The sequence below is a fragment of the Novosphingobium sp. RL4 genome, assembly GCF_035658495.1.
In the GTDB taxonomy this organism is placed as follows: domain Bacteria; phylum Pseudomonadota; class Alphaproteobacteria; order Sphingomonadales; family Sphingomonadaceae; genus Novosphingobium.
In genome coordinates this window covers 230236-287355 of sequence record NZ_CP141945.1, presented here as the reverse complement: position 1 = coordinate 287355, position 57120 = coordinate 230236, and the positions used below count along the sequence as shown (strand labels likewise).

Here is a 57120-nt window from a genome sequence, read left to right as displayed (position 1 = left end):
AAGTGACCTGCCGCATGCCGAAGCGCAGATCCTTCGCATCGGACTTGCCGCCATCGACCGAGGCGGTCAGGTGAAGCGTGTGCAGCGCCGGGTCGCCGTATCCGTTGGGCCACCAGAGCCGGGGATTGCGCACCGCCAGCACGGCGTCGGTCTCGGGCGAGAAGCGCACCGAGGCGGACTGGCGCGCCGGAACGGTGATCGATCGCTCCACGGTCACGTCGTCGAAAGCGGCGCGCACGGTTGCGGTGCGGGGCTGGTCCGACAGGTTGGAGACCGGAACCGTGATCTCGACATTGGCCACGGAATTGTCGGGATTGGGCAGGGTGGTGACGACTTGCGGATCGCCGATCCGCACATCGCCCGAGGCGAGGAGCTGCACGTCCTGCCAGAGCCCGGTCTGGCGGTCGCGGATGGTGGGGATCCAGTCCCAGCCTTCGGAGGCGCCGAAGGTCGGCCCGTCGAGCATCATCGCCCCGCCGTTCTCGCCAACGCCTGCCGTCAGCGATTCCTCATGGGCGCGGCCCGGATGCGGCGGCGGCGAAACGCGGATGGCCACGGCGTTGCGGCCGGGCTTCAGGTAGGGCGAGACATCGAAGCGGCCGCGCACGAAGGCCCCTCTGGTGGTGCCGACCTCGGTGCCGTTTACCCAGACCTGCGAACTGAAGTTCACCCCGTTCAGCAGCAATTCCAGCCGCTTGCCGGAAGCTTCTGCGGGAAGATCGAACTCGGTGCGATACCAGTAGTCCTGCCGCGCCAGCTTTTCGGGAATGACGAGGTTGTTCAGCCCGTGCGCGGGGTCGGGATAGACGCCCCGGTCGACAAGGGTGGTGAGCACGGTGCCGGGAACGGTGGCCGCGTACCACTTCCCGGTCGTGAAGCCGGGGCGGGAGATGGCAGCGGCATCGCCGGAAACGGCCGGCGCCTCGGCCAGCGTCCACTTCTGCAAGGTCCACCGCGCATCGCCCTGCGGCGCCAGGGCGGGGACTTGCGGCACCGGCTTGGCGACCGGCTTGTCCGGCGCGGTAGCACTGCGGGGCAGGGTGGCGGGAGGCTGGGGCGTGAGCTGGCCCTGCATCTGGCGCACCTGAAGCGGCCAGCGGGCGCTGGTCTCGGTAAACTGGATCAGCGCGGGATCGGGCGCCTGCGCGGCGGCCTTGCGCAAGTCGGCCTCTGCCGCCGCGCCGGCCTCCAGCTTCAACCCGGCGATGCGGCCCGCCACGCTGCCCGAAGGGTTGGCGGATGGCGCTACCAGCAGTCTGGCGGGCGGTGATGCGAGAGGGCGGGCCAGCGCCGCTGCCGGCCGGCCGTCGATATAGAGCCGCTCGCCCTTGTCGGTGGCGACCAGCGCGAAATGGTGCCAGCCTGCCGCATCGCGCAGCACCGGGCCGGAGGCGCTGTCTTCCCCGGCCGAGAGCACGGGCCTTGCGCCGTCGAGCGCGATCGACACGATCGGGGTTCCTGCCGGGTCGGCCAGGGCGACGAGCTGTCCGTGCGAATTGCTGGCAAGGGCGGCCCAGAAGCTCAGCGTCCAGGACGATCCGGGCGCGACATCGCTGGACCAGGTGGGCGCGGCGGGAATCACTTCCAGATCGACCGGCCCGGCGCCCTGCGCGAAGACCGAATTGGCCAGGACAAGAAGCGGCATCGCACAGGCAGTTGCCAGAACCGCGCGCGCGGAAATCTTCATTCCCTTCATCATCCCCATCCCTTCAGTGCCTCTTGGCTTTGACTGTCAAAAAAGCACGTCCCGTCGCAAAAAGAAAATGTTTTTGCATAATCGGATCGATTTAGTCGGGCGTGAGGAAGGCTTGGACTTCGCGCAACTTCGTCGGGATCGGTCAAGGCGGATGCGCGACATGAAAGCAACATGCCCCGGCAATCCGCACCGCCGAGCCGTTATCGCCATGGCGAAACCGGCGGTGCGCATTCCAGTTTGTCCGAATTCGTCAAGCTACGGCGCCCGGCAGAGGGCATTACCATCAGGTTGAGGAAGAGGTCGGCTCAGGTCCGTTCTTGCGGCGGTTCGCCGGGGGCCGGGGCTTCTTCCTCGGTTCAGATGCGCGAAGCCGCGAACATACGGACGGCAGCGCATACAGGGGAGGTTTTTGAATGGTGCGCTCGATTTCCGCGCGATCGGTTTCCATGCTCGCGCTTGCGGCCGCCGCTGCAGGTGTGCCCGGCATGGCTCTGGCCCAGCAGCAGCCCGCCGCCGAAACGCCCACCGGCACCGAGATCATCGTCACCGCGCAGCGCCGCGCCGAACAATCGCGCGATGTGCCGATCAGCGTGACCTCGCTCGGGCAGGAGCAGCTCGCCACCGCCAACGTCAACCAGCTTTCCGATACCGCAAGGGTGACGCCGGGCCTGCGCTTCGACAGTCAGGGCCCCGCCGTCCAGCCGACCATTCGCGGCGTCGGCACCGCCATCACCACCTCCGGCGGCGGCCCCAATGTCGGCATCTATGTCGACGGCTTCTTCCAGGCCAATACCTACATGTCGGACTTCGATCTGCTGAACGTGCGCGGCATCGAAGTGCTGAAGGGGCCGCAGGGCACCCTGTTCGGACGCAACACCACCGGCGGCGCGATCATCGTCTCCACGGCCGAACCCAGCACCGAAACCAGCGCCCAGGCCAAGGTCAGCTATGGCCGCTTCAACGCCGTGAAGGCGCAGGCCTATGCCACCTTCGGCATCAGCGACCGCGTGGCGCTCGACGTGGAGGGTCTCTACCGGCGCGGAGACGGCTACTTCACCGATCTGTCCAACGATGACGACAACATCGGCAGGTATGAAAACTGGTCGATCCGGGTCGGCCTGAAGGCCGATATCACCGACGACGTCTCGCTGCTGCTGCGCTGGATCCATGCGGAGACCGACGATCCCACGACCCAGCTCGTCAATGCCTATGTCGACAAGTCGGGCGGCGCGGGCTTCTTCGACAAGATTTCCTCCGCCGGGCAGGCGTTCTACGGGACTTCGAGCTCGAAGGGCCTGCCGCTGGTCTATCTCTACGCGCCCAGCTCCACTTATGCGACCAAGCCGGGCGATGTCCTGCTGAACACGCCGGTCAGCTTCCGCACCAATTCAGACGCGCTCCAGGCCACGATAAAGGCTGACCTCGGCGTGGCGGACTTCACCTCCTACACCCAGTATCGCAAGGACCTGTCGCCCTATTACGGCGATCTCGACGCCACCGGGCTGCCGTTCTTCAACATCTACGTCGGCGTCAATGACGAGACCTGGAGCCAGGAATTCCTGTTCAATTCCAAGCCGGGGTCGCCGCTTCAGTGGACTGCGGGGCTCAATTACTTCCAGATCCGCGATACCTGGGACATCGGGGCAAGCTTCGGCGGTTCGCCTTACGGCCAGTTCGGCGGTTCGAACACCAATACGAAGTCCTACGCCGCCTTCCTCGATGCCACTTATGCGGTCAGCGACAGCCTCTTCTTCACGCTCGGCGGTCGCTACAGCCACGATATCGTCGATGACGGCTACTTCGTCACCAACGCGACCACCACGTCCTATATCGGCCCCAACGGCGAAGTCGTGCCCTATTCCGGGGGAGCGGGCGTGCGCATCCCGGTCAACACGCTCAAGAACGACAGCTTCACGCCGCGCGTGGTGGTGCGCTACAAGCCGAGCGAGGAATCGAGCGTCTATGCCTCGTTCACGCGCGGCTACAAGGCCGGCATCCTCAACGTGGGCGGCTATTCGCAGCAGCCGGTGAAGCCGGAGAAGATCAACGCCTTCGAAGTGGGCTTCAAGTACGACGACCGCCGCCTCCAGGCCGACCTTGCCGGGTTCTACTACGACTACAAGAACCTCCAGGTTTCCAGCTTCCAGAGCGGCGCGGCGCAGATCCGCAATGCCGCATCCTCGGAAATCTACGGACTCGAAGCCCAGCTCCGCTACAAGGTGACGAACGATTTCAGCCTGCTGGGCGGCGCTGCCTGGACCCATGCGCGCTACAAGTCGTTCCCGAACGCCCCGTACTACAGTTACTGCGACCCGACCGTTGCGGATCTGACGAACCCGATCGCCTGCATTCCCACGGCGTTGGGCGGTATAGGCCCCGGCGCGCTTACCCAGACGACGACCGATGCCTCCGGCTACAAGATGCAGCGCGCGCCCGAATTCACCGGCAATATCGGCGCCAGCTACGGTCTCGATCTCGGCGGCGGCAGGCTCATGCTGTCGGGCAACCTCTACTACACCTCGAGCTTCTACTTCGACCCCGAACAGCAGTTCAAGCAGAAGGGCTACGAAGTGCTCGCCCTGCGCGCGGAATGGACCGATCCCTCCGACCGCTACACCGTGGCGATCTACGGCGATAACGTGACGGGCCGCCGCTATCGCACGCAGGTGCTGTTCAATACGCTTGGCACCGGCTCGGTATGGAATGCGCCGGTGACTTACGGGATACAGTTCGGAGCGAAGTTCCGCTGAGGTCCGGTCCCGCCCCGGCGAGACGCCGGGGCGATGCCGGTTTTCTGTCCGGATATGTCAAGTCTGGCGGGCATGGCGATGCGATACGGGCTTGAAAGAACCGATAACGGAGAGGAAGCATGAGCCCTGAACTGGCGGCATTCGTCGATCGCGAAGCCATCCGGGATTGTGTCGCGCGGCTGGCGCGGGGCGAGGATCGGCGCAGCGCGGAGCTTATCCGGGGCTGCTGGTGGCCCGAGGCCCGTTTCGACTACGGCGTCCACAGCGGCGATTTCGAAACCTATCTGGCATGGGTCGTTCCGGGCGCGGATGCGATCAAGGACACCCAGCACCTGATCGGCCAATCGTTTATCGAACTGGACGGAGACCGTGCGAAGGCGGAAACGCACGTCTTTTCCTATCACCGCGTCGACATGGGCAATGGCGACCGCGACACCTGCATCGGCGGCCGCTATCTCGACAGTTTCGAGAAGCGCGGGGGAGAGTGGCGCATCGCCGGGCGGGTGATGCTCTACGACTGGGAGCAGGACTGGGGCGCCGCGGCGGACTGGTCCAGGGGTGTCATGGGCTATCCCTTTACCGCTGAGCATTTCCCCGGCCGGGCCAAGGGCGATTACAGCGAGGCATGGTTCGCGGGAGATCGCGGATGAGCGCGCCGCTGTCCGGAAAGGTCGCGCTGGTCACGGGCGCCAGCCGGGGTATCGGCAAGGGCATCGCGCTGGTGCTGGCCGAGCAGGGCGCGACGGTCTACGTCACCGGACGCACCGTGCGCGAGGGGGACTATTACCTGCCCGGCACCGTCGGCGGCACTGCGGCCGAATGTGACGAACGCGGGCGCGCAAGCGGCGGTAGCGGCGTGGCGGTCGCCTGCGACCATGGAAACGATGCGGCAGTGGCGGCCCTCTTCGAACAGATCGAGCGGGAGCAGGGCCGGCTCGACATTCTCGTCAACAACGCCTTCACGCTGTCCGACGATCTGCTGGAGCCCAAGGGTTTCTGGGAAAAGCCGCTTTCCAATCTCGAGATGTGGGATGTCGGCGTGCGTTCCAACTATGTTGCGGCGTGGCATGCGGCGCGGATCATGGCGCCGCAGGGCTCGGGGTTGATCGTGGCGATCTCCGGCTTTGCTGCAGTAACTTATACTTACGGCGTGATCTTCGGTACCTCGAAATCCGCGGTAGACCGCATGGCGCGCGACATGGCGATCGAGCTGGAGCCGCACGGCGTCGCCTCGCTCACCCTTTGGCAGGGGCTGACGCTCACCGAGAAGGCGCGGGACAACCTCGCCAGGATGGGCGACCGGATGACCACCTCTATCACCTCGATGCAGGGCAGTTCGGTGGAACACCCCGGCCGCGTCGTGGCTGCGCTGGCAGCCGATCCGCAGATCATGAAACGATCGGGCGGGGAATTCGTCACAGCCGAACTGGCGCAGGAATACGGGATTGCGGACGTGGACGGCAGCGTGATCGCCTCGGCCCGTGCAAGCCGGGGCTCACCGGTCTGGAAGCCGATTTCGGAGGTCGATTACCGTGGCAAGTGACCGTGAAAGCCGTCTTGGCGAACTGCTCGACAAGCAGGACATCATGGAGTGCCTCGCGCGGTTTTCGCGCGGGATGGATCGTTTCGATCGGGACATCTATCTGTCGGCCTTCCACGAGGATGCGGAAACGGCGGCGGGGCCGTTCGTCGGCAGTGCGGCGGATTGCTGGGACTGGGCGATCCCGATGCACGAGGCGGGGCAGATCCTGACCCATCACGCCCTGCTCCAGACCACGATCGACCTCGACGGCGATACGGCCCATACCGAAACCTACTACCAGTTCACCGGCCGCAACCGCGATGAAAGCCTGTGGGTTGCCGGCGGGCGCTATATCGACCGGCTCGAAAGGCGGGACGGGCAGTGGAAAATCGCGCTGCGGACCAATGTGATCGAATGGGGCTTCGTGCCGCAACCGATGCCCATTCCCTTCGCCGACGTACCCGATATCGCGCTGAACGGCGTATCGAGCCGGAACGCGGAAGACCCCTCCTATCAGCGGCCGCTGGTCAATCGCCGCGCGCCGCGCAATCCGGCCAGGGAGCAGGGCTGATGGCACGGATTTCCGACGGGCTGGTCGGCCGGGTCGCGCTCGTCACGGGTGCCAGCCGCGGCATCGGCAAGGGCATCGCCTGTGCCCTGGCCGAACATGGCGCCACGGTTTACGTCACCGGCCGAACGGTGGAGGCGGGGCAGAGCGCCTTGCCGGGAACGCTGGCGGAAACGGTGGCCGAAGTGGACGCGCGCGGCGGCAAGGGCATTGCCGTGCAGATGGACCTTGCGGATGAGGCGCAGATCGCGGCCGTTTTCGAACGGATCGAGCGTGAGGAGGGCCGGCTCGATCTGCTCGTCAACAACGCCATGGCCATTCCCGAGGCGATGACCCGGCGTGACGGTTTCTGGGAAAAGCCGCTGGCGGAATGGGAAGTCTGGGATACCGGGCTGCGCGCCGCCTACATCGCGGCCTGGCACGCCGCGCGGATCATGGTGCCGCAGGGATCGGGCCTGATCGCGGCGCTTTCCGGCTATGTCGGGGTGACGTACACTTACGACGTGGTCTTCGGCACGACCAAGACCGCGACCGACCGGATGATGCGCGACATGGGCCACGAACTGCGCGAAACAGGCGTGACGGCGCTCTCGCTCTGGCAGGGTTTCACGTATACCGAACGCGCGCTGGAGAACCTCAAGTCGGTGCCAGGCATGGCCAGCCAACTCAACAGCGCGGCCGGTTCTTCGCCGGAGTTCCCGGGGCGGGTGATCGCGGCGCTGGCCATGGACCCGAACCTGCACGCGCGCTCCGGCGGGACATTCATCAACGCCGAACTCGCCGCCGAATACGGCGTGACCGACCGGGATGGGCGCACGATCCCGTCCTTGCGCGAAACCCGTGGCGCCCCGCTGTGGGAAGCGGGCGCGATCACGCACGCCTGACAGGGCGGGCTCAGCCGCCCCAGACGGTCTGCGCGTGGCGCAGGAAGTTCAGACCCATGATCTTCTCGATCCGCGTGCTCGAATAACCCTTCGCGGCGAGCAGGCGGGCCAGTTCGCGGAACTGGTCGGGGCCGCGCAGGTCGGTGATGAAGGGGTAGGTGTCCGGCCGTTCGCCCGCGGCGCTGATCCCGGCGGCCCGGCGTTCGGCGATCTCTTTTGCAAGGACGCTCTGGTAGTGCTGGAGGTCGTCGATCTGGGTGACGGTGCCATCCGTGCCGATGCCGACATGATCCTCGCCGCACAGGTTCACGGCATGATCGATGTGGCGCACCACGTCCTGCGCCGTGGCATGGCCCGAAGCGTTGAGGAAGGGCATGAAGTAGATGCCCACGAACCCGCCCTTTTCCGCCACAAGCCGCAGTTCGGCGTCCGTCTTGTTGCGGGGCAGGTCGGTTACGGCGCGGCAGCCGGTGTGGTTGATCGATATCGGCACGCGGGACAGGCGCGCCGCCTCGAGGCAGGTCCGCTCGCCGCTGTGCGAGAGATCGACCATCACTTTCGCCGCGTTGAGCCGCTCCACCACCTCACGGCCGAACGGCGTCAGACCCCGGTTTTCCGGTGCCATCGAACCGTCGCCAAGCTGGTTCGCCGGATTGTAGGTAAGCTGGAACACGCGCACCCCAAGGCCCGCAAAGATATCGACGCGGCTCGCATCGCTGCCCATCATCGCGCCGTTCTGGAAGCCGTAGATCACGCCGACCTTGCCGTCCGCCTTGGCCTTGCGGATGTCGGCGGCGGTCAGGATCTTTGCCAGCCTGCCGCTGTTGGCGCGGATCGCGGCATCGGTTTGCGCGATTTCGCGCACGCTGAACTCGAAAGGCTCGGCAGGCCCGGAGACATATCCCAGCGTGACGTTCACCGCCGTCAGCCCCGAGGCCGCCGCTTCGGCCAGCACGCGCGGCGTGAACTGCTCCACATCGGCGCCGCTTTCGCTGTTGGGATCGGCGAGGCCGCCCAGCGCATTGATTACGATCCAGTCGTCGATCCGGCCCTTTGCGGATGCCGCCGCGGCCATGGCCGTGCCCGGTGCGAAAGTTGCGGCGGCCATGGTCATCGCGCCGCGGGCGATCAGTGCACGCCGGTCAATCATCGTCCGTTCCCATTTCCTCGGTCGTCACGGGCTTGTAATCGGCGCGGGCATAGGCCTTGCCGCGTTTCACCGTGCTTTCGATGCTGCGAATGTTGGCGATATCCTTCAGCGGATCGGCGCCGAGCACCACGAAGTTGGCAAGCTTGCCCGGCTCGATCGATCCGGTGTCCTTCTCCTGCCCGGCGGCCCTGGCCCCTATGAGCGTTGCTGCATGGATCACGGCCAGCGGCGGCATCCCGACATCGCGGGCCATGAAGTCCAGCTCGTCGTAAAGCGCGGGCCATGGGCTGGCGGTATCGGCCTCGAAATCGGTTCCGGTCGATATCGGCACGCCCGCTTTCCATGCCTGCCGCACGAGGCGCGCGGTGGCTGCGCCGGTGCAGCGCAGCGCGCGGGTTTCCGGGTGTTCCCTGCGCAGCCGGTCATAGCGCACGAACAGGCTCCCGGTCGCGTCGAGCAGGGTGCCGCGCGCCAGCATGTCGCGGTAGAGCCCGGCGATCACGGGATCGTCGCCCTTCTTCGCCAGCAGGTTCTCGTGAACGGGCGTATGGTCCTCGTAGGAGGCGAGCATGACCGGTTCGAGTTGATAGGCGAGGTAGCACGCGTGGCTGACCACGTCGGGCCCGGCGGCGATGACGTCGGCCGGGCGTGTCGGGAAGACGGCGCTGTGCGCCCAGACCTTCATGCCCTGCCTGTGTGCCTCGGCGGTGAGCGCGGCGATGCGATCGGCGGGAAGGTCGGCGTAGATCTTGATCGCGGTGGCGCCGGTGCCGCGCGCCAGGGTGATCGCGGTGGGGATCGGGGTCCTGGCGTCGATCGATTGTGCCCAGGGCGCGGTGCCGGGCGTGTATCCCATGCTGACCGCGCCGACACGGGGATCGCCGAAGAACGGCGGCCCGGCCATGACGGCGGCGGAATAGATGTCCGGCGCCGGAATTTCGCCGACGAGGGCCGCGCGCGCGAGTTCGCTGACCGAGCGCAGGTCGTCCGCCATGTCCCGTACCGAGGTCACGCCGCCATAGAGCAGGCGGCGGAGCTGGCCTTGCGCGCGCTTCGGGTTCGGCGGGGTCGCCATGTGCACGTGCGTGTCGATCAGGCCGGGAATGACCCAGCGCCCGGAAAGATCGACCTTGCGCGCCCCTGCGACCTCTTCCGCCGGGAGTGAACCGTGCGGACCGATCGCGAGGATGCGGTCTCCCTGGACGAGGATGTCCTGATTGGCGCGGGCGCCTGCGCCCGTGCCGTCGATCACCGTGGCGCCGCCGTAAAGCACGGGGACGACCGGTTCGGCAGCCATTGCAGGCTGGACGGTGCGCGGGGCGGCAAGGGAAAGCGCAAGCAGCGCGCCGACCGCAGCGGCCGTTCGGGTAAAGGCGATCATCCGGCCATCGGTAATGGGCGGATTACAGGGTTGCAAGCCGATGAACGGGAGTTCACCGGTCCGGTCGGGGCGCGCGCGTCAGGCGGCGCGGCGGCGACCATGGAGCAGGAAGAGCGCGGCACCCAGGACGTTCCAGCCGAGGCAGGCCAGCAGCGTCTTGTTCGGCAGGCTCGCGAAGAGATAGAGGCAGCCGCCGATCGTCAGCACGCCGACGAGAATGCCCGCGGGAACGCGGAACGGGCGGTGCGCGCCGGGTTCGCGCTTTCGCAGCACGATCAGGCAGGTGCCCACTGCTGCAAAGGCGATGAGGGTTCCGGCATTGGCGAGCGCGGCGATTTCCGAGATCGGCAGGATGCCGGCCAGGATGGCCACGATCACCGCCGTCATCGTCGTGACCCGCACCGGGGTTCCGCGCGACGAGAGCTTTGCGAGCGAGGCGGGCAGGAAGCCGTCGCGGGCCATGGCGAGGAAGATGCGGCTCTGGCCGTAGAGGAAGCCGAGCAGCACGGTGGGCAAGGCGATCACGGCCGCGATGGCGACGACGCGGGCGACCGGCTCGCGGCCCATCTGGCGCAGGATCAGGGCGAGCGGCTCGGGGCTGTCGGCGAAGCGGGTAAAGGGCATCGCGCCGATCGCGGCGGCGGCAACCAGCACGTAGACGAGCGTGCAGATCGCCAGCGAGCCGATGATGCCGATCACGAGGTCCCGGCTGGGATTGCGGGTTTCCTCGGCCGCGGTCGAGATCGCATCGAAACCGTAGAAGGCGAAGAAGATGATCGCGGCGGCGGCCATGACGCCGCGTTCGATCCCGTCGGGGCTCATCGACTTGCCGAAGCCGTAAGGCATGAAGGGGGAAAGGTTGGCGGCGTCGAACGCGGGCAGGGCCACGGCGACGAAGAGGCTGAGCGTCAGGATCTTGATGACGACGAGCACCGTGTTGATCCGCGCGCTTTCCCGCGTGCCGAAGGCGAGCAGGCCCGCGACGACGGCGATGATGAACACGGCGGGGACATTGACGAGACCGCCCAGTTCCGGGCCCTCGGTCAGTGCCTTCGGGAAGCCCACCGCGTGGAGCAGCGGCGAGGCATAGCCCGACCAGCCGACCGCGACGGTCGATACCACCAGCGAATATTCGAGGATCAGGCTCCAGCCGACGATCCAGCCTATCGTGCTGCCCAGCACCTTGTGGCTGTAGCTGTAGGCGCTGCCGGCGGTGGGCATCATCGTCGAAAGCTCGGCATAGGCGAGCGCGGCGCAGGCGCAGATGGCACCGGCGATGGCGAAGGAAACCAGCACTGCCGGACCGGCACGGTCGGCGCCGACGCCGATCAGCGTCAGGATGCCGGTGCCGACGATGGAACCGACGCCGAGCGCCAGCAGGTGCGGCCAGGACAGGGTCTTTGGCAGCGCGGCGGGCGCGGGCTGGATTGCTTCGGTCATCGTCTTGTCTGTCTTTCCCGGATATGTCCCGCATCCGGCGGGATCGCGCTTTCAGGAGCCACCGACTAGCATTCCTGCCGGGTCACGAAAAGCCGGGCGCGCCTTCCGATCCCCAAGGACATGCGGCGGCGGTCAGGCCGCGGGGCGGAACGCCAGCCTCGTGTCTGCGATCGTCCGGCCGAGCAGGGCGGCTTCTTCCGGGCTGTTCCAGGCGTGGAACGAGGCGCGCAGGCACTTGCCCCGCATGTCGAAATGAAAGCCCTGCGCGCTCAGCGCCGAGGCAATCGCGGCCGGATCATCGAACGCGAGGCACAGCGTGCCGCCGCGATCCGTCATGTCGACCGGGCGGCCCACGGCTTCCGCAAAGGCGGCGATGCAGGCGCGATTGCCGCGCAGGATCTCGTCCTGCCCGATCTCCAGGATCGTCTCGATCCCGGCGCGGGCGAGGGCGAATGGCGCGATGGACGGGCTGCCGCCCTGGAAGCGGCGGGCATCGGCGGCATGGCGAAAATGCCGGATATCGAAGGCGTAGGGGTCTTCGTGGCCGAACCAGCCGAGATCCAGCGGCTCGATCACGCCTGCCAGTTCGCGGCGGAGCCAGAGCCAAGCTGCGCCCGGTCCGCCGCAGAGCCATTTCACGCTCGACCCGATCACCGCGTCGACCCCCCATTCGCGAGGCGTGATCGGCAGGATTCCGGCAGACTGTGCGGCATCGACGACCGAGATCGCGCCATGATGGCGTGCCAGCGCCGCAATTTCGGCGAGCGGCGAAACCACCCCGGTGTTGGAGTGGACATGCATGGCGACGACGGCGGCGACGCTGCCGTCGATGTGGCTCTCCCAGTTCGCCGCGTCGCCCGGTGAGCGTGCGGCGGGGATGAACGCGGTCTCGAAACCCAGTCGTTCCAGTCCCGCAGCGACGAAGCCGACCGTGGGGAAGGCCTGTTCCGACATCAGGATGCGGTTCCGCCCGCCGACCGCCCGGAGGCCCGAAAGGAAGGAGAACAGCGCGGCCGATACGCTCTGCTGCGGGGCGACCTCGGCGGTGTCGGCGCCGATCAGCGCGGCCAGTGCGGCGCGAAAGCCCTCGATCGTCTCCAGCCACGGCCCCCAGGCGGCGCCGCCCGTCTGCTGCCAGGGTTCGAGGTAGCCTGCCTCCAGCGCGGCGCGGGCGCGGCGGGGCAGGCAGCCTACCGAGTGGCTGAGCAGATAGGGGCCGCCGGAGGGAAGGTGGAACAGGTCGCGCATGAGGGTCAGTGGGCTCCGGCTTCGGCGATGCTTTCGCGCACGCGTCCATAATCGTGGCCCCATTCGTCCGTCATCTCGACCCGGACGTCCCACAGCGCGGGGAAGAAGCGGTGCTTCGCGCCCGCCTGGAGCAGGTCGACCGAGCGGCCCTTCAGCGAAGCGGAGCCCATGCCGATGGAGCGGTGGATGAGGAACAGGTGATGCCAGCGGAACTTGCCGAACAGTTCGTCCAGCTCGATCAGCGCCTCGGCAACGACATAGGCTTCGTCATGCGCGTAGCCATGGTCGTAGATGTCGCGCACGGTGCGGCCGGCGGCGGTGAGATAGGTCGCCTCGAAGCTTTGCCAAAGATCGGGAATGATGCGCAGGAGCACGCGGAAACCGGGCGATTCCTGGCCGCTTCCATTGCCAAGCTGAAGCCGGATCTGCTGGTACTCCTTGGGCGACATGGTTTCCAGGACGTCGAGCTGGTCGATCATCATCCGCAGGAGCCGATGACAGCGGGCTAGCAGGGTGGTGACGCGCAGAGCGTGCCCGGCGCGAAGATACTCGTCCACCTCAACGATGGTATAGGCCATGAGTTTCATCCAGAGCTCCTCGACCTGATGGACGATCTGGAACTGGAGTTCGTCCCGGTTGCACAGCTCGTCGAAGGGCTTCTGGCAGGACAGCAGGCGTTCGGTGTCGAGATAGAGCTCGTAGTCCAGCGTCGCGGGCGCTTCGAGCAGTTCGTAGACCTTGCGGCGTTCCATATTGCCTCCCAATCCTTTGTGTGAGAGGACGTTTAGCACCGCGGTTCCGGGACATTGGCCCAAATATCGTGGAATTTCCGGCGATAACCGGAGCGTATGGCAACATATTGCAGGTTTTGGAGAACGAACGTTCCGATGCGAAAGCCGCTGGTCCTCGATGCCCTCGACACCCGCCTGCTCGAAGCGCTTGAGCGTGATGCCCGGCTCAGTTTCGCCAGCCTGGGCGAAACGGCGGGACTGTCGAAGACGCCAAGCTGGAAACGCGTGCAGGCGATGGAGAAGGCGGGCGTCATTACCGGGTACCGGGCCACGATCGATCCGGTCGCGATCGGGCTTTCCACCAGCGCCTTCGTCCATGTTTCCATCGAGTTCGACCATCACGAGGCATTCGAACGCGCCGTGCTCGATCAGCCGGCGATCCTGGCATGCCACGCGACGGTGGGCGATTTCGACTATCTGCTGCACGTCATGACCGGCGGGGTGCCGGAACTGGACGAGTTCCTGCGCCACCGGCTGCGAAGACTCCCCGGCGTGCGGCACTTCAACACGACATTGGCCATGCGGGACATCAAGCCCGGCGCCTATCTCACCGATGCGGCGTCCTGACTGCGGGAGACTTCTTCCCGAACTGGCAGGTGTTGCGAATAATTCGCATTAGCGTATAAGGCGCGGCATGGCTCGCGTCGCAGATCAGGTCTCGGTTTCCAGGAAGTGCATGGCCGCCGCGATGGCGGCCGGGTTCCACGTTCTGCTGGGGGCGGTGCTGTTCATGCAGTGGCGCCTTGGCCCGGCCCCGGTTCGGCCGCCTTCGCCGCCTGTCACGGTCGTGCGGCTCAAGGCCCTGCCGGCCGCGCCGGTGCGCATTCTTCATCCCTCGCCGCCCAAGGAAAGCCGGGAGACCCCGGTTCCGGCCCGCACATTGCCGGTCGCCCCGGCCATGGCGGCGCCCTTGCCCCGGCTCGTGCTGGCGCCGCCGGTGGAATTCGCGCCCGCCGCGCTGACGTTCGAGCCGGTGCGGATGGCTGTCGATGCGGTGGACGTGCCGCCTCCCCCGCAGCCGCGCAAGGGCGACACCACTTTCGAGGGCCTGCTGCTCGCCCGGATCGAGGAGATGCGCCGCTATCCTGCCGATGCGCTCGGCCGCCGCCAGCAGGGCGTGGTGCAGCTCCGCTTCCGGATGAACCGGAAAGGCGAAGTGCTTTCCGCGCAAGTGGTGGGCCGCTCGGGCTTTGCCGCGCTCGATGCCGAAGCGCTTCGCATGGTGCGGCGCGCGGAGCCCCTGCCGGAAATCCCGCGCGACCGGCCCGACGAACTCGACGTGTCCGTGCCGATCGAGTTCAGCCTGAACCGCAGGGAGCGCTTCGCTCAGGCCAATTGAAGCTTTTCCGCATCGCGAAGGCGGAGCCGCGCCTGCTGACGCGCCGCGCTGCCCTTGCCATCGGCGATCAGAGACTGGAGATCGAGCAGGGCGCGGCCGGTCGCCATGCCGCCGTTGCAGGCGATGAAGCGCGGCTCCCACACCGGGCAGAACTTTTCCTTGTAGTTACGCAGGCCCTCGAACCCGTAGAAGGCTTCCCCGTGGCGGAACAGCATCCCCGCAGCGCGCGCCCATGTCGGCGCGAGCCGCCGTGCCTCGATACCGGAGAGCGGGGCAAGGCCGAGATTGAACCACTGATAGCCTTCCTGCCGCCCCCAGAGCATGAGCCGGGTGAACAAAAAGTCCATGCAGCCGTAGGGCACTTCGGCGCAGTGCCGCATGAGATCCACCGAAAGCTCCTCGCGGCCCGCCGTCTTCCAGAGATTGGCGAAAGCGACGATCCGCCCCTCGCAGCGGACCACGGCGATGTCGCAGCGGGCGATGTAGTCCGCCTCGAAACGGCCGACGCTGAAGGCTTTCTCGCGCTGGCCCTTGGCGTGCAGCCAGGCGTCGGAAACGGCGCGCAGTTCGCCCATGATCGCGCCGGTGCGGGCGGCCGGGACGATGGCGAATTCCGCGCCTTCGCGCTCGGCGCGGCGCATGGCGTGGCGCAGCGGGCGGGCGGCGGGACCGTCCAGCCCGAATTCGGCCAGCGGCACACGGGCCTCCTCGCCGTACTTCATCAGTTGCAGGCCCATGTCGATGGCGATCGGCAGCACAGCGGGAGTCACCTGATAGAGCAGGACGCGGCCCTGGTTGGCATCGGCGCGCTCACGCAGGCGCCAGAGCAGTTCGGGCCAGTCGGACGGATCGCCCACCGGGTCTCCCATGACGATCCAGGAATGGCCCTGCACCTGATACATCAGCATGCTGCGGCTGTCGGGTCCGGCAAGGAACAGCTTGTCCCCGGTCAGCGCCAGCATCGCCTCGCTGCGCACCGCATGGGTCAGCGCCTGCGCCACGTCGACCGGGGCGTCTCCGGGCTGGACTGCGTGGCGGGACGGGCGCAGGAACGCCAGCAGCACGAAAGCGCCGGTCAGCACCGCCACCGCGAAACTCGTGCGCATGTAGCGCGAGGCATCGCCCGACCATGCGAACTTCCACCAGAGGCTGCTGCGATAGGCGGGGAAGGTCTGGGTGAAGTAGCCGATCACGATCATCAGCGCGATCGTGGCGACCATAGCCATGATCCAGTTCACGCTCATCACGTCGGTGGTGAGCGCGGTCCGCCGCCAGAAACCCTTGCGCGCCAGTTGCAGAACACCCGCTACCGCCAGCAGGGTGAGCGCCTCTTCATAGTCGAGGCCTTTCGCCAGCGAAAAGCAGGCCCCGGCCAGCAGCAGGGCGCGGGTCAGCAGGAAAGCCGCGTCGAGCCGCCGGTAGAGCGCGGGGGCGAGCAGCAGCAGCGTGGTTCCCACGAGACTGGCGGCGATCTGGGAGGCTTCGACGAAAGGCAGCGGCACCACGCCCCGGATCGCCGCCATGCGTTCGGGCAGCGCTGGGGTCGTGCCGGACAGCAGCAGGATCGCTCCGCCGAAGAACACCAGCAGCGCGATCACGCGCGGCGCGAGGCCGACGATCATGGTCTCCGCCGCGCGCGCGGCAAGGGCTGCCGGACGGCGCCAGCGCGCATGTTCGTGCCGGACCAGCAGCACGAGGGCGAGCGCCAGCGGCAGCAGGTAATAGACGATGCGGTAGACCAGCAGCGCGGCGAGCAGTTCTCCGGGCGGGATTTGCGGGCAGAGCGCGACGACGGTTGCCTCGAACACGCCGAGGCCGCCGGGAACGTGGCTCACCAGCGCGACGACGATGGCCAGGACATAGGCCAGCAGCAGCGGCGGATAGAGCGCGATGGCGAGGTGCGGAAGCAGGACGTAGAGCGTGCCGCAGGCGGCGGCGATGTCGGCCAGGGCGACCAGCGTCATGCGGGCAATGGCGGCAGGGCGGGGCAGGTGCCAGCGCCGCGCCATCAGCGTGGCGCCTACCAGCAGCGCCAGCAGGCCCGCGCCTGCCGCGTGCTGCGCGCCCATCGAGACGACGTGCCCGGCGACGGCAAGCGGACGGCGGTGGACCAGCAGCGCCAGCGAGGCCGAGGCGAAGACACCGGTCCAGAAGGTCACCCCGGCGATGGCGGTCACGCGGGCGACTTCGCCGGTGCCGAGGCCTTTCGCACCGTAGATGCGCAGGCGCGCGGCTGCGCCGGTAAGGATGCCGAAGCCGAGATTGTGGCTCAGCGTGTAGCTGGTGAAGGAGGCGAGCGCGGCCGTGCGGTAGGGCAGGGGGCGGCCGATCGTGCGCAGGGCCATGACATCGTAGGCCGTGAGCAGCAGGTAGCTGCCGGCCGTGAGCGCGAACGCCGCCGCGAGCCGCCAGCCGGGGATCGCCCGCGCGGTCCGCAGCACGGCGTGAATGTCCAGCGATGTGGCCAGCCGGTGCAGGCAGAGCGCAGCAAGGCCGAGCACCAGCGCGGCGACGGCGAGCTGGGCGGGAACCGCCAGCCGCGCTGCCAGCGACTTGAGGTGCGCGTTCACGGCCGGCGCGTCCATGTCTGCGACTTGCAGAGCAGGCCGTGCAGGATGCAGCCGCTGATCTTCAGGTGCGCGGGATCGCTCTGGTGAATGCGGGAGAAGAAGCTTTCGCCCATGTCGGGCACATAGACCTCGCCCTGCCAGGCGCCGCTGCCTTCGGGATGATAGTCGCGCAGGAGCTGGGTGCCGACCAGATGGGGCACGCCCGCATCGGCGGCATCCGCCAGCGCCTGCCCGCCGACCCAGGTGACGGTGCCGCAAAGCATGGCCCCGCAGGGCGCCACCGAAACCTCCACGTCGCCGTGCGGATTGAGCCAGCGTCCATAAGGGCTGGGCGCGTTCGACGGCTGGGCCGGGGCGGTCGCGGCCAGGGCGATGCCCAGTACCGGGAGGAGGAAGCGCAGGGGAAAGGGAACTCGGATCATCGGGCAGTCTCCGGACCGGAAGGCACGAGGCGGGCGATCGCCTGATGAATCGCCCCGAACAGCCGGTCGGCATCCTTGTTGAGATAATGGTCGCCGGGCAGGACGATCTGCGTCAGCCGCGGCAGGTGAAGCAGGGGGCAGAGGCTGTCGGCCTCATCCTGGCCATGGATGCACACCACCGGCAGCCAGTCGAGCTTGCGGGCGCTGGCGATGGCGGGGGCATCGGGCGGGGTACGGTCTAGCCATTCCAGCGGCGAGACGCGCAGGAACACGGTTTGCGTGGGCACCGTCAGCACGACCAGCGCGACATGGCGGCGCATGTCGGGCGAGAGGTGTTCGAGGCCGACATGGACCATGTCCGACCCGAACGACTGGCCCAGCACGACCACGCGGCCGACATGGCCCAGCGCCATGGCCCGCCGGATCGCGTCCGACAGCAGGGCCGTGACCTGCTCCGGCGTGCGGCGCACCTTGAAGTAGTTGAGCGAATTGACGGCGACGGTAGCGACGCCATGGCTTGCGAGGCGTTCGGCGATTTCACCGCCGAGCCCGGTACGCGGGCCCATGTCGCCCGACAGGACGACGGCGGCATAGCCCTGCGCGCGCGCGCCTGCCCCTGTCTTACCGGGCAGGTCGGTGAAGGGGCTCGCGTTCCAGGCGCCGAGCCATCCGAACACGGCGCCGAGAAGCACCGCGAAAACGACGATTCCCGTGATGAGCGGCCCGATCCAGCGCCGGCGCCTGCGTGTTGCTACCCTGGTCATGGTGCCGGTCTGCGCCTGCGGACCTTGCCGCAGGGTGGAGCAAACATGGACTTTCCTTAATGTGACTTCGCGCAGCGCTGCTGCGATAGTGCCGGGCAAGGGTGCAGACTGCGGCCAGTCGCGAACTGGCATCGAGGACCGTTCCAAGGCATGCCCATTTCGCCCCCTTCTCCCCGGCCGAACGCCTGCTCGCAGGACCATTGCGCATGACCGAGACGAGCGGGAACAGGAGCCGGATCATAAACCTGCTGCCGATGCTGGGCGCGCTGCTCGCGGTGACGGGCGCGCTTACCTGGGGGGATATCTGGGCGCAGCGGCATTTCGGCCTGCTCGGGCACACCATGCCGCACGGTCCGGTGGCGCAGCCGGGCGAGGCCTGGCGGCGGGTGCTGGATTTCACCGCGGACCCGGTTCCCGGCCCTCAGCCGGGCCTCGTCGTCACCAGCGTTCGCGCACGCGGCAACGCCGAGCGCGCAGGGCTCACCGTGGGCGACTGGATCGAGAGCGCGGACGGCCAGCATACCGAATCCCTTCAGGCGCTGGCGGAAGAGTTGTCTGCGCAGGGTCCACGCCCTATGCATCTCAAAGTGGTGCGTCAGGGCGCGGTTCGGATGATCGACCTCGCCGGCGAGCAGGGCCGCAAGGCTCCGTGACGGTCAGGACGTGATCCACGAGGCGTGAAGGGGCCGGACGAGAACATGGGTCACAAGCTGCTGGTCGTCGAGGATGACGATGCCACGGCCACGTACATCGCCAAGGGCATGGCGGAGGAAGGCTTCGTGGTGGACCGGGCGGGCAACGGGCGCGATGCGCTGTTCCTTGCGAGCGACGGCACTTACGATGCCATCGTGCTGGACCGGATGATCCCACAGATGGACGGCATGTCCGTGCTTGGCGCGTTGCGCGCGGGCGGCATAGAAACGCCGGTGATCGTGCTTTCGGCGCTGGGATCGACCGAGGACAGGGTGGCCGGGCTGACATCGGGGGCCGACGATTATCTCACCAAGCCCTTCGCCTTCGCCGAGCTGCTCGCCCGGGTGCGCCTGCTGGTAAAGCGGGGCGCCGGGCAGGCGGCGGTGGAGACGCGGCTGACCTGCGGCGACCTCGAGATGGACCTGCTGGCGCGCAAGGTGAAGCGCGGCAGCCGCGCGGTGGACCTGCAGCCACGCGAATTCCGCCTGCTCGAATACTTCCTGCGCCATGTCGACGAAGTGGTCACGCGCACCATGCTGCTGGAGGCGGTGTGGGATTATCATTTCGATCCCGGCACCAATGTCATCGACGTCCATGTCAGCCGCCTGCGCCGCAAGCTGGACGAGGCGGGGGCCGCGCCGCTGCTGCACACCGTGCGCGGGGCGGGCTACCGGCTGGGCACCGCCGCTTGAGGGCGCGGCTGGGCAAGCGCCTGCGGCCGTTCCTGCGCTCCACCACCTTCCGGCTGTTCGTTCCGGTGGTCCTCTTCCAGCTCGTTGCCACCGGGGGCGTGCTGTCGTTCGTGTGGATCGCGGGGCAGCAGAGCGTGCGCGACGAGCAGCAGGCGCTGGTCGAGGAACTGCGCGACGACCTGCTGGACACTTACCAGGACGGCGGCGTCACGGCGCTGGCAGCCAATATCGAACGGAGGCTGGGCAGCGAAGGACGCCGCGCGCCGGTGCTTCTCCTTGCCGATGCGCAGGGCCGCAGCCTTGCCGGAAACCTCTCGGCGCTCCCGCCGCCCGACCCCGCTGCGGGCGGCCTGTTCGAGACGGTGCTCTACCGCAGCGACAGCACCCAGCCCCAGCACATGGCCTTGTCCGAGACGCGGCTGCCGGATGGGGCCACCCTGCTGGCCGGGATCGAGATCGGGCGCGACCTCAAGCTCCAGCACAGTTTCGAGCAGGCGCTGGTGGCGGCGCTGTTCCTTGCCCTGCCGCTGGCGATGCTGGTGGCGGTGCTGACCTCGCGGCTGGTGGGCCAGCGCGTGCACGACATGGCGCAGACCGCGCACCGGGTGGGCAGCGGCGCTTTCGACGCGCGCGTGCCGCTCGACGGTTCGGGCGATGCTTTCGACGAACTGGCGGGAGAGATCAACGCGATGCTGGCGCGGATCGAGACGCTGGTGGGCGAACTGCGCGTGGTGGCGGAAGGGCTGGCACACGACTTGCGCTCGCCGGTCACCCGGCTGCGCTCGGCGCTGGAACAGGCCGCGCTGGAGGCAAGCGATCCCGCGGCAGAAGCGGCGATGAACCGCGCGCTGGCCGAGGCCGATACGCTGACGCGCATCCTTGCCACCGCGCTCCAGATCGGCCGCGCGGAGGCCGGGATCGGCCGCGAACGGTTCGAGGAAGCGGCACTTGACGGCTTCCTCGAAGACCTCGCCGCCCTTTACGAACCTTATGCCGAGGAGGAGGGTTTCACGCTCGCCGCCGAGGCGCCGGAGGGCCTTTCGGTGCTGCTCCACCGCGAACTGATGGGGCAGGCGCTGGGCAATCTCATCGACAATGCGGTGAAGTACGCCGGCGGCGGCAGCGCGATCACGCTGTTCGCGGGCAAGTCCGAGGGGCAAGTGGTGCTCGGCGTTCGCGACGATGGGCCGGGCATTCCCGAAGCTCAGCGCGAGGCGGCGCTCCAGCGCTTCGGCCGCCTCGATCCCACGCGTTCCGTGGCGGGATCGGGCCTCGGCCTCGCGCTGGTGGAAGCGGTGGCGAAACTGCACGACGGCCGGGTCGAACTGGCCGATGCGCCGGGGGGCGGGCTTGAAGTGCGGCTGTTGCTGGGGGCCAGGGAGTGACGGCGGACAGCCGGTAACCCACCGATCCTTCCGCCGGCTGACGGGCCTGTTTCCCAACGCGGCATCAGGCAGGGATTATGGCACCGCTTCCAGTTCCGGCTGCGCTGCCACCGCAGGCGAAGCGGTGGTTGCCGCAGGGCTGGCGTTGACGCGGCCGGTCCGTTCCAGCTTGCCCCAGCCGATGCCCTTGCCCGCAAAGGCCGCGCCCACCGCGCGGATCACCACGCTGTACATGAGCTGGCGGTAGACGAAGCGCTGGGCCAGCAGCAGCAGCGGGCGGAACCGTTCGCGGCGGGTGTCGAGGCGATAGGCGATCCAGCCGCAGGCGAGGTCCACCAGCGTGAAGGCCAGCCAGTAGGCGCCCATGCGCAGCACGTCGGTCTGGGTCTGGGCCCAGCCGTGCTGGGAAACGCGCAGGGCGGTGCCGGCGATCGAGATCAGCAGGGCGAGGTCGATCGCCGGCGAGATCACCGCGAAGACGATCTGGAACAGCCAGGCCTGCGGCATGCCGATGAAGGCGAGGCCGGAGGGACGGCCCTTCCTGAGCGTGCCGCGATGCTTCCACAGGCACTGGAGCGTCCCGAAAGACCAGCGGAAACGCTGTCTTGACAGGGCCTTGAAGCTTTCCGGCGCTTCGGTCCATGCCACGGCGTCCTCGTCGTAGGCGATCTTCCAGCCCTTGCGCTGGATGGCGATGGTGAGGTCCTGGTCCTCGGCCAGGGTGTCTTCGGGATAGCCGCCGACATCGTCCAGCGCCTCGCGCCGCCACGCCCCGACAGCGCCCGGCACGACCATGATCGCATCGAGCCGGGTCAGCGCGCGCCTTTCGAGGTTCTGCGCGGTGACGTATTCCACGCCCTGCCAGCGGGTGACGAGGTTGACGCGGTTGCCGACCTTGGCATTGCCCGCCACCGCGCCGATGGCGGGATCGGCGAACCAGCGCACGAGGCGCGAGATCGTCTCGCGTTCGAACTGGGTATCGGCATCGAGCGCCACGATCACGCTGCCGCGCGCATCCCTGAGCGCGCGGTTGAGCGCGGCCGCCTTGCCGCCGTTGACGAGGGTGAGCAGTTCGACATGGGCATCGCCGGCAAAGGCTTCGGCAACGATGGCGCTGGTGCGGTCCTTCGATCCGTCGTCGGCGACGATGATCTGGAGCTGCCGGTAGTCGCTTTCGAGCACGCGCCGGATCGAGGATTCGATCACGCGCTCCTCGTTGTAGGCGGGGATGATCACGGTGACGAGCGGCGCGCAGGTGTCTTCCGGCGCGTCCATCGGCTGCGGGCGGCGCAGCAGGCTGGCCAGCGAGGCGAGGCCGACGGAACGCAGCACGCCCAGCGAGATCGCGAAGAAGAAGGTCCAGTTCAGCGCCACGAGAATGGCCGCCAGCGCCCCGAACAGGGCCACGTCGGCGCGCACGGCGAAGAGGTCCACGCCGTCCACCTTGGGCATCACCGCGTCGTGCGAGAGACCGGCGAGCGTCGAGACGGGGACGAACGTGTAGCCGTCCTGCTTCAGGCGCTCGATGATGACGGGAAGCGCCGCCACGGTCTGCGAACGGTCGCCGCCGCCGTCGTGCAGCAGGATCACGTTCTCCGAGCGGTCGGGCGAGGCCGATTCCACCTGCTGGATGGTGCTGTCGATGATGTGCTGGACGCCGGGGCGCTTCCAGTCGTCCGGATCGACGTGCAGGCCGACGACGGTATAGCCGTGCTGGCGCGCGATGGCGGCAGGGACGAGTTCGTCTGCCGTGGTGGGCTCGGCATCCCCGAAATAGGGCGCGCGGAACAGGCGGATCGAATGGCCGGTGGTGGCCTCGATCAGGCGCTGCGTGGCGTTGAGTTCGAGGCCGATCCCGGTGGCGGCTTCCTCGGCCATGTTGGGGTGCGTGTAGCTGTGATTGCCGATCTCGTCGCCATCGTCGGCGATGCGCTTGACGAGGTCGCGATTGGTCAGCGCGTTCTCGCCCACCATGAAGAAGGTGCCGGGAACGTGGTACTGTTCCAGGATCGAGAGGATGCGCGGGGTCCAGGTCGGGTCCGGGCCATCGTCGAACGTCAGCGCGAGCTTCCTGGGCAGCGCGCCGGTGCGGTGGACGACATAGGGCGTGGGAAGCCGGACATAGCGCTCCGAGGAGACCATCCCGGTGGTCTTGTCGAAGGTGACGGCACGGCTGCCGTCCTGCGGGGTGGCGGTCACGTCGAGGATCTCGCCCTGGCCTTCCACATCGACATTGGCGGCCTGCACGAGGTGAGCGAGGTTGGGCAGGCTGTGCGTGCGCCACGCCTTCACGGTGTTCCAGAAGCCGGGGTCCTCCGAGCCGAGCCGCCAGAGCGCGATGTCGCCCACGCCAAGGCGCGAGAGGATCTTCATCTGGCTCCACGTCGCGGCGGCGTCGAGCATCCAGACGTCGTGGCGGTGATCCCCGTCGCTTTGGGCATCGTCGTAGGAATAGCCGGCATTGCCGCTCATCGCGTCGAACTGGGGCGCGGTGGTGCTGTCGTGCGCGTCGAGCCAGGCTTCCTCGACGGTCATGCTGTCCGCCTTGCCGTCGTGCCAGTTGTAGGCGTACTCGCCCAGCGCGATGATCGCCTTGCCGCGCGGCAGCCCGGCCAGTGCATGGGCGACTTTCTGCGCGAACCACGGGTTGGAGGCGATCGGGCCGGGGGTGCCGCCTTGCCAGTGTTCGTCATAGGCCATCAGCACCAGCCGGTCGGCAACTTGCGCGAAGGCGCGGGGCGACCATTCGGGATTGTCGATCGGCATGGTGACGGAGACGATGCGGTGCCGGGGCGCCAGCTGCGCGCGCAGCTCGCCAAGGAACAGGCGCAGGTTCGGCAGGCTGGCGGCGGGCATGGTCTCGAAGTCGACCATGACGCCGGCGTAGCCGGTCTTGTCTAGATAGGCGGAAACCTGCGCTTCCAGTGCATGGCGGCGGCTGGGCGAGGCGAGCTGGGCGGCGGCGGCATCGCCCTGCCACTCGCCGTCGAGGGTGTTCTGCAGCACGGGAACCACCAGCGGGCGGTGCAGCGCGGTGGCGAGGATATGCGCGAGGCGGGCGTCGTCCTCGATCTTGAGCGCGCCGGTCCCGTCGACCGAGAGCGTGGCCGGGGCGATCCAGTCCAGCCGGTCGATATGGCGCTCGAGCGAGGTGGCGCTGTCATCGCTCCACGGCGTGTAGAAGCCGACGGTGATCGGCTTGGCGCCCGGGGTGGGCGCCGGCACGGTGGCCTTTCCGAACAGGAATTTGCGGGCGCGGCGGGTCAGGTGCCCGATCTGCGCGCGGAACGGCAGCGGCGAGGCGTGCTCGTAGGCGATCGGCAGCGGCGGCGGGGCGGGAACGCTGGCAACGGTCGTCGCGAAGATCGCGCAGGCCGCGAGAGCCACGAGCAACAGGAAAAGACCCATGCGGCGAACCCGGACGCGCCGGTTGCCGGTGGGATCGAAGAAGACGGGTGCTGCCACTGCGTTTCTCGCAAAGATCCGGGCGGCGCGGGGGGCGCCGCCCGGAGTATTTGGTATTTGGGGGTGCGGGCCGGGAACCAGAGGCAATGACGAGGGTGCGAATGTCACAAACGGTTCCCGGACCGCACGGCCTTTCTAACCCGGCGGGCATGGAGCCCGCGTGGAGGCCAGGTTACAAAAGATTCATGTTTCCGAATTGATGCCGGGGCCGGTTCAAACGCATTTTCGGCGGAAAATGGCGGGCTGGAGTCCTGAAGCCGGACAGCCGTCCTATAACGATTGCAATCGCGGTTTCGCGTGGAAGATCAGCTCCATTCGAATGCGATGTTCGCTCTCTTCTTCCCCCCAGCAGAGAATTCGTCATGACACGTTTTCGTGAATTCCTGAACAGACAACATCTTTCGGCCAAGGTTACCCTGATGGCCGTCGCCGCGCTTGTCCTGCTGTCGGCCGCGATCTTCCTCGGCACCCGGTTCCTGCTCGTGAGCAGCGCGCGCGAGCAAGGCACCGAACGACTGGATACCAACATGCGCGTGGCCTGGTCCGTGCTCCGCCAGAACGGGCTGGACAACAGCCTGCGCGAAGGCAGGCTCTACGCCGGCGAGGTCGTGCTTAACGACAATAACGCAGCGGTGGACCGCATGAAGGAACTGGTCGGCGGCACCGCCACGATCTTCATGGGCGACACGCGCGTCGCCACCAATGTCCTGAACGAGCAGGGCGGCCGCGCGCTTGGCAGCCGTCTGGCCGCAGGTCCGGTGCACGACGAGGTGCTGGACGCCGGCAAGCCCTATCGCGGCGAGACCGAAATCCTCGGCAAGCGCTATTTCGCGGCCTACGATCCGATCAAGGACCGGTCCGGCAAAGTGATCGGCATCCTGTTCGTGGGCGTGTCCGCCGACGAATTCTATGCCCATGTGAACAGCCTGGGCTGGAATATCCTGCTGGTTGCCGTCCTGGTGACCGCGCTGGCGGCCGCCGGCTACATGCGCGGCGCCCGCAAGCTCTTCGCACCGCTCGAAACGGCGGAAGCGGCGATGGGACATCTGGCGGAAGGCCAGCTCGACATCGAGATCACCGGAACGGACCGGCCTGACGAGATCGGCGGGATCGCCCGCGCCCTCGTGGTGTTCCGCGATGCGGCGATGGCCAAGGAAGCGGCGGACGCGCAGCAGCGCCAGGTCGTACAGACGCTGGCTTCGAGCCTTGCGGAGCTTTCCTCGGGCGATCTCACCGCGGAAATCGCCCGCGCCTTCCCCGACGGCTACGAGGAGCTGCGCCGCAACTACAATGCCGCGCTTTCGGAACTGCGCGGCCTGATCGGCGCGGCCAGCGCCAGCACGGCGGCGATCCGGGGCGGCTCGTTCGAGATCGCGCAGGCTTCCGAGGATCTCGCCCGCCGGACCGAGGCCAGCGCAGCCAGCCTCGAACAGAGTTCCGCCGCGCTGGCCGAAATCGACAATAGGCTCAAGGCGGGCGCCAATGCCGCGAGCCAGACCGTTGCCCGCGCGGACGAGGCGATCGCCACGGTCGGCGGTGGCCGTGACGTTGCCGCCGAAGCGGTGGGCGCGATGCGCCGCGTGGCCGAAAGCGCCACCAACATCGACAGCGTCATCGAAGGGCTCGACAAGATCGCCTTCCAGACCCGCGTCCTTGCCATGAATGCCGCCGTCGAGGCGGGCCGGGCCGGGGAGGCAGGGCGCGGTTTCGCGGTCGTGGCCGATCTCGTCTCGGCGCTGGCCATGCGTTCCGAGGAAGAGGCCCGCAGCGCGCGCGAGCAACTTACCGTTACCCAGGCGGAGATCGTTACCGCCGTGGGCGCGGTGGAACGGGTGGACGGCGCCTTCGAGAATATCGCGGGCGATGTCGGCCAGGTCCATCAGCTCCTGGGCGGGATGGCGGCCGGCAACCGCGCTTCCGCCACGTCGGTCAGCGAGATTACCGCCGCCATCGGCGCCATGAATATCGCCACGCAGCAGAACGCGGCCATGGTGGAGCAGGCCTCCGCCGCAGCCCGCAGCCTGACCGACGAGGTGGACCGGCTGACCGCCCATGCCTCGCAGTTCAAGGTCGCCTGATCGGGCGAGACGCCGGATATGACGAAGAAGCGCCGGGCAGCGGCTGCGAGGGTCGGGGGAGGGATATCGCCTCCACTGCCCGGCTGAGGCGGAACGGCGCTTCGGGGGAGGATAAGCACCGTTCCGATACCGCGTTTCTAATAGAAGCGCGGTATCGGGCCCCATTGCGGTGTCTGGTCGGGCAGGTCGATTTCGATATCGTCGACATAGCACCAGCCCCAGCCTTCGGGTGGATCGTAGCCCTCGATGATCGGGTGATGCGTTTCGCGGAAATGGGCGCGGGCATGGCGGTGCGGAGAATCGTCGCAGCAGCCGACGTGTCCGCAGCTTCGGCACAGCCGCAAGTGAACCCAGGGGCTGCCGATCCGCAGGCATTCCTCGCAGCCTTTCGCGCTTGGCGTCACGGTGTTGATCGTCATGCTATGCGAACAGCCGGTCATGATGCTTTCTCCGTCTTTTCAGCAAGTTCCTGGCTGAACGCGGCATGGATCTGAGCCACGACCGCCGCGCCTTCGCCTACCGCGGCAGCCACGCGCTTGGTGGAGCCGGCGCGCACGTCGCCAATGGCAAATACGCCGGGCATTCCCGTTTCGAGCGGTTGCGCCCCCCGGTCTCCCTGGCCGGTCAGCACGAAGCCCTTGCCGTCGGTTTCGACCTCGCCGGGCAGCCAGTCGGAATTGGGATCGGCGCCGATGAACAGGAACAGGTGGCGCAGCGCCCGGTGGTGCAGCGAACCGTCGGCATTGTGCCGGATTTCGACGCCGGACAGCAGGCCCGTCTCGTCGCCCTCTAGCGTCACCACTTCGGCGGCGACATGGACCTCGACATTGGGCAGTTCGGCAATGCGGTCCACCAGATAGCGGGACATCGTCTCGGCCAGTTCCCGCCGGACGATCAGGTGAAGCCGCCTGACCTGCGGGGCCAGGAACACCACCGCCTGCCCGGCCGAATTGCCCCCGCCCACCAGGGCGACTTCCTCTCCGGCGCAGAGCCGCGCCTCGATCGGCGAAACCCAGTAGAACACGCCCGAACCCTCGTAACGCTCCAGCCCGGCGATGGCGGGGCGGCGGTATTTCGCGCCGGAAGCTATGACCACGGTTCGCGCCTGCACCTTTCGCGCCCCGGCAAGGGCGAGCTGCAAGTGTCCGTCCCGGCGTTCCAGCTTCTCCACCGCGACGGGGATGGCGATCTTGGCACCGAACTTGAGCGCCTGGTTGAAGGCGCGCCCGGCCAGCGCCTGCCCGGAGATGCCGGTGGGAAAACCGAGGTAATTCTCGATCCGGGCGGAGGCGCCTGCCTGCCCGCCCATCGAACGCGCATCGAGCACCACCACCGACAGCCCTTCGGACGCGGCATAGACCGCCGCCGCCAGCCCGGCCGGCCCCGCGCCGACGATGGCCACGTCATGGACGGTCTCGGGATCGATATGGGAGGTGAGCCCCAGGCAGGCGGCCAGTTCCTCGTTCCGGGGGCGGCGCAGCAGCGGCCCGGTCGGACAGACGACGAGCGGGTATTCGGCGGGCGCCACGCCCAGCCGCTCCACCATGGCCTTGCCTTCGGCATCGGCGCTCACGTCGAGCACGAGGAAAGGATAACCGCTGCGGCGCAGGAATTCCTGCAGGCGCACCACGTCCGGGCTGTCCGGCACGCCGATCAGGATGGTTCCCGCTCCGCCCTCCTCGATCAGGCCGACACGGCGCAGGATAAGCGCCCGCATGACCTTCTCGCCCAGTTCGGCCGAGCCGATCATCAGTGCCCGCAAGTGCGCGGCATCGATGGGCAGGGCGGTGCAGCCTTCGGGGCCCGCCCGGCCGCCCGCGATCGAGGGACGACCCGCAAGCTGGTTGATCTCGCCGGTGAACTGGCCGGGGCCGTGCGTGGTAAGGTGGACCTCGCGCCCGGAACCGTCGAGATTGAGCCCGTCGCGGCGCAGCACCTCGATCTGACCTTTGACCACGAGCCAGGTCGGCGCTTCGCGGTCGCCGATGGCATATACGGTCTCGCCCGGCTCGAAACGCCGCTCCGGGCCGCTGGCGAAGCGGCGGGCAAGCGCGATCTCGGCGGGGGCGAGCACGGGGAACATCTGGTATTCGCGGGTTTCGATCGTGCTCATGCCGGTCTCCAAGGCGAAATCTGGACATGGTCGGACGGGCTGCGCCGCCGTGTACCGATGGTTATCGGGCCGGGCGGCATCCCGCGCCATCATACGCAGGTTTAAGGGCCCGAACCCAAGCCCCAAACCGCCTAAGCCCCCAAACCTGCGTATGATGGCCAGACGCGGGCGGTGCGGCGAAAAGTCCTCATCCCAACCGGCCCGAGCGGCCAGCCCAGGAGGAAAACCCGATGCCGATGGCTGAACGCACGCCGAACCGGGAAGGTCCTGCCCGCCATGCCGCGCCGCTGCCCGGAAGCGGGGAAGCCTGGCCGGAAGCCGCACTGGAGGCCGAGGAAAGCGATCACCGCATCGCCAACAATCTCCAGCTTCTCATGGCGATGATCGCTGCGGAAAAGCGCGAGGTTTCCGATCCTGCAGCCGGGCTTGCACTGGACCGGATGCTGGGGCGGATCGGCGCGATCGCCGGGGTCCACCGCCAGCTTACGCGGACGGCAGAGGCAGGGGCAGGGGCAGGGGCAGGGGCTGGGGCGGCTTCGGCCGTGGTCGATATCGGCGGCTATCTCCGCACGCTGGCGCGGCAGATCGAGGCGGGGTGCTGCGACGCGGCGGCCGGGCGGCGGTTGCGGGTCCGTTCGGATGCTGTTCTGGTGCCCGCCCGGCTCGCGGCGGCGATGGGGCTCATCGCATCGGAATGCGTGCTCAATGCCTGCAAGTACGCCTATGCCGCGCAAGCGCCCGGCGAGGTGCGGATCGGCCTGAGCCTCGCAGGGCCTCATGCCCTGAGGCTGACGGTGGAGGACGATGGCGCGGGGCACGGCGGCGCGCTGCCTTCCGCCGGTTTCGGTGCCCGGCTGATCGCGATGCTGGCTGCGCGGATCGGCGCGGCGCTGGTCTGGGAGGATGCCCGCCCCGGCACCCGCGTGGTCCTTGCCGTCCCGCTGGCATGAGCGGACCTAACCGAAGGTTGTGGTTGCGCCCCGGAAAACTCCCCGGCACGTTCCCCGTCAGGCCCCGGTACGGTTCCTGGCAGGAGGCGGCGATGCACGGCGATGCCGAGGCAAGAAGTTTGGTCAGCAAGATCTATGCGTTATCGGCCGCTCTTCTGGCGCTGGGGATCTTTGCGCTTGACGTGCTGAGCCCGTTCCAGGGTGCGGTCGCGGTGCTCTATACCACGGTGGTGGTGCTGGTGGGCCGCACCCAGTCGCGCGAACTGGTGCTGTTCGCGGCGGTGTTCTGCGCGGTGCTCGCATTCGCGGGCTACTGCGTCTCGCACTGGAGCGCGCCGATGGGTTCGCCCGCGATGCGGCTTGCGGTGAGCCTCGTGGCGCTTCTGGTCACTACCGTCCTGTTCCTGCGCCAGCTTGCCGAAGGGGCGGAGCGGGAGCGTTCCGATGCTCGCTATCGCACGATCTTCTCGGCGGCGGGCTTTCCGATATGGGAATCAGACTGGTCGGGCGCCTATCGCCTGTTCGGCGCGCTGCAAGGCTCTGATATCGAAGACGGCATGGTCGACATGGCCTTCGGTTCCGCGCGCGTGCGCAACGCCAATCATGCCGCGGCGCGGCTGTTCGGGCTGGCGGACCGGGCCGAACTGATCGGCGGCACCATCGGCGAATTCGCGACCGCGGCGGCTTTCGAGTCCCTGTCGCGCATCTATTCGGGCTTGCTGGACGGCGCGGAATCGATCGAGGAGGAGACCCGCTTCGTCACCCGCGCGGGCGAGGTGATCGACGTGCTGCTGCAAGTCTCGCTGCCGCCCGATCACGGCGGGTGGAAGCGCGTGCTGGTCATGGCGCTCGACGTGACCGAGCGCAACCGCGCCCAGGCGCGGCTCGCCCAGTCTCAGGCGGAGCTGACACACATGTCGCGGGTGACGACGCTGGGCCAGCTTGCCGCGTCTATCGCGCATGAAGTCAACCAGCCGCTTTCGGCGATCATCACATATGCCCGCTCTGGCAAGCGCTGGCTGGAGCGCGAGGCGCCCTCAGCCGCCGAAGTATCCGACTGTCTCGACCATATCACGAGCAACGGCACCCGCGCCGCCGATGTCATCGCCCGCATCCGCGAACTCGCCCGCAAGGCCGATCCCAAGCGCGAAGGCATCGCGCTTCCCCCGCTCGTGGAGGAGACGGCGGCCCTGCTGCGGCGCGATTTCCAGGCCAAGGGCGTCGCGCTCGACATCGTGCTGGCGCCGGACCTGCCCGAGCTGCTGGGAGACAGGGTGCAGTTGCAGCAGGTGCTGATGAACCTCATGCTCAACGCGGAACAGGCGATGGCGCCGCTTGCGCCCGAACGGCGCGCGCTGGCGGTTCGCGCCTCGCCGGACGGGCAGGGCGGGGTTACGGTCGAGATCGCCGATTGCGGCACCGGGATCGAGGGCGACCCGGAAGCGCTGTTCCGCCCGTTCTTCACCACCAAGGGCGAAGGCATGGGCATGGGGCTGGCGATCTGCCGTTCCATCGCTGAACAGCATGGCGGCACGCTGACCGCCGCCAACAATGCGCAAGGCGGCGCGACGTTCCGCTTGCGCCTTCCCGCGAGGATGGAAATGGAGATCGTGCCGGCATGACGGGTAACGGAAGCGAAACGGCCGCGCTGGTCTGCGTGCTGGACGACGATGCCGAAGTGCGCGGCAGCATCGGCAGCCTGCTGCGGGCAAGCGGGTTCGAGGTCGCGCTGTTCGCCTCCACGGCACAGTTCCTTGCAGCCCGCCGCCCCGAGGTGGCGAGCTGTCTCGTGCTCGACATCCGCCTGCCGGGCGAAAGCGGGCTCGATTTCCAGGAGCGGCTCGCGGCGGAGGGGCTGGCGATCCCGGTGATCCTCATCACCGGGCATGGCGACATTCCGATGACCGTTCGGGCCATGCGGGCGGGCGCGATAGATTTCCTGCCCAAGCCTTTCGAGGATGGGCAATTGCTGGAGGCAGTCCGGGCGGCGCTGGATTCCGACCGCGCACGCCGCGCCGAACTGGAGGGCCGCACGCTCCTGCGCGGAACATACGAGAGCCTGACGCCGCGCGAACGCGAAGTCATGGCGCTGGTGGTGACCGGGCTGATGAACAAGCAGGTTGCCGCCCGGCTCGACCTGTCCGAGATCACGGTGAAGATCCATCGCGGAAACGTGATGCGCAAGATGGCGGCGCAGTCGCTCGCCGATCTGGTGCGCATGGCCGAGATGCTGGGCGTGCGGGACGAATCCATCCATCGCTATAACACCTGAGTATGATGGCGGGCGTGCTCGCCCCGGGCCAACTGGGCAAGGGGGGGCCAGCAGGGCGAGGGCAAGGCCCCGCCCGAAGACGCCGGAGATAACATTGGTCGCCCCGTTTCCCGATCCATCCGCCTCCCCCCCGATCGTGGCCATCGTCGACGACGACAGCGGGGTTCGGGGCAGCCTCGACAGCCTGATGCGTTCGGCGGGAATGGTGGGCCTGGGTTTCGACCGCGCGGCTGGCCTGCTGGCAAGCGGCCTGCGCGCCCGGATCGCCTGCGTGGTCACCGACCTGCACATGCCGGAGATGACCGGGCTCGAACTCCAGTCCGAGCTGGCCCGGCAGGGCTGGACGCAGCCGGTGATCCTGATGACCGCCTATCCCACCCCCGCCGCGCGCGCGCAGGCAGAGGCTGGCGGTGCGGCGGCCTTTCTCACCAAGCCGATAGACCCCGATGCGCTGCTGGCGGCGATCGAGGCGGTGCTGGCCTGATACCGGACCATACCGCCAGTACCATACCGGCATCGGGCCATACCTAGGTGTGGCTGGGTCAGGCGCCGTGCAGCGCCTATCTGGGTGACTGATTGGCGGCATCCGACGCCGCCACGTCAGAAGGAGCCTCTCCCATGTCCGACCCGCACACCCTCGTCACACCCGCCCAGCGCCGCCTGGGTACGCCCACCGACCTTGGCGCCGATGCGACGCGCGATATCTCCGGCGGGCTCAAGGCGCTGCTGGCGGATGTCTTTGCGCTCTATCTCAAGACCAAGAACTTCCACTGGCACATGAGCGGCCCAAATTTCCGCGATTATCACCTTCTGCTCGACGAGCAGGGCGACCAGATCTTCGCGATGACGGACCCCATTGCCGAGCGCGCGCGCAAGCTGGGCGGCACCACGATCCGTTCGATCTCCGACATTTCCGGCCACCAGCGGCTGCTCGACAACAATGCCGACTATGTCGATCCGCTGGACATGCTGGCGGAACTCCATGGCGACAACAAGCAGCTCGTGGCCGAGATGCGCGCCGTTCACGCGCTTTGCGATGAATATGGCGATATCGCCAGCGCCAGCCTGATCGAGGTATGGATCGACGAGACCGAGCGCCGCGCGTGGTTCCTTTACGAAAGCTGCCGCACCGGCCGCGTCTGAGGCCACCTTCCCATGCGGCATTGCGGACACGGGAACGTTACATGCCCGCAATGCCGCGTTATTTCATCGGTTTGGGAAGGATATTTCAGACACGCTCCCAGATCGCCGCAATCCCCTGTCCTCCGCCGATGCACATGGTGGTAAGACCGTAGCGGCCGCCGCTGCGGCGCAGTTCGTAGAGCAGCTTGGCGGTTATGATGGCGCCGGTGGCGCCCACCGGATGGCCCAGCGCGATGCCGCTGCCGTTGGGGTTCACCCGTTCGGGATCGAGCCCCAGTTCCTGCGTCACCGCGCAGGCCTGCGCGGCGAATGCCTCGTTGGCTTCGATCACGTCGAGATCGGCGACGGTCAGGCCCGCGCGGGCAAGGGCATTGCGGGTCGCCGGAACCGGGCCGATGCCCATGTATTCCGGCGAAACCCCGGCATGGCCGTAGGAAACGAGACGGGCCAGCGGGGTGAGCCCATGATCGCTGAGCGCTTGTTCGCTTGCCAGCACCAGTGCGGCGGCGCCGTCGTTGATGCCCGAGGCATTCCCGGCGGTGACGGTGCCTTCCGTTTCCGCGAAGACGGGACGGAGCTTCGAGAAATCCTCCGGCTGCGCATCACGGCGAACGTATTCGTCGGTATCGAAGCGCACGCTGCCCTTGCGGGCGGCGATATCGACGGGGACGATCTGTTCGCGGAACCGCCCTTCGGCGATCGCCCGCGCCGCCCGCTGCTGGCTGAGAAGTGCCAGTGCATCCTGCATCTCACGCGTCACGCCGTAGCGGCGTGCGACGTTTTCCGCGGTAACGCCCATGAGAATGTCGTGAAACGGGTCGGTCAGCGCGCCGTTGAGGCCGTCGATCACGCGGGCGTCGCCCATCTTGCGGCCCCAGCGCAAGTCCGGAAGGTAATGCGCCGCGCGGCTCATGACCTCGGTTCCGCCGGCAAGGGCCAGTTCGCAGTCTCCGAGCATGATGGACTGCGCGGCGCTTATCAGGGCTTGAAGCCCCGAGCCGCAAAGCCGGTTGACGGTCAGCGCGGGCACTTCCTCCGGGACACCGGCACCGATCCCGGCAATGCGGGCAACGAAATGGTCGCGCGGATGCGTGGTGATGACGTGGCCGAACACCACGTTGCCCACCGCTTCGGGCGCGATCCCGGCGCGATCGATCGCCGCGCGGCCGACGTGGGCGGCAAGGTTGCCGGGCGTCCTGTCCTTGAGCGTGCCGCCGAAGGCGCCGATGGCGGTGCGGGCGGCGGATACCGCGTAGATCGTCTTCATGTCAGCCTGCCTGTTCCAGATGGCTGCGGAATTGATGGCGCAGTTCGGCCTTCATGACCTTGCCCGAGCCGGTGTGCGGCAGTTCGTCCACGCAGACGACATCGTCCGGCAGCCACCAGCGCGCGACGTGATCGGCCAGGTGCGCCAGCATTTCCGCGCGGCTAACGCTCGCCCCTTCATGGAGGCAGAGCAACAGCAGCGGCCGTTCCTGCCAGCGCGGATGCGGGACGCCGATGACCGCGGCCTCGCGCACGGCGGGATGGGCGACGGCGACGTTCTCGAGCTCGATCGAGGAGATCCACTCCCCACCGGACTTGATGACATCCTTCGCGCGGTCGGTGATCTGGATGAAGCCGTCACCGTCGATCCGGGCGATGTCGCCGCTGTCGAACCAGCCCCCGGCATCGAGCGCGGAGCCGGGCTCCTTGCCGAAGTAGCCGCTGGCCACCCAATGCCCGCGTACCAGCAGCGGGCCGACGTTGTCGCCGCCGGGCCCGGTGACGCTGCCATCCTCCGCGCCGATGCCGATCTCGCTGCCGAACAGGCAACGCCCGGCCTTGGCGCGCAAGTCCAGATGCGCCTCTGGTGAAAGGTCGCGGTGGCGGGCTGCCGTGCGGCACACCGCGACGACCGGGCTCGTTTCGGTCATGCCCCAGGCCTGCATCGTCTCCACGCCCAGAAGGTCCCGGAACCGCTGGACGAGCGCGCGCGGGGTGGCGGCGCCGCCCATGAACACGCGGTCCAGCTTGAGCGCGGCGCGTTCCTCGGCCGTGGTCGTGGCCTCGATCCTGTCGAGGATAGTGAACCATACCGTTGGAACACCGAGAGAAAACGTGATTTCCTCATCCCGGATCAGCGCGTGAAGCGAAGCCCCGTCCAGCGCGCTGCCGGGCAGCACCAGCTTGGCCCCGCACATGGCGGAGGCATAGGGCACGCCCCATGAATTGACGTGGAACATCGGCGGCAGCAGCAGCGCATGGTCCCGCGCCGACAGCGCCATCGAATCCGCCGAGCAGAGCGACATGGCGTGAAGCACGGTGGAACGGTGGCTGTAGAGCACGCCCTTGGGATTGCCGGTCGTGCCCGAAGTGTAGCAGAGCCCGGCGGCGGAACGCTCGTCGATGTCCGGCCAGGCCGCCAGCGGTTCGGCAGCGGCAAGGAGGTCCTCGTAGGCGACGATATCGGCCAGCGGCGATTCCGGCAGGTCCTTCCGCTCGCACAGGACCACCACGGTCACCGGCGCATCGTGAATGGCAAGAACGCCCTCCGCCAAGGGGAGAAGATCGGGATCGACGAACAGGATGCGCGCGCCGCCATCGGCCAGCACGAAACGGATCTGCTCCTCGAACAGGCGGGGGTTGAGCGTGTGGAGGACATAGCCGCCGCCGGGAACGCCGTAATAGAGTTCGAGATGGGGAAGCCGGTTCCAGGCGAGGCTGGCGATGCGATCACCGGGCTTCGCGCCGAGCGATTCCAGGGCGGCGGCGACGCGGCGCGACCGCTGGGCAACGCGGCCCCAGGTCGAGCGTTCGAGCGTGCCTTCTGTGCCTCTCGATACCACTTCGGTGTCGTTGTGGTTGCGTTCTGCGTGGTCGATCACGCTGCCGATGGTCAGCGGCAGGCATTGCATCAGCCCCATCATGGTGCGGCAGGCTCCTCTACGTTCCGCGCGGGTTTCTCCCGGCGATTGAGGGCCTTGATGTGGCCGGCGGGCGGGAGCGGCAACGCAGGGAGCAGGCTGCCGGTGGAATATCACAGGCTGGATAGTCGCGGCCCGAAATGCGCCGGACCCGCGAAGTTGCATTCGCCGCGATCCCGTGGAATCACATATGTGATATCGATTGCGGGCCATTCCCTTGCCCGGCGGAACGGCGTTACCAATCGGCACGAGAAAAAAGGAGCGCGAAAGCTCCGGATAAAAATGGAGAGGCGAGAATGATCCGGCGAACGGTCAAATCGGCGTCACGGACCCTTGAGGTCCTCGAACTCTTTGCCGAGGAACGCAGGCCCATGCGTCTGCACGAGGTCTACACGATCCTGGGCTATCCGCAGTCCAGCGCCACCAACCTCCTGAAATCCATGGTCGTCATGGGTTACCTCAACTACAACCGCGTGACCCGCACCTATCTGCCCACCATGCGTGTCGGCGCGCTGGGCAACTGGCTGCCGGGGTTCGTCTACTCGGACGAAAGCTATCGCTGGCTGGTGGACGAACTCCAGCGCCGCACCGACGAGACCGTGGGGCTTTCCACCCAGAACGATCTGTTCGTGCAGTACATCCTGCTTAAGGCGCCCGATCACGAGTTCAAGATGGTGCCGCCGGTGGGAACGATGCGGTTGCTGGTAGATTCCTCCAGCGGCCTGGCCCTGATGAGCGAGATGAAGGACCGCGAGATCGACAAGATCTGCCGTTACACCAATTACTATCAGCTAGCCGAGGGGCGCCGCTTCGATCACGCCGAACTGATGCGGGAAATCCGCTGGACGCGGCAGATCGGCCATGCCTACCTCGCGCACAAGCCGCTGAAGGAAGTGTCGCAGATCTCGATCTCGCTGGGCGAGAAGATCCACGGCATTCCGCTGGCGATCGGCGTGGGCGGGCTCGCCGAACGTATTGCCAAGTCTCAGTACGACATCATCGAGGCGATGCGGGAGTGCATCGCCGAGTTCAAGGCCTTTCGCGAAGAGCAGCACTATGCCGAAGCGGCCGAGTAGCGGGCGATCACGGACGTGATAGTTGTGGGGGCAGGCACGGCGGGTTCGACATCGCCGTGCCTGCCCCCAGACGTTCTGCGGGCTGCGCAAAAGGGAGAGAGCCTTGCGGTCCGAAACAGAAAAACAGGCCTTCAGGCGCGCCTATATCGAGGCGCGCGGCTACTGGGTCGAATTCAACGACGGCCTTCTGGAACACAGCCCCGAATGGCTTGAGGCCTACCTCGCCTATTCCTCGACCCCGGCGCGCGTCGGGCCGCTTTCGGCGCGGATGCGCGAACTGATCTACGTCGCTGTCGATGGCTCCACCACGCATCTTTTTCTGGCGGGGCTGGAAATTCATGTCCGTCTGGCCTTGCAGGTGGGCTGCACGCCGGGTGAGCTCGTCGAGGTCCTGCAACTGGCGACGATGCAGGGGCTCGACAGCGTGGTGCTGGGCATGTCTGTTCTGGAAGAGGAACTGGCGGCAATGGGCCGCGCGATACCGGTAGAGCAGGCGGACGGCGGGGTGCTGGACCGCTACGAAGCGCTGCACGGCGACCGGCCTGGCTGGCTGGCGGCGATGGCGGCCGTCTCCCCGGAATGGGCGCGGGTGCTGGTCGATCTGCTTGAAACGGCTGACGGCACCTCGCGCCTGACCGCCAGGGAGCGGGCCCTGATCCGTCTGGCGCTGGCCGCCTCTCCCACGCACCTCAGCCGGGAGGCGGTGCGGACCGAGACGCGCCGGGCGCTGGAACTGGGGGCGGGCGTTGACGAAATCGCTCAGGTTTTCCAGCTTGTCGCGCATCTTGGTCTCCATGCCTGTTCCGAAGGCATTCCCGCCGTGATGCGCGCTTCGCAGGAGTAGAGCCGATGGACATTGCTTTTTTCACCCCGATCGCCAGCGATCTCGGGGAGAGCCCGGTGTGGGACGGGCAACGCCAATGGCTCTGGTGGATCGATATCCGCAAGGGCCGGGTCATGGCCGTGGATACATCGGGAACGCTCGTGCGCGACTGGACTTTCGACCGGCAGGTCGGCTCCATCGGGTTGGCCGAAGATGGCCTCGTAGCCGCCTTTGCCGACGGCTTCTCGCTGATCGACCTCGACGGCCGGGTGCGCGATCTCGTCCGCCCCGCGATCGGCGAGGGGGCGATCCGCTTCAATGACGGCAAGATGGACCGGCAGGGGCGCTTCCTGTCAGGCACCATGCAGCATGGCGGGCAGGAAAGCGCGCTGGGCACGCTATGGCGGCTTGGCCGGGGCGGCGATGCCGAGAAGCTGCTGGATGGCTTCCGGCTGACCAACTCGCTGTGCTTTTCGCCGTGCGGGCGCTGGCTCTATGTCTCGGATTCGCTGGAGGGCGTGCTGCGCCGCTATCCCTACGATCCGGAAACCGGGGCGCTCGGGCCGATGAAGTCGCTGTTCGATTTTGCTGCTGCCGGCACCGCGCCGGACGGCGCCACGGTGGACAGCGAGGGGCACATCTGGGTTGCGCTGGTGATCTCCGCGCAGATCGCCTGCCTGTCTGCTGAGGGAGAACTGCTGCGCCTTGTCGACCTGCCGGTGCCCTATCCCTCGTGCCCGGCGTTCGGCGGCCCGGATATGGCCACGCTCTATGTCACGACGATTTCCGATTCCGGGCATAAACTGAAATCCGATCACCCGGATGCGGGGCGGATGCTGGCGATTTCCGGGCTCGGTGCACGTGGGATCGGCGAGGCGCGCTTCGTTCCAGATAATCACACTTGGAATTAGTGCCCGCAGAGCCCGGCTGACACTGGAAGCGGGCACCCGTCCCCGTGCAGTCAAACGGGCATGGACCTCGATTTCACAACAGACGAACTGGCCTTTCGCGATGAGGTACGCGCCTTCTTCGCCGAACATGTGCCGGATACCTGGCTCACCCGCGTAAGATCGGGGCTGCGCCTCGAACCCGCCGAACTGATCGCTTACCAGAAGGCGCTCGCCGCAAGGGGATGGGGCGCGCCGACCTGGCCCGTGGAATATGGCGGCACCGGGTGGAGCCCTGCGCAGATCTACATCTTCGAAAGCGAATCCGCCCGTGCCGGTGCGCCGATCCAGTTCCATCAGGGCCTCGAACTGATCGGCCCGATCATCTTCACATATGGCTCGCAGGCGCTGAAGGACCGCTACCTGCCGGGTATCATCCACGCCGACGACTGGTGGTGTCAGGGCTATTCCGAGCCCGGCGCCGGTTCCGACCTCGCCTCCCTGCGCACGACGGCGGTGCGCGACGGGGATCATTACATCCTCAACGGGCAGAAGATGTGGACCAGCTTTGCCCAGGTCGCCAGCCACATGTTCGTGCTGGCGCGCACCTCACAGGAGGCCAGGCGCCAGCAGGGCATTTCGCTGTTGCTGGTGGATATGAAGACCCCCGGCATCTCGATCCGCAAGATCGAGACCATGGACGAGAAGTATACCACCAACGAGGTCTTCCTTGACGAAGTGCGGGTGCCGGTCGGCAATCTCGTGGGTGAGGAAGGTCGCGGCTGGGAATACGGTAAGGTCCTGCTCGACCGGGAGCGGATGGTCTGCTCGGCCACCGCGCTCCATTTGCCGCAAGTGCTGGACGGTGTGCGGGAGGCTGCCTCGGCCCGGTGCGTGGGCGGCATTCCGCTGGTCGAGACCCCGGCCTTCGCCGCGCAGCTCGCCCAGATCGAGATCGAGGCGATGGCGCTCGAGACCATGGTGCTTCGGCTGCTCGCCGATCTGGCGGTAGGGCAGGATTCCGGCCCGCGCGGCTCGATGGTGAAGCTGCGCTGGTCCGATCTCTACCAGCGCGGCATGGCGCTGTGGATGGAAGCGCTTGGGCCCGAGGCCGCGCATTTCCGGGCGCTGGACGGGGATGCGCTCCCCGACATGCCTTATGCGATGCAGGGCGCGCTCTATTCCCGCGTCACCTCGATCTACGGCGGATCGAGCGAGATCCAGCACAACATCATCGCCCGCCGCGCGCTGGGTCTGTGAGGCTGCCATGAACTTCGAATATTCCGACGAGCAGCGCATGCTGCTGGACAGCGCCGACCGTCTCGGCGGCGACCTCTGGCCGGCGGCCGAGCGGCTTCGCCATATCGACGCTTTCGAGGAAATCTCCGCGAAAACATGGGCGCGGATGGCCGAGCTGGGCTGGCTGATGCTGCCCATCGCGGAGGCCGATGGCGGCCTTGGCGGATCGGCGGTTGACGTCATGGCGCTGATGGAGGGCCTTGGCCGCCATCTCGTGCCGGCCCCCTATGTCGCGAGCAGTGTGCTGGTTCCCGCCCTGATCGGCGGCGACCCGGCGGCTGCCGACGTACTGGCGGCGATCGCGCAGGGCAGTGCCCGCGCCGCGGCCGGGCTGCTCGAAGCGGGCGGTGGGTACGATCTGTCCCATGTCGGTCTTTCCGCCACGCAAGGTCCACAAGGCTGGACGCTCAGCGGCGAGAAGCTTCACGTCGAGGATGGGGCAGGCGCCGACTGGTTCGTCGTTTCCGCGCGAACGGGGGGAGATGTGCGGGATGCGGAAGGCATCGGCCTGTTTCTTGTTCCCGCCGCCGCGCCCGGCCTTGCCGTGGAGCGGTTCCGGGCCATCGACCAGCATCGCCACGCGCGCCTGCGCTTCGAGAATGTGACCGGTGCGATCCCCGTTGGCCGCGCCGGATCGGCCTTGCCGGTCATCGAGGCGGCGGTGGACAGGGCGATCTGTGCAAACCTGGCGGAAGCGGTCGGCTCGATGGAGGCGGCGCATCTGGCCACGCTGGAATACCTGCGCACCCGCAAGCAGTTCGGCGTCGCCATCGGCACGTTCCAGGCGCTTCAGCACCGGGCGGTCGACATGGCCATCGCCCTCGAAGAGGCGCGTTCGATGTCCTACCGGGCAACGCTCAGCCTCGACCGGCCGGTGGCCGAGCGCCGCCGCGCGGTCAGCGCCGCCAAGGTGCGCGTGGGGCAATGCGGGCTCTACGTCGGGCGGCAGGCGGTCCAGCTTCACGGCGGCGTCGGGTTCTCGGACGAACTCGTCATCAGCCACCACCTCAAGCGGCTGATGATGCTCGATTGCGCCTACGGCTCTGCCGAGCATCACCTTTCGCGCTTCGCAAGCGCCGCCTGACGCGCGGGAGACGTGCATCTCGCGGGGCCGCGTTCACGGATGTGATCTTGGCTCCGCATCGCTCCAAACGGTCGGATTACCGACCATCCCTCCCGCATAATCGGCGGGTCAATGCTCCGGGAGATGATGGGCAAAATGGTTGAAGCAAACAGCGCTGGTCGGGTGGATGCCGCCTATGACGCGGTTGTCGTCGGCGCCGGCATCGGCGGCCTCTACATGGTCTACAAGCTGCGCGAAATGGGCCTCTCGGTGCTCGGCATCGAGGCGGGCGACAATGTCGGCGGGGTCTGGTACTGGAACCGCTATCCGGGCGCCCGGTGCGACCTGATGACCGTGGATTACTGCTACACTTTCTCGCCGGAAGTGGACGCGGAGTGGTCGTGGTCGGAACAGTTCGCAGCGCAGCCCGAAATCCTGGAATACATCAATTTCGTGGCCGACCGTCACGAACTGCGCAAGGATTACCTGTTCGGGACGCGGGTAGAGCGGGCGGCCTATGACGAGGCCCGTCAGGTCTGGCAGTTCCATACCGACACCGGCAAGGTCTTCGAGGCGAGTTACGCGGTCATGGCCACGGGACCGCTTTCGGTGCCCAAGGTGCCCGAATTCGTGGCGAACGGCAGCTTCAAGGGCGAACTGTATTACTCGGGACGCTGGCCGAAGGAGCCGGTGAGCTACGAGGGCAAGCGGGTGGGCGTGGTCGGCGTCGGCTCCACCGGTATCCAGATCGTGCCGGTGGTGGCGCAGGAGGCGAAGGAACTCACGGTGTTCCAGCGCACGCCGAGCTTCACGATGCCGATGCGTAATCACGCCTACACGCCGGAGTACCAGGCACAGATCAAGCGCCACCTGCCCGCCATGCGCGCGTCGGCGCGCAACAGTCCGCTTGGCGGGGTGCGTCCCTCGTCCACGCGGCCCTATTTCAGCGTGCCGCCCGAGCAGCGCATTTCCTTGATGGAGGATGCCTGGAAGAACGGCGGACACACCTTCCTCGGCACGTTTTCGGACCTTCTCCAGAACGAGGAAGCGAACGAGGAAGTGGCCGAATTCGTCCGCGGCAAGATCGGCGAGGTCGTGAATGATCCCGAAACCGCCGAAATGCTCAAGCCGCGCGGCTATCCGATCTTCGCACGCCGGGCCTGCCTCGACACCCACTACTACGAAGCCTTCAATTTGCCGCACGTCAGGCTGGTGGACTGTTTCAGGGAGCCGATCCACACCCTCACCGATAACGGCATCAAGGTGGGCGACCGCGAGATCGAGCTGGATATGCTGATACTCGCCACCGGCTACGACGGGCTGACCGGCGCGCTCATGGCTTTCGACGTGGTGGGACGCGGCGGAGAAACGGTCAATCAACGCTGGTCGGGGGGCGCGCATTCGCACCTAGGCCTGATGATGAAGGACTTCCCGAACCTCTTCATGATCTGCGGCCCCAACGGACCTTCGGCGCTTGCCAACATCTTCACGATCAACGAGCAGAACGTGAACTGGATCGCCGACGCCATCAGCCACATGCGCTCCCATGGCCTGACCGCGATGGAACCCACGGGAGAGGCGGAGCAGGGCTGGATGGACCTCGTGGCGGGACTTGCCGAAGGCACGCTCGTGTCCAAGGCGAAGACCTGGTACACCGGCACCAATATCGCGGGAAAATCGCGCGGGCTCACCATGTATACCGGTGGTTTCAAGGCCTATCGCGAAGCCTGCGAAGAGGCCGCGTCTCAGGACTATCCCGGCATCGCCTTCGAGCGTGCGGGCGTTCCCGAAACGACCGCCTGATCGCACCGCTTTACGAAAAAAGGCCCTGGAAGCGTCCTGCTTCCGGGGCCTTTGCCGTTTCGAAGGCGTGTCAGACCAGCAGGTCTTCGTAGAAAGCGCCGAACGGCCGGGTTGGATGGCGGATCTGAATTTCCAGGATCCACAGTCCCTTGCCGGGCACTGCTTCGAAATCTCCGAGGTTCCCGCCCTTGTGCACCGAATGCGGATAGTCGCTCACGCGGTGTCCGCGAATGTCGAGATTGAGTTCCCATCCCATCGCCAGCGCTTCCTGCGCGGCGCGGTCGTAAAGTGCGCTGCCGGTCACCGCGCCCGCGTTCCAGATGGTGCGGACGCGCTCGAACAACTGTTTCGAGGCGGCGGCGCAGGCTTTCATCTCCGGATCGTCGCCCACCGTGAAAGTCGCGCCCACATCGCCTTCGTGGCTGTCGAACACGGGGCCCATGTCGATGAAGAAAATATCGTCTCCGGCCAGCACGGCGTCGCCCTGCGAACGGTCGCTGAAGATCTTGAGTGTATTGGCGCCGAAGCGGATCAGCAGGGGGTGCCAGGACATTTCCATGCCCAGTTCCGCCAGTACGGCACGGCCTGCCTCGTGGACCTCGCTTTCACGCATTCCGGGCCGGACGATGGCGGCAATCCTCTCCAGCGCAAGCCAGGACCGGGCCTGGGCACGGCGAATGGTATCAAGGTCGTAGCGCGGTCCCACCGCTTCGCGGCTCGCAGGGGTGGCGGACATGCACGGGCTCCAGGAAGGGATCGGGGGCGCTCGTTTGGCGGGCTTGCAGGTTAGCCGTCAAGAGCGGCTCGCATCACGGGGTACCTTATTTTTGCAACGCAACGTGTGAATCATTGCGTTTGATAGAGAGGGCTGATCGCGGGATGGGTGGAGCCGCCTTTTCGCAACCGGATACCTGCCCATGACCACCGCCGCCAGCACCGCCACTTTAGAACGACCGACAACCGGGGCGGTGCCACCGCGCGGTTGCACTTTCGAGCCGGAGGACTGGGCCATCCTCGCCCGCCACTGGCATCCGGTCGCGCTGTCCCGTGAAGTGGACGAGAAGCCGCTCGGGGCCAAACTGCTGGACCAGCCTCTCGTGCTCTATCGTGTCGATGGCGAGGTCGTCGTCGCGCCTGATGTCTGCCCTCATCGCGGCGTGCCGTTGAGCATGGGCACCGCAGGGGAGGGCGGCGTCGTCTGCGCCTATCACGGGCTGACATTCGGGAAGGGCGGCAAATGCGTCCATGTGCCGGCACATCCCTCGCGGGATATCCCGGCCCGGCTGAGCCTCAAGGCCTATCCCAGTGTGGAGCGCTATGGCCTCGTCTGGACCTGCCTCGATACCGAAGACACCGCGCCTCCGCCCGGCGCCATTGCCGACATGCCCCATTGGGACGAGCCGGAATTCCAGCAGATCGTCTGTCCATGGATCGACATCAACGGCTTTGCTGGCCGTCAGCTCGAAGGCTTCCTCGATGTCGCTCACTTCGCTTTCGTCCACCATGCGACCTTCGCCGATCCCGACAATGCCGAAGTGCCCACTTATACGCCCCGGCGCACGGATTACGGGTTCGAGGCGGAATACTGGAGCAGCGTGGGGAACTATCCGATCGGCGTGTCGCAGCGCGGCGTGCCGGGCTTCAACTGGCTGCGTCATTTCCGCTGCCATCTGCCGTTCACGGCAACGCTGGAAATCCATTTCCCCGGCAAGGACCGGCTTGTCATCATGAATGCGGCTTCGCCGGTTTCCGCCAGGGTGACGCGCCTCTTCGCGCCGATCGGCCGGAATTTCGACACCGACCTGCCGGTGCAGGACGTCTATGATTTCAACTTGCGCATCTTCGAGGAGGACAAGGCCATCGTCGAGGCGCAGATGCCCGAATGGCTGCCCCTCGATCCGGCTGAGGAGGCGCATATTCCCGCCGACATGAGTTCGATGACGTATCGGCGCGGTCTCAAGGCGCTGGGGCTCAACCGCTTCTTCACCTGCTGACCGATCAACTGAGGCGGTGCTCCCGCGCCGCGATCGGTGCGGGCAGGTCGGTTTCGCCCAGCGCACTTAACATCTCGCGCTCGATCGTGCGGGCCATCGCATCGAGCGGGAGATCGTTGGGCTCGAGGCCGAAGGGATCTTCCAGTTCGTCCCCCAATGCGTCGAGCCCGAAGAATGTGTAGCTGACCAGCAGCACCGGCAGCAGCGTCCACCAGCCCAGCGATCCGGCCAGAGCGAAAGGCAGGGCCAGGCAGAAGATATAGGCGGTGCGGTGCAGCAGCAGCGAATAGCTGAAGGGCACCGGCGTCTGCGCGATACGCTCGCAGCCTGCCTGGACCTGCGCCATGAGATGAAGCTGTTCCTCGATCAGCGAATGGTGGATCGCTCCGATCCGCTCCTGCTGCATGAGGTCGAGGCAGCGGCGGCCCATCTGGACCAGCAATGCGTCCGTCGGGTTGACGGCATCGTTCCATGTGCCCCGGCCGCAAGGGCCGGCTATCGCAGCCACTTCCTCGCCGCCGCGCAGGCGGGCGGCGAGACCGGCGGCGAAACCGATGCAGCCCTTCAGCAGGAACTGCCGGTCTGCCTCGTCCAGCGTGGCGATGCGGCGGGCGAAGGACCGGCAGGCGATGACCAGCGAGCCCCAGAGCTTTCTTCCTTCCCACCAGCGATCATAGCAGGCGTTGTTGCGAAAGCTCATGAAGATGGAAAGCGCGATCCCGATCAGGGTGAAGGGGATCGCGCTGATCTGGGCGAACAGGCCGGGATGCGACCTTGCGGCCAGCACTGCGACCACGCCGATCGCCGCGATCGAGAACAAACGGCCGAGAATGCGGGGCAGGATGGAGCCGTGCACCGCAAAGGCAACCTCGCGAAGTCCCGGCTTGGGGCGGACAATCATTCCGCCGGGTCCCCGTAGATATAGGCGAGCGTACCTGACTTCAGGCGCACTTCCTTGCGGATGTAATCGACCTCATAGGCATCGGCGGCGGCGATATCGGCCTCGGACAGGCGGAACAGGGTGCCTTCGACGGCATCCTGGGGATCGGTGCTCCGTTCGACCATGGGATGCCAGCGGGTGCCGCTCTTGGCGATGACTTCGGGGTCGGTGATCTCGATCATCCGCTGGCGCCAGCCCGGTATCGCATCCGGTTCGCCTTCCACCAGCCTGCCGAACAGCGCCAGTTGGACCTCGTGCTGGCGGAGAGTTCCGTAGGAGAAAAGGAGGATATCCGACATTACGACCTCTCAGCGATGACCTGGAGTGCGCCGTTGACGATGCGGGCCTGCGTGAATTCCTCCACACCCGCAAGTCCCTGATGGCGGCCCATGCCCGATTGCCGCGCGCCGCCAAGGGGGACTTCGAAGGGCAGGTCGAACACCCGGTTCACCCAGACGAGGCCGCTGTCGATCCGCTCCGCCACGGCCATCCCGCGCGTCACGTCGCCGCTCCAGACTGAGGCGCCGAGCCCGTATTCGCTGGCGTTGGCGCGCGCGACGGCCTCGTCAAGGCTGTCATAGGCCATGACCGGGATCAGCGGACCGAATTGTTCCTCGCGCACGAGCCTTGCATTGTCCGGCAGCCCTCGCACCACGGTGGGAGGAACGAACCAGCCCGGGCCGTCCGGAAGCACACCGCCGCAGAGGACCTGGCCGAGCCTTCGGCTTTCCTCCAGCAGGCCGCCCAGGCGGGCATGCTGGGCCGCGTTCTGAACCGGGCCCAGTGTGGTGTCTTCCGACAGACCATTGCCGATGACGGCGGCACGCGCCAGCTCGACCAGCGCCTCGCAAAGCGCATCGGCCTTGTCGCGGTGGACGTAAATGCGTTTGATGCCGAGACAGATCTGACCGGCATTGGCCGTGGCACCGGCAAAAAGCTGTGGCGCAACCGAGGCTATATCCGCATCGTCCAGCACGATCGCCGCGTCGTTGCCGCCCAGTTCGAGCGTGAAGCGTTTGAGCGTGCCCGCGGCGCTGGCAAGTACCTTGCGCCCGGTTGCGGTGGAACCGGTGAAGCTGACATGAGCCACATCGGGATGTGCCGTCAGCACCGGTCCAAGGTCGCCGCGGTCGCCCAGCGTCTGGAACGTGCCCGGCGGAAGCAGGTCGGCGACGAGTTCGCCGAAGCGCAGCGTCGTAATCGGCGTTGTGGGTGCGGGTTTGGCGATAACGCAATTGCCCGCGAGCAGCGCCGGAGCGAGCTTGAGCATGAGGAGCAGCAGCGGATAGTTCCACGGCACGATCGCAATGACGACGCCGAGCGGATAGCGCTGCTCGACCACTCTCTCGGAAGGGTTCTCCTTGAGGACCACGGGCTCCAGTCGCAGCCCGGCATGGTAGTGCAGCGCGGCGATGGACCCTTCGACTTCGCCGCGTGCCTCGGCCAGCGTCTTGCCCTGTTCCTGCGTCAGCAGGCGCGCGAATTCCTCGCTCCGGGCTGCAAGGGCCTGTGCCATCGCTTCGAGGCAGGCGGCGCGCTCGTCCTGCGAACGTGCGCGCCAGCCGGGAAAGGCGCGCAGCGCGGCGGCGACGGCTTCCTCCGCCTGCGCCGCATCGGCGCATCCGCTTGCCGCGATCACCTCGCCGGTTGCGGGATTGAGCACGTCCATTGCGGCAGCGCCCTGTTTCAGGCGGCCGTCGAGAAGTAGTCGGTATTGCATCGCCATGCCCTAGCCGCCGGAGGCCGCGCGGCAAAGTGGGCGGATGGTCTCACCAGATCAGATGTCGTCGAGCCCGTAGAGCGCGACAAGGGTCTGCCGGTTCTGTCGATCCGCCTCGAACCGCGCAAGCGCCGGGTCCTGCTCCAGGATGGCATCGATGATCTTCAACCGTCCCGCCTTCCACTGGTCCAGCCCGAACATCCCCTGCATCGGTCCATCGGGGTGGGTGTTGCGGGAGGTTTCAAGCGCCACGCGGGTAAGCAGTTCGAACAAGGGCTGATCGACCATGCGAAACAGGGTTTCCTGCAACCCGGATTCAAGCGGCCCGAGCTGGGCGTCATCGGCGCATTGCGCGATATGTTGCCTGACCTTGCGCAGTTCGTCTCGAAGCGGCTGATCGCTGCAGCGCGCCGATGCCGCGCAGAGGCGGTTGAACAGGAGCGAGGTTATGTCGAGCACTTCCCGCCAGGAGGATTTTTCGCTTCTCACATAGGCGCTGAGCACTCTTTCAAGGTCGGCCCGGCCCGGCCTCCTGCCGTAGTAGCCCCCGCCGGGTCCGCGTTTCACTTCGAGCAGGCCCTCGTGCTCGAGAATTCGCGCCGCCTGCTGAACGGTGACGATGCCCACGCCGAACTCCCGGGCAAGCTCCGGGAGCGAGCCGATCTGCTCTCCGGGCGGAAGGGAAAATATCCGGTTGCGCAGGCATTCTGCCGTATTTCGCACCACCTGGCGCTTTTCGCCGCTCTTGCGGCCGGTTGCCCGTTCAGCCTCTGTCGATGTCATCCTGTAAAAATGAGCATATTATTATGATTTCGCAAGGGCGATCTTGCGGCGGATCGGCTTGATAGAATCAAAACATGCCCGTTATATTCGGCAACAAGACCGAATGCGGTATAACACAGGGCCGGAGCACCTGCCGGCCAGGGAGCGAATGCCATGGCTTTCAGGAATCCATCCATTGACGCACTGCCGCGTCATCCGCTGATCATCGGTGGGCGGCATGAAGAGCAAGGCGGCGGCGAAATGCTGGCGCATGTCTATCCGGCCACCGGCAAGGTCACGCGGGAAATCCGCATGGCCAACGCCGATGACGTGGACCGCGCGGTCGTGGCTGCCCGCAAGGCCTTTCCCGCTTGGCGGGCGATGCCAGGGGACAAGCGCCGCGATCTCATGTTCCGCATCGCCGCGCTGTTCGAGGCCCGGTCCGCCGATTTTGCGCCGAGCCTTATATCCGAAAACGGTTCGGTCGCGATGACGGCGCCTTACATGGGCTACGACGCTGCACAGAAGTTCCGTTACTTCGGTGGCTGGTGCGACAAGATCCACGGGCGAACGATCCCGATGTGGGGCGCGCCCGCGCACGATCACGTCGCTTATGAGCCTTATGGCGTGGTCGGCATCATCGTCCCCTGGAACGGCCCGCTGTTCGCCGCAACGATGGTGATGGCGCCCGCATTGGCGGCGGGCAACTGCATCGTTCTGAAGGCGCCCGACCTTGCTCCCTACAGCGTGATGAAACTGGTCGAGATCCTCCACGAGGCCGGTCTTCCCGAAGGCGTCGTCAACCTCGTGACCGGTGCGGCGGATGTCGGGGAAGCGATGGTCGCGCATCCGGGTATCGACAAGATCGAATTCATCGGTTCCGGCGCCACCGCCAAAAAGGTGCTGACCACGGCAGCGCAATCGCTCAAGCCCGTGGGGCTGGAGCTTGGCGGCAAGTCCGCGGTGATCGTTTTCGACGATGCCGACCTGATGCTGGCGGCCAAGAAGGGCCTGACCGGCGCCGTTTCCTCCAACGGTCAGGGCTGCGTGAACGGAACGCGCCTGCTCGTCCAGCGCGGGGTCTACGACCAGTATCTGCAGATCTTGGCTGCCATGGCCGGTCATGTGAAGAGCGGTGATCCTTTCGATGCGGCCACTGTGCTCGGCCCGGTCATCAGCGGGGGCGCCCTGGAACGGATCAAGGGCATGATCGATCGCGGCGTTGCTGATGGCGGCCGAGTGGTGGCCGGGGGCGAGCGGCTTGGCGGCGAATTCGCGGATGGGTTTTTCCTGCCGGTAACGGTCATCGCCGACGTCGCCAACGATTGTGAAATCGCGCAGAACGAGGTGTTCGGCCCCGTGCTGGTGGCCACGCCGTTCGATACCGAGGAAGAAGCCATCGCCCTGGCCAACGGCACCGAATATGGCCTCGGCGCCTATGTCCATACGCAGAACCTGCGCCGCGCACACCACGTCACGCGGGAACTTCAGTCCGGCATGATCCATGTCAACGGCTCCGGGGAGGCGATGCAGCCAAATTGTCCCTTCGGCGGCTTCAAGAAGAGCGGTCATGGGCGGCTCGGCGGGGTGGAGGGCCTTCACGAATTCCTCCAGCCGAAAAACGTCTGGATGAGCATGGCTGCCCCGGAGGTGAACTCGTGAGCCTGCTCGATCCGGGTGAGCGGACCTCGCGCGGCATCGCGGTCCAGTCGGAAGTGACCGGCAGGGCGGCAGCCCAGCCTGCAAGCCTGCTGCAGGAAAGCTGGCGCGACTTCATATATGCGGAAATCTGGTCGCGTCCGGGGCTGGATCGGCGCGCGCGCTTCCTGATCTCGATGGCTTCGTCGGCCGGAAGCAATGGCCCGCGCGATGCGCTTGACGGCTATGTAAGGGGCGCTTTGACGACTGGCGACCTGACCTTGGCCGAATTGCGGGAAGCGGCGCTGCACGTGGCGGTCTATGCCGGGTGGGACAAGGGCGGCGATCTCGATGCCGCGATCACGCGCGTGGAGGCGGAACTGGGCCTCGACCCGGCGCCCTGGGCACCGATCCGCGGCGAACCGTGGGATCCGCAGACACGCATGGAACAGGGCTTTGCCGCCTTCCGCGAAGTCATGACGTTCGACGGCCCGCGCGTGGGCAACGGAATGCCGTACCTGCAACACGGCATCCTCAACTTCGTGTTCGGCGAGATGTGGTGCCGCCCCGGGCTGGACCAGCGTTCGCGCCGTTTCCTCACGCTCGTCGGCGTTGCGGATTCCGCCGCGGTCGTGCCGATCGGCAGCCATTTCCATGCCGCCATGGCGAGTGGGAACTGCACGCCGGCCGAACTTCATGAATTCGTGCTGCAATATGCGGTCCACGCGGGATGGCCGAAAGCCTCGGTGGTTCAGGGCGTGGTCTTCGAGATGGCCGCCAAGTTCGAGAAGGGCCTGCCCTGGAACGGGTGAGGCGAAGGAAACCGACATGACCATTGCAATCGACATGACGGGCAAAGTGGCCCTCGTTACCGGCGCCGCATCGGGTCTCGGCCGTGCGGTGGCGCTGAAGCTGGCGCAGGCGGGTGCCGCGCTCTGCATCGTGGACGTGAATGCGGAAGGGCTGGCAGAGACCGAAGGCGCCCTGGCCGATATCGGCGCGCAAGTGCTGGTCCATGCCGCCGACCTTTCGGACCCCGCCGCCTGCAAGGGATCCGTTGCGGCGGCAACGGCACGCTTCGGTCGGCTCGATGCCCTCTGCAACGTGGCGGGGCTCATCTATCTCGCCCATTCGCACGAGATGGCCGAGGAACTCTGGCACCGCACCATGGCGGTCAACCTGACGGCACCCTTCATGCTTTCGCAGGCGGCGATCCCGCATCTGCTGGAAGCGAAGGGCGCGATCGTCAACGTGGCGTCCTGCGCATCATTCATCGGTGAGGCTTATGCCGCGGCCTATTGCGCCACCAAGGCAGGTCTCGTGAACATGACCAAGGCCATGGCGATGGAGTATATGCGCAAGCCCATCCGCATCAACGCGGTGGCGCCGGGCGGGATGATCACGAACATCGTCGTCAACTACAAGCCGCCCGAAGGCTGCGACATCGAACTGCTCAAGCGATTTTCCGGAATGCGCGGGACGGTGGAGGTGGACGATGTGGCCGACATGGTGGCGTTGCTCGCCTCGCCTGCCGGGCGCGGCTATCATGGCAATTGCATCTCGATCGACGCCGGGATCACCGCGGGATGAGCGCGAAGGAAACCATCGGCTTCATCGGGCTCGGCAGCCAGGGCGGCCCCATGGCCGAGCGCATCGCGGCGGCGGGCTATCCGCTCACCGTCTGGGCGCGGCGTCCCGAGGCGCTTCAGCCATTCGTGGACGCGGGAGCCCGGGGGGCGGCGACCATCGCGGAGCTTGGCGCGGCTTGCGACCACGTCGGCATCTGCGTGGTCGACGATGACGGTGTGGCCGCCATCGTCGAGGAACTGCTGGCGGCGATGCGGCCGGGTAGCCGCATCGTGGTCCATTCCACGATCCTGCCCGAAAACTGCCAGCGGCTTGCGGCGCGGTGCGCGGCGAAGGGTATAGCCTTCCTGGACGCTCCTGTCAGCGGCGGCGGCGCGGGGGCATCCGCCGGCACGCTGACGGTGATGTGCGGCGGTCAGGCTGACGACTTCGCGGCGGCGCGCCCCGTGTTCGAGACGTTCGGCGGGATGATCGTCCTCCTTGGCGCAGCAGGTGCGGGCCAGCGGGCCAAGATCGTCAACAACGCGCTGATGGCCGCGAACATGGGGCTTGCCCATGCCGCGATGCAGGCAGGCGCGGAACTGGGGCTCGAAGGCGCGGCATTACGCGAATTGGTCAAGGCCAGCAGCGGCCGCAGTTTCGGTTTCGAGGTCTATGCCAGGCTGCCGTCGCCGCAGGCCTTCTCCCACGGCGCGCCCTTGCTGGTGAAGGACGTGAAATTGCTCAAGGCCACGCTTCCCGAGGCCGGGGGCGCCGAGGCGCTTCGCATTGCTGCCGAACCTTTCCTTTCCGCCGCGATCGGCGCTGACCTTACGGAGACCCATCCATGAGCTTCACTCTCGACCAGTTCCGTCTTGACGGAAAAGTCGCTGTCGTCACCGGAGCGGGCGGGCGCGGCAATTCGATCGGCAGGGCCTATGCACTTGGACTTGCCGATGCAGGCGCGGCCGTGGTGGTTGCCGATCTCAATCAACAAGGGGCTCAGGCTGTTGCGGACGAGATCGCCGCGGCGGGCGGCAGGGCGCTGGCCGTGCAGGTGGATGTTGCCAGCGAGGAATCGACCCTGGCCATGGCCGCTGCAGCGAGCGAAGCCTTTGGCGGGATCGATATCCTCATCAACAACGCCGCTCTCATGGTCGATGTCAGCTACGACAATTGCGAGACGATCAGCCTCGATGCCTGGAACCGGGCCTTTGCCGTGAACCTCAACGGCGCACTGCTCTGTGCAAGGGCTGTCCTGCCTTCCATGCGCGCGCGCGGGGGTGGGCGTATCGTCAACCAGACGTCGGGCGGGGCATTCCCGGCAACCGGGCTTTACGGTATCTCGAAACTGGCGCTGGTCGGGCTCACCACCACGCTTGCCAAGCAGTTTGGGAAGGATAACGTGACCTGCAACGCCATCGCGCCGGGCAATGTCATGTCCGATGCCGGAAAGATGCTGGTGCCGGACGATTCCCCTTTCATCCAGTTCCTCAAGATGACCTGCGCGCTGCGTCCGCGCGGAGAGCCGGACGAACTGGTCGGCACCGCGCTGCTGCTCTGTTCGCAGGCGGGCCAGTGGATCACGGGGCAGACCATCCATGTCGACGGAGGATGGGTGCTGCGCCCGTGATCCCCGGCGGCAGTCAATGCCGCTCTATGGTGACGTGGCGAAGTTCGTGGACCGGGGTGAGCCGTCGGCGCAATTCGGCGGTGTCCACGGCGGTGTCGTGGGCGGTGACGCCGATGATTGCCGCGTGGGCCTCCGGACCGATCCGCCAGACGTGGAGGTCGGTGATGCGGGCATCTCCCGGCCCTTCCACGACCTCGCGAACTTCTTCGGCGACGTGCGTGTCGGTGCGGTCCAGCAGGACGAAGGCGGTCTCCTTCATGAGCGTCCAGGCCCAGCGCGCGATGACTACGCCGCCGACGATGCCCATGACCGGGTCGAGCCAGATCCAGCCGAGGTAGCGTCCGGCCAGCAGCGCCGCGATCGCCAGAACCGAAGTGAGCGCATCGGCAAGAACGTGGACATAGGCCGAACGCAGGTTGTTGTCGCCATGCCCATGGTGCCCATGACCACTATGGTCGTGGTGGCCATGCTCGTGGTGTCCATGGTGATCGTGATGATGATGGCCGGATAGCAGCAGGGCGCTGACGATGTTCACGGCCAGGCCGATCACCGCGATCACGGTTGCCTCGCCGAATGCCACCGTGATCGGGCGGAACAGGCGCAGGAACGATTCCACGCCTATACCAAGTGCGATGAGCGCGAGTACGAGCGCCGAGGCGAACCCGGCAAGATCGCCGACCTTGCCGGTGCCGAAGCTGAAAGCCGGATTGCGGGTATTCCGCCGGGCATAGCGGTAGGCAATCGCGGCGACACTCAGCGCGCCGGCATGAGTGGCCATGTGGAAACCGTCCGCCAGCAGGGCCATGGAGCCGGTCAGGTACCCAGCGACGATTTCGCCCACCATCATCAGGGCAGTGAGCAGGACGACCCACAGAGTTCGCCGCGCGTTCTCGTCATGAGAGGCGCCGAGGAAGTCGTGGTCGTGTGCGAAGCGATCGAGGTCGAAGTGAGTGGCCATGGCGCAGCGCCTTCTACTTGGCATAGCGGCGGATCGCCGCGATCAGGGCTTCCGCGCCTTCTTCTCGTTCGTCCTGCGTCAGGTCCGGGGCTGCGACGTGCGCCTTCACATGATCGGCGATCAGTTCGTCGATGAGACCATTGATCGCGCCGCGTACTGCTGCGGCCAGGTGAAGCGTCTTCGCGCAGTCTTCCCCGCCGACGAGCGCACGCTCGACGGCCTGGAGCTGCCCGATGAGGCGGCGGACGCGCATGACGAGCGCGTCGTTGTTTTCGGTCAAGTGAGCCATAGGATACCCCCCTATGGTATATTGAAGTCTGGCGCAAGAAGTGCTGCGCACTCGCGCCAGTGTCGCTTGCGGGTCAGGGGGGCAGCAAAAAGAGGACCGGCGGGCATAAAAGGTGGGTTGGTGCCCGCCGGCCCCTCAGGCACTGTCAGGGATGTGCGGAGAGATGCTCTCCCGGACAGTCTCCAAGTGGATTGGGAAGTTCCGGATTGCCTAGAACTTCGCGGCCAGTTCGATGCCGTAGACGCGGCCCTTGTTGAGCGGGGCGAAGGTCGATCCGGCGAAGAACGGCAACGGGGCCTCGGTGCCGTAAGTCGCCTCGTTCAGCAGATTGGTGGCATAGGCGGAGATGCTGTAACCGCCATGGCGCAAGGTCAGGTTGGCATCGACCATGGTGGCGCCGCGCAGCAGGCCGGTGTTGGCGTCGTTGTACCAGTCGGCATCGCGGTGGTTGGCGCTGACGCGGGCATCGACGCCGAACTGGTCGAAATCATGGCTCCATGCCAGCGTGCCGCCATAAGTCCACGGTGCGAGACGCGGCAGCTTCAGCCCGTAGTCGACGTCGTTGATGACGCCGTCGTTGTTCAGGTCGTAGATGATCTTGGTGTATTTGCCTTCGGTATAGCCGAACTGGCCGCTCAGGGTGAAACCGGCGCCCGGGCGCAGCGTCACTTCGCCTTCCACGCCGCGGATGCGGGCATTGGCCGAGTTGGTGATGATCTGCGCCGTGCCGCTGCCCAGAACCGGGGTCTGGATTTCGCGCTGGACGCCGTCGATCTTGTTCCAGAAACCGGCAACGTTCACGCGCAGGATGCCGCCGATATCCTTCTTCATGCCGATTTCGTAGGAGTTCTGCACTTCGTCATCGAACGGTCCCGGATCGACGGCCGGGTTGACGTTGCGGAAGTTGTAGCCGCCGCTGCGGAAACCCTTGGCCCAGAAGGCATAGACCTGGGTTTCGGGATCAGGCTGCCATTGCAGGCCCACACGCGGCGTCAGGCCCTTCCAGGTGTTCTTTCCGTGGAAGGTGAAGTCGCAGGTCTGCGCTTCGTAATCGCAGCCCGTGGCGGTGAGGTTGGCGACCTTCACGGACTTGGTCTCGCTGGAATAGCGGGCGCCGAGGTTCAGCGTCAGGCTGTCGGTGAAGTGCCAGTCCACCGCGCCGAATGCGCCGTAGGTATCCTGGTTCTGGATGCCGCCGCCCGAAAGGGTGCGCGTGCCGCCCGAAAGCGTGCGCTGTTCGATGTAGGCGATGCGCTGGGTGAAGAAATAAAGTCCGGTCGTTACGTCCACTCTGCCGAAGGTTCCGGCATAGCGAAGCTCGTCGCTCATCTGTTTCTGGTGCGTGGTGTTACCCGAATGGAAACTGTGCACCGGTGAAGCGTCGATATCGTTGGCCACGTTCGAGTTGTACTCGCGGTAGGCCATGATGTTGGTGATCTTGCCGTTGCCGAAATCGGTATCGATGTTCGTTTCGTTCGAGGCCATGTGCCAGTAGTTGTGCGCGAAGCCTTCTTCGTCGAGGTTCACGCGGAAGCTCTTGACCGGGTAGAGCCCATGGTTGGTCGCCACGGCGCCATCGCCGTCATATTTGCCGTATTCGTAACGGAAGATGCTTTCAAACCCGTCAATCGGCGTAAAGCGCAAGGCCGGACGCACGATGAGGGTGCGGTTCTTGCCGAGGTGGTCGTTGCCGTTGAAATCGTTGTGGAAGTAGCCCTCGTCCTTGTCATAGTAGACGGCGAGCTTGGCCGAGATTTTGTCCTGCACGATCGGGCCGGTGATCGTCCCGCTGACCTTGTATTCCGGGCCTGACGAAACCGAGGCCTTGAAGTCGGCGGCGAAGTGATCCTTGGGAACGGTGGTGCGCACGACCACGGCGCCGCCGGTGACGTTGCGACCGAACAGCAGTCCCTGCGGGCCGCGCAGCACTTCAAGCCCTTCGATATCGAAGTTGCCGAAGACGACGCCCGCGCTCACGCCGAGGTAGACTCCGTCGATGAACACGCCGACAGTGGGGTCGATCGAGGGGATCGAGCTGTTGATGCCCAGGCCGCGGATCGAGAAGTTGGCGTAGCCGGGGGTGGTGCCGATCTGGCTGAGCTGGACGTTCGGCATCGAGTAGCTGAGGCTCTGGAACGTCTGGAAGTGCTGTTCCTCAAGCTGCGCCGCGCCAAATGCGGTGACCGCGAAGGGGACGTCCTGCACGTTGGATGCCTGGCCCCGCTTGGTGGCGGTAACGACGATGGTATCAAGGCCGCCGTTGTTCGATTCCTGCGCCGTGTCCGCCTGCGGCGCGGCGTCTTGCGCCAGCGCGGCAGAGGCGTGGCACAGCACGAGCCCGGCGCTCGTTGCCAAGAGCCCAGCCTTGATGGTCCTGGAGATGTTCACTCAGCGATCCTCCCAAAATCCCGGCGCGTCGCGCCTTCATGTTCTTTTTTGTCTCGTGC

Annotated in this window: 50 protein-coding genes (1 of these 50 only partly in view); 28 read left to right on the top strand and 22 right to left on the bottom strand. The window is 66.7% G+C overall.

Annotated elements, in window-relative coordinates; genetic code table 11:
- A protein-coding gene (locus U9J33_RS18625) for a glycosyl hydrolase 2 galactose-binding domain-containing protein (RefSeq protein WP_420719921.1) crosses the window boundary here: on the bottom strand, window positions 1-1696 show its start. It extends 1718 nt beyond the left edge of the window; only the first 1696 of its 3414 coding nucleotides appear in the window; its start codon is at window positions 1694-1696; its stop codon lies beyond the left edge, outside the window.
- Window positions 1697-2109: 413 nt separating this feature from the next.
- On the opposite strand from U9J33_RS18625, the gene U9J33_RS18620 reads away from it, so the two are divergent.
- The 5 genes from U9J33_RS18620 to U9J33_RS18600 all read left to right on the top strand — a co-directional run bounded on the left by U9J33_RS18620 (window position 2110) and on the right by U9J33_RS18600 (window position 7420).
- A complete protein-coding gene (locus U9J33_RS18620; RefSeq protein WP_324699651.1) occupies window positions 2110-4446 on the top strand; it encodes a TonB-dependent receptor in 2337 nt (778 codons plus the stop codon).
- A gap of 119 nt (window positions 4447-4565) precedes the next feature.
- Window positions 4566-5096 (top strand): nuclear transport factor 2 family protein, encoded by a 531-nt coding sequence (locus U9J33_RS18615; protein WP_054434573.1) that lies wholly within the window; start codon window positions 4566-4568, stop codon window positions 5094-5096.
- Window positions 5093-5989, top strand: a complete 897-nt coding sequence (locus U9J33_RS18610; RefSeq protein ID WP_054434571.1) for an SDR family NAD(P)-dependent oxidoreductase — start codon at window positions 5093-5095, stop codon at window positions 5987-5989. The genes U9J33_RS18615 and U9J33_RS18610 overlap by 4 nt, the downstream gene beginning before the upstream one ends.
- Window positions 5979-6539 (top strand): nuclear transport factor 2 family protein, encoded by a 561-nt coding sequence (locus tag U9J33_RS18605; RefSeq protein WP_324699650.1) that lies wholly within the window; start codon window positions 5979-5981, stop codon window positions 6537-6539. The genes U9J33_RS18610 and U9J33_RS18605 overlap by 11 nt, the downstream gene beginning before the upstream one ends.
- Window positions 6539-7420 (top strand): SDR family NAD(P)-dependent oxidoreductase, encoded by an 882-nt coding sequence (locus U9J33_RS18600; RefSeq protein WP_324699649.1) that lies wholly within the window; start codon window positions 6539-6541, stop codon window positions 7418-7420. Before U9J33_RS18605 ends, U9J33_RS18600 begins: the two co-directional genes overlap by 1 nt.
- Window positions 7421-7430: 10 nt before the next feature.
- Here U9J33_RS18600 and U9J33_RS18595 read toward each other — a convergent pair whose 3' ends face one another.
- The 5 genes from U9J33_RS18595 to U9J33_RS18575 all read right to left on the bottom strand — a co-directional run bounded on the left by U9J33_RS18595 (window position 7431) and on the right by U9J33_RS18575 (window position 13391).
- Window positions 7431-8534: a dipeptidase gene (locus tag U9J33_RS18595; protein WP_420719920.1), complete on the bottom strand. Its 1104-nt coding sequence runs from the start codon at window positions 8532-8534 to the stop codon at window positions 7431-7433.
- A 28-nt stretch (window positions 8535-8562) separates the two neighbouring features.
- Entirely contained in the window at window positions 8563-9951 is a 1389-nt protein-coding gene (locus tag U9J33_RS18590) for an amidohydrolase family protein (protein WP_420719911.1), read from the bottom strand.
- Between the two features lie 78 nt (window positions 9952-10029).
- Entirely contained in the window at window positions 10030-11391 is a 1362-nt protein-coding gene (locus U9J33_RS18585; protein ID WP_324699647.1) for an amino acid permease, read from the bottom strand.
- 132 nt (window positions 11392-11523) lie between these two features.
- The gene (locus U9J33_RS18580; RefSeq protein ID WP_324699646.1) at window positions 11524-12639 is read right to left on the bottom strand and encodes an aminotransferase class V-fold PLP-dependent enzyme; all 1116 of its coding nucleotides are present in this window, start codon (window positions 12637-12639) and stop codon (window positions 11524-11526) included.
- 5 nt (window positions 12640-12644) lie between these two features.
- Window positions 12645-13391 carry a tryptophan 2,3-dioxygenase family protein gene (locus U9J33_RS18575; RefSeq protein ID WP_185999752.1) on the bottom strand — a complete coding sequence of 249 codons (747 nt, stop codon included), beginning with the start codon at window positions 13389-13391 and terminating at the stop codon, window positions 12645-12647.
- A 135-nt stretch (window positions 13392-13526) separates the two neighbouring features.
- Between U9J33_RS18575 and U9J33_RS18570 the strand changes: the two genes are divergently transcribed.
- Window positions 13527-13997: an Lrp/AsnC family transcriptional regulator gene (locus tag U9J33_RS18570; RefSeq protein ID WP_324699645.1), complete on the top strand. Its 471-nt coding sequence runs from the start codon at window positions 13527-13529 to the stop codon at window positions 13995-13997.
- 67 nt (window positions 13998-14064) lie between these two features.
- The gene (locus tag U9J33_RS18565) at window positions 14065-14769 is read left to right on the top strand and encodes a TonB family protein (protein WP_324699644.1); all 705 of its coding nucleotides are present in this window, start codon (window positions 14065-14067) and stop codon (window positions 14767-14769) included.
- Here the strand turns inward: U9J33_RS18565 and mprF are convergent.
- From mprF to U9J33_RS18550, 3 genes are read right to left on the bottom strand one after another with little or no spacing between them, the layout of a single operon-like run.
- A complete protein-coding gene (gene mprF, locus U9J33_RS18560; RefSeq protein ID WP_324699643.1) occupies window positions 14757-17354 on the bottom strand; it encodes a bifunctional lysylphosphatidylglycerol flippase/synthetase MprF in 2598 nt (865 codons plus the stop codon). The genes U9J33_RS18565 and mprF overlap by 13 nt on opposite strands.
- Window positions 17336-17761, bottom strand: a complete 426-nt coding sequence (locus tag U9J33_RS18555; RefSeq protein ID WP_132469542.1) for a DUF2147 domain-containing protein — start codon at window positions 17759-17761, stop codon at window positions 17336-17338. The genes mprF and U9J33_RS18555 overlap by 19 nt, the downstream gene beginning before the upstream one ends.
- Window positions 17758-18525 carry an AcvB/VirJ family lysyl-phosphatidylglycerol hydrolase gene (locus U9J33_RS18550; RefSeq protein WP_324699642.1) on the bottom strand — a complete coding sequence of 256 codons (768 nt, stop codon included), beginning with the start codon at window positions 18523-18525 and terminating at the stop codon, window positions 17758-17760. The genes U9J33_RS18555 and U9J33_RS18550 overlap by 4 nt, the downstream gene beginning before the upstream one ends.
- A gap of 206 nt (window positions 18526-18731) precedes the next feature.
- On the opposite strand from U9J33_RS18550, the gene U9J33_RS18545 reads away from it, so the two are divergent.
- From U9J33_RS18545 to U9J33_RS18535, 3 genes are read left to right on the top strand one after another with little or no spacing between them, the layout of a single operon-like run.
- On the top strand, window positions 18732-19178 hold the full coding sequence (locus tag U9J33_RS18545) for a PDZ domain-containing protein (RefSeq protein ID WP_132470213.1): 447 nt from the start codon (window positions 18732-18734) through the stop codon (window positions 19176-19178).
- A 45-nt stretch (window positions 19179-19223) separates the two neighbouring features.
- Window positions 19224-19910, top strand: a complete 687-nt coding sequence (locus U9J33_RS18540) for a response regulator transcription factor (RefSeq protein WP_054434631.1) — start codon at window positions 19224-19226, stop codon at window positions 19908-19910.
- Window positions 19907-21295, top strand: a complete 1389-nt coding sequence (locus U9J33_RS18535) for a HAMP domain-containing sensor histidine kinase (protein ID WP_324699641.1) — start codon at window positions 19907-19909, stop codon at window positions 21293-21295. Before U9J33_RS18540 ends, U9J33_RS18535 begins: the two co-directional genes overlap by 4 nt.
- A 75-nt stretch (window positions 21296-21370) precedes the next feature.
- On the opposite strand, the gene U9J33_RS18530 is transcribed toward U9J33_RS18535, so the two are convergent.
- Entirely contained in the window at window positions 21371-24760 is a 3390-nt protein-coding gene (locus tag U9J33_RS18530; protein ID WP_132470216.1) for a glycosyltransferase, read from the bottom strand.
- Window positions 24761-25122: 362 nt separating this feature from the next.
- Between U9J33_RS18530 and U9J33_RS18525 the strand changes: the two genes are divergently transcribed.
- On the top strand, window positions 25123-26838 hold the full coding sequence (locus U9J33_RS18525; protein ID WP_324699640.1) for a methyl-accepting chemotaxis protein: 1716 nt from the start codon (window positions 25123-25125) through the stop codon (window positions 26836-26838).
- A 137-nt stretch (window positions 26839-26975) separates the two neighbouring features.
- On the opposite strand, the gene U9J33_RS18520 is transcribed toward U9J33_RS18525, so the two are convergent.
- Together U9J33_RS18520 and U9J33_RS18515 are read right to left on the bottom strand one after the other, a co-directional pair.
- Window positions 26976-27278 carry a UBP-type zinc finger domain-containing protein gene (locus tag U9J33_RS18520; RefSeq protein ID WP_054434618.1) on the bottom strand — a complete coding sequence of 101 codons (303 nt, stop codon included), beginning with the start codon at window positions 27276-27278 and terminating at the stop codon, window positions 26976-26978.
- Entirely contained in the window at window positions 27275-28951 is a 1677-nt protein-coding gene (locus tag U9J33_RS18515) for an FAD-dependent oxidoreductase (protein ID WP_185999746.1), read from the bottom strand. The genes U9J33_RS18520 and U9J33_RS18515 overlap by 4 nt, the downstream gene beginning before the upstream one ends.
- Window positions 28952-29181: 230 nt before the next feature.
- Between U9J33_RS18515 and U9J33_RS18510 the strand changes: the two genes are divergently transcribed.
- The 5 genes from U9J33_RS18510 to U9J33_RS18490 all read left to right on the top strand — a co-directional run bounded on the left by U9J33_RS18510 (window position 29182) and on the right by U9J33_RS18490 (window position 33316).
- Entirely contained in the window at window positions 29182-29901 is a 720-nt protein-coding gene (locus U9J33_RS18510; protein WP_292636093.1) for a sensor histidine kinase, read from the top strand.
- Between the two features lie 92 nt (window positions 29902-29993).
- Window positions 29994-31523, top strand: coding sequence for a sensor histidine kinase (locus tag U9J33_RS18505; RefSeq protein WP_185999744.1), 1530 nt, complete (start codon window positions 29994-29996; stop codon window positions 31521-31523).
- On the top strand, window positions 31520-32173 hold the full coding sequence (locus tag U9J33_RS18500) for a response regulator transcription factor (protein ID WP_185999743.1): 654 nt from the start codon (window positions 31520-31522) through the stop codon (window positions 32171-32173). The genes U9J33_RS18505 and U9J33_RS18500 overlap by 4 nt, the downstream gene beginning before the upstream one ends.
- Before the next feature lie 136 nt (window positions 32174-32309).
- Window positions 32310-32657, top strand: coding sequence for a response regulator transcription factor (locus U9J33_RS18495; RefSeq protein WP_292636096.1), 348 nt, complete (start codon window positions 32310-32312; stop codon window positions 32655-32657).
- A 134-nt stretch (window positions 32658-32791) separates the two neighbouring features.
- The gene (locus tag U9J33_RS18490; RefSeq protein WP_185999742.1) at window positions 32792-33316 is read left to right on the top strand and encodes a Dps family protein; all 525 of its coding nucleotides are present in this window, start codon (window positions 32792-32794) and stop codon (window positions 33314-33316) included.
- Between the two features lie 85 nt (window positions 33317-33401).
- Here U9J33_RS18490 and U9J33_RS18485 read toward each other — a convergent pair whose 3' ends face one another.
- Together U9J33_RS18485 and U9J33_RS18480 are read right to left on the bottom strand one after the other, a co-directional pair.
- A complete protein-coding gene (locus U9J33_RS18485) occupies window positions 33402-34583 on the bottom strand; it encodes an acetyl-CoA C-acyltransferase family protein (protein WP_185999741.1) in 1182 nt (393 codons plus the stop codon).
- Window position 34584: 1 nt separating this feature from the next.
- Window positions 34585-36225, bottom strand: coding sequence for a long-chain fatty acid--CoA ligase (locus U9J33_RS18480; RefSeq protein WP_185999740.1), 1641 nt, complete (start codon window positions 36223-36225; stop codon window positions 34585-34587).
- 293 nt (window positions 36226-36518) lie between these two features.
- Here U9J33_RS18480 and U9J33_RS18475 point away from each other — a divergent pair, with 293 nt between their 5' ends.
- The 6 genes from U9J33_RS18475 to U9J33_RS18450 all read left to right on the top strand — a co-directional run bounded on the left by U9J33_RS18475 (window position 36519) and on the right by U9J33_RS18450 (window position 43173).
- Window positions 36519-37298, top strand: coding sequence for an IclR family transcriptional regulator (locus U9J33_RS18475; RefSeq protein ID WP_054434371.1), 780 nt, complete (start codon window positions 36519-36521; stop codon window positions 37296-37298).
- Window positions 37299-37401: 103 nt separating this feature from the next.
- The gene (locus tag U9J33_RS18470; RefSeq protein ID WP_221937309.1) at window positions 37402-38142 is read left to right on the top strand and encodes a carboxymuconolactone decarboxylase family protein; all 741 of its coding nucleotides are present in this window, start codon (window positions 37402-37404) and stop codon (window positions 38140-38142) included.
- A gap of 5 nt (window positions 38143-38147) precedes the next feature.
- Entirely contained in the window at window positions 38148-39032 is an 885-nt protein-coding gene (locus U9J33_RS18465; RefSeq protein ID WP_185999739.1) for an SMP-30/gluconolactonase/LRE family protein, read from the top strand.
- Between the two features lie 60 nt (window positions 39033-39092).
- Window positions 39093-40268 (top strand): acyl-CoA dehydrogenase family protein, encoded by a 1176-nt coding sequence (locus U9J33_RS18460; RefSeq protein ID WP_185999738.1) that lies wholly within the window; start codon window positions 39093-39095, stop codon window positions 40266-40268.
- Window positions 40269-40275: 7 nt separating this feature from the next.
- Window positions 40276-41391 (top strand): acyl-CoA dehydrogenase family protein, encoded by a 1116-nt coding sequence (locus U9J33_RS18455; protein ID WP_185999737.1) that lies wholly within the window; start codon window positions 40276-40278, stop codon window positions 41389-41391.
- Between the two features lie 135 nt (window positions 41392-41526).
- The gene (locus U9J33_RS18450) at window positions 41527-43173 is read left to right on the top strand and encodes an NAD(P)/FAD-dependent oxidoreductase (protein ID WP_324699639.1); all 1647 of its coding nucleotides are present in this window, start codon (window positions 41527-41529) and stop codon (window positions 43171-43173) included.
- Between the two features lie 70 nt (window positions 43174-43243).
- Here the strand turns inward: U9J33_RS18450 and U9J33_RS18445 are convergent, their stop codons facing one another.
- Window positions 43244-43909, bottom strand: a complete 666-nt coding sequence (locus tag U9J33_RS18445; RefSeq protein WP_185999735.1) for a M24 family metallopeptidase — start codon at window positions 43907-43909, stop codon at window positions 43244-43246.
- 181 nt (window positions 43910-44090) lie between these two features.
- On the opposite strand from U9J33_RS18445, the gene U9J33_RS18440 reads away from it, so the two are divergent.
- Window positions 44091-45167, top strand: a complete 1077-nt coding sequence (locus U9J33_RS18440) for an aromatic ring-hydroxylating oxygenase subunit alpha (RefSeq protein WP_185999734.1) — start codon at window positions 44091-44093, stop codon at window positions 45165-45167.
- 4 nt (window positions 45168-45171) lie between these two features.
- Here the strand turns inward: U9J33_RS18440 and U9J33_RS18435 are convergent, their stop codons facing one another.
- The 4 genes from U9J33_RS18435 to U9J33_RS18420 are packed head-to-tail and all read right to left on the bottom strand — an operon-like array spanning window position 45172 to window position 48610.
- The gene (locus tag U9J33_RS18435; RefSeq protein WP_185999733.1) at window positions 45172-46068 is read right to left on the bottom strand and encodes a bestrophin family protein; all 897 of its coding nucleotides are present in this window, start codon (window positions 46066-46068) and stop codon (window positions 45172-45174) included.
- Window positions 46065-46406 carry a gamma-glutamylcyclotransferase family protein gene (locus tag U9J33_RS18430; RefSeq protein ID WP_185999732.1) on the bottom strand — a complete coding sequence of 114 codons (342 nt, stop codon included), beginning with the start codon at window positions 46404-46406 and terminating at the stop codon, window positions 46065-46067. Before U9J33_RS18430 ends, U9J33_RS18435 begins: the two co-directional genes overlap by 4 nt.
- Window positions 46406-47833, bottom strand: a complete 1428-nt coding sequence (locus tag U9J33_RS18425) for an aldehyde dehydrogenase family protein (protein ID WP_185999731.1) — start codon at window positions 47831-47833, stop codon at window positions 46406-46408. Before U9J33_RS18425 ends, U9J33_RS18430 begins: the two co-directional genes overlap by 1 nt.
- Before the next feature lie 51 nt (window positions 47834-47884).
- Window positions 47885-48610 (bottom strand): GntR family transcriptional regulator, encoded by a 726-nt coding sequence (locus tag U9J33_RS18420; RefSeq protein ID WP_132468823.1) that lies wholly within the window; start codon window positions 48608-48610, stop codon window positions 47885-47887.
- Between the two features lie 153 nt (window positions 48611-48763).
- Here U9J33_RS18420 and U9J33_RS18415 point away from each other — a divergent pair, with 153 nt between their 5' ends.
- Genes U9J33_RS18415 through U9J33_RS18395 form a run of 5 tightly spaced genes read left to right on the top strand, consistent with a single transcriptional unit; the run spans window position 48764 to window position 53426 of the window.
- Window positions 48764-50251 (top strand): aldehyde dehydrogenase family protein, encoded by a 1488-nt coding sequence (locus tag U9J33_RS18415; protein WP_054441967.1) that lies wholly within the window; start codon window positions 48764-48766, stop codon window positions 50249-50251.
- Window positions 50248-51039, top strand: a complete 792-nt coding sequence (locus tag U9J33_RS18410; protein WP_054441966.1) for a carboxymuconolactone decarboxylase family protein — start codon at window positions 50248-50250, stop codon at window positions 51037-51039. Before U9J33_RS18415 ends, U9J33_RS18410 begins: the two co-directional genes overlap by 4 nt.
- 16 nt (window positions 51040-51055) lie before the next feature.
- The gene (locus U9J33_RS18405; protein WP_324699638.1) at window positions 51056-51817 is read left to right on the top strand and encodes an SDR family oxidoreductase; all 762 of its coding nucleotides are present in this window, start codon (window positions 51056-51058) and stop codon (window positions 51815-51817) included.
- Entirely contained in the window at window positions 51814-52644 is an 831-nt protein-coding gene (locus U9J33_RS18400; RefSeq protein ID WP_185999729.1) for an NAD(P)-dependent oxidoreductase, read from the top strand. Before U9J33_RS18405 ends, U9J33_RS18400 begins: the two co-directional genes overlap by 4 nt.
- Window positions 52641-53426 carry an SDR family oxidoreductase gene (locus tag U9J33_RS18395; RefSeq protein WP_185999728.1) on the top strand — a complete coding sequence of 262 codons (786 nt, stop codon included), beginning with the start codon at window positions 52641-52643 and terminating at the stop codon, window positions 53424-53426. Before U9J33_RS18400 ends, U9J33_RS18395 begins: the two co-directional genes overlap by 4 nt.
- 13 nt (window positions 53427-53439) lie before the next feature.
- Here U9J33_RS18395 and dmeF read toward each other — a convergent pair whose 3' ends face one another.
- The 3 genes from dmeF to U9J33_RS18380 all read right to left on the bottom strand — a co-directional run bounded on the left by dmeF (window position 53440) and on the right by U9J33_RS18380 (window position 57061).
- On the bottom strand, window positions 53440-54384 hold the full coding sequence (gene dmeF / locus U9J33_RS18390) for a CDF family Co(II)/Ni(II) efflux transporter DmeF (RefSeq protein WP_185999727.1): 945 nt from the start codon (window positions 54382-54384) through the stop codon (window positions 53440-53442).
- Window positions 54385-54397: 13 nt separating this feature from the next.
- Entirely contained in the window at window positions 54398-54673 is a 276-nt protein-coding gene (locus U9J33_RS18385; protein ID WP_054441961.1) for a metal/formaldehyde-sensitive transcriptional repressor, read from the bottom strand.
- 210 nt (window positions 54674-54883) lie between these two features.
- Window positions 54884-57061, bottom strand: coding sequence for a TonB-dependent receptor (locus U9J33_RS18380; protein WP_231636267.1), 2178 nt, complete (start codon window positions 57059-57061; stop codon window positions 54884-54886).
- Window positions 57062-57120 lie beyond the last annotated feature (59 nt).

Coding starts and splice junctions, on each gene's coding strand:
- U9J33_RS18425 (WP_185999731.1), bottom strand. CDS start 47,833: ATGGCGATGCAATACCGACTACTTCTCGACGGCCGCCTGAAACAGGGC.
- U9J33_RS18540 (WP_054434631.1), top strand. CDS start 19,224: ATGGGTCACAAGCTGCTGGTCGTCGAGGATGACGATGCCACGGCCACG.
- U9J33_RS18595 (WP_420719920.1), bottom strand. CDS start 8,534: ATGACCATGGCCGCCGCAACTTTCGCACCGGGCACGGCCATGGCCGCG.
- U9J33_RS18405 (WP_324699638.1), top strand. CDS start 51,056: ATGACCATTGCAATCGACATGACGGGCAAAGTGGCCCTCGTTACCGGC.
- U9J33_RS18520 (WP_054434618.1), bottom strand. CDS start 27,278: ATGACCGGCTGTTCGCATAGCATGACGATCAACACCGTGACGCCAAGC.
- U9J33_RS18580 (WP_324699646.1), bottom strand. CDS start 12,639: ATGCGCGACCTGTTCCACCTTCCCTCCGGCGGCCCCTATCTGCTCAGC.
- U9J33_RS18395 (WP_185999728.1), top strand. CDS start 52,641: ATGAGCTTCACTCTCGACCAGTTCCGTCTTGACGGAAAAGTCGCTGTC.
- U9J33_RS18550 (WP_324699642.1), bottom strand. CDS start 18,525: ATGACCAGGGTAGCAACACGCAGGCGCCGGCGCTGGATCGGGCCGCTC.
- U9J33_RS18400 (WP_185999729.1), top strand. CDS start 51,814: ATGAGCGCGAAGGAAACCATCGGCTTCATCGGGCTCGGCAGCCAGGGC.
- mprF (WP_324699643.1), bottom strand. CDS start 17,354: ATGGACGCGCCGGCCGTGAACGCGCACCTCAAGTCGCTGGCAGCGCGG.
- U9J33_RS18455 (WP_185999737.1), top strand. CDS start 40,276: ATGAACTTCGAATATTCCGACGAGCAGCGCATGCTGCTGGACAGCGCC.
- U9J33_RS18505 (WP_185999744.1), top strand. CDS start 29,994: ATGCACGGCGATGCCGAGGCAAGAAGTTTGGTCAGCAAGATCTATGCG.
- U9J33_RS18600 (WP_324699649.1), top strand. CDS start 6,539: ATGGCACGGATTTCCGACGGGCTGGTCGGCCGGGTCGCGCTCGTCACG.
- U9J33_RS18475 (WP_054434371.1), top strand. CDS start 36,519: ATGATCCGGCGAACGGTCAAATCGGCGTCACGGACCCTTGAGGTCCTC.
- U9J33_RS18485 (WP_185999741.1), bottom strand. CDS start 34,583: ATGAAGACGATCTACGCGGTATCCGCCGCCCGCACCGCCATCGGCGCC.
- U9J33_RS18480 (WP_185999740.1), bottom strand. CDS start 36,225: ATGATGGGGCTGATGCAATGCCTGCCGCTGACCATCGGCAGCGTGATC.
- U9J33_RS18445 (WP_185999735.1), bottom strand. CDS start 43,909: ATGTCCGCCACCCCTGCGAGCCGCGAAGCGGTGGGACCGCGCTACGAC.
- U9J33_RS18435 (WP_185999733.1), bottom strand. CDS start 46,068: ATGATTGTCCGCCCCAAGCCGGGACTTCGCGAGGTTGCCTTTGCGGTG.
- U9J33_RS18420 (WP_132468823.1), bottom strand. CDS start 48,610: ATGACATCGACAGAGGCTGAACGGGCAACCGGCCGCAAGAGCGGCGAA.
- U9J33_RS18525 (WP_324699640.1), top strand. CDS start 25,123: ATGACACGTTTTCGTGAATTCCTGAACAGACAACATCTTTCGGCCAAG.
- U9J33_RS18415 (WP_054441967.1), top strand. CDS start 48,764: ATGGCTTTCAGGAATCCATCCATTGACGCACTGCCGCGTCATCCGCTG.
- U9J33_RS18590 (WP_420719911.1), bottom strand. CDS start 9,951: ATGATCGCCTTTACCCGAACGGCCGCTGCGGTCGGCGCGCTGCTTGCG.
- U9J33_RS18555 (WP_132469542.1), bottom strand. CDS start 17,761: ATGATCCGAGTTCCCTTTCCCCTGCGCTTCCTCCTCCCGGTACTGGGC.
- U9J33_RS18500 (WP_185999743.1), top strand. CDS start 31,520: ATGACGGGTAACGGAAGCGAAACGGCCGCGCTGGTCTGCGTGCTGGAC.
- U9J33_RS18620 (WP_324699651.1), top strand. CDS start 2,110: ATGGTGCGCTCGATTTCCGCGCGATCGGTTTCCATGCTCGCGCTTGCG.
- U9J33_RS18615 (WP_054434573.1), top strand. CDS start 4,566: ATGAGCCCTGAACTGGCGGCATTCGTCGATCGCGAAGCCATCCGGGAT.
- U9J33_RS18570 (WP_324699645.1), top strand. CDS start 13,527: ATGCGAAAGCCGCTGGTCCTCGATGCCCTCGACACCCGCCTGCTCGAA.
- U9J33_RS18585 (WP_324699647.1), bottom strand. CDS start 11,391: ATGACCGAAGCAATCCAGCCCGCGCCCGCCGCGCTGCCAAAGACCCTG.
- U9J33_RS18515 (WP_185999746.1), bottom strand. CDS start 28,951: ATGAGCACGATCGAAACCCGCGAATACCAGATGTTCCCCGTGCTCGCC.
- U9J33_RS18460 (WP_185999738.1), top strand. CDS start 39,093: ATGGACCTCGATTTCACAACAGACGAACTGGCCTTTCGCGATGAGGTA.
- U9J33_RS18575 (WP_185999752.1), bottom strand. CDS start 13,391: ATGGAACGCCGCAAGGTCTACGAACTGCTCGAAGCGCCCGCGACGCTG.
- dmeF (WP_185999727.1), bottom strand. CDS start 54,384: ATGGCCACTCACTTCGACCTCGATCGCTTCGCACACGACCACGACTTC.
- U9J33_RS18510 (WP_292636093.1), top strand. CDS start 29,182: ATGCCGATGGCTGAACGCACGCCGAACCGGGAAGGTCCTGCCCGCCAT.
- U9J33_RS18610 (WP_054434571.1), top strand. CDS start 5,093: ATGAGCGCGCCGCTGTCCGGAAAGGTCGCGCTGGTCACGGGCGCCAGC.
- U9J33_RS18545 (WP_132470213.1), top strand. CDS start 18,732: ATGACCGAGACGAGCGGGAACAGGAGCCGGATCATAAACCTGCTGCCG.
- U9J33_RS18430 (WP_185999732.1), bottom strand. CDS start 46,406: ATGTCGGATATCCTCCTTTTCTCCTACGGAACTCTCCGCCAGCACGAG.
- U9J33_RS18565 (WP_324699644.1), top strand. CDS start 14,065: ATGGCTCGCGTCGCAGATCAGGTCTCGGTTTCCAGGAAGTGCATGGCC.
- U9J33_RS18440 (WP_185999734.1), top strand. CDS start 44,091: ATGACCACCGCCGCCAGCACCGCCACTTTAGAACGACCGACAACCGGG.
- U9J33_RS18450 (WP_324699639.1), top strand. CDS start 41,527: ATGGTTGAAGCAAACAGCGCTGGTCGGGTGGATGCCGCCTATGACGCG.
- U9J33_RS18465 (WP_185999739.1), top strand. CDS start 38,148: ATGGACATTGCTTTTTTCACCCCGATCGCCAGCGATCTCGGGGAGAGC.
- U9J33_RS18385 (WP_054441961.1), bottom strand. CDS start 54,673: ATGGCTCACTTGACCGAAAACAACGACGCGCTCGTCATGCGCGTCCGC.
- U9J33_RS18490 (WP_185999742.1), top strand. CDS start 32,792: ATGTCCGACCCGCACACCCTCGTCACACCCGCCCAGCGCCGCCTGGGT.